Source organism: Pseudomonas sp. FA117 (genome assembly GCF_057370475.1).
The window spans coordinates 1,358,470-1,412,574 of sequence record NZ_CM170675.1 but is presented as its reverse complement, the minus strand read 5'-3'; the positions used below and the strand labels follow the sequence as shown (position 1 = coordinate 1,412,574).

The 54,105-nt window shown below is 64.1% G+C and carries 58 protein-coding genes and 3 tRNA genes (2 of these 61 cut by a window edge); 18 read left to right on the top strand and 43 right to left on the bottom strand.

Annotated features, from left to right (window positions below; translation table 11 throughout):
* The 5 genes from AC1TXO_RS06630 to AC1TXO_RS06610 all read left to right on the top strand — a co-directional run.
* Window positions 1-38, top strand: a tRNA-Met gene (locus AC1TXO_RS06630) (it extends 39 nt beyond the left edge of the window).
* A gap of 123 nt (window positions 39-161) precedes the next feature.
* Window positions 162-238 (top strand) — tRNA-Met (locus tag AC1TXO_RS06625).
* A gap of 119 nt (window positions 239-357) precedes the next feature.
* Window positions 358-434: transfer RNA gene (locus AC1TXO_RS06620), tRNA-Met, on the top strand.
* Between the two features lie 238 nt (window positions 435-672).
* Window positions 673-3,315, top strand: coding sequence for a bifunctional lysylphosphatidylglycerol flippase/synthetase MprF (gene mprF / locus AC1TXO_RS06615; RefSeq protein WP_486405573.1), 2,643 nt, complete (start codon window positions 673-675; stop codon window positions 3,313-3,315).
* The gene (locus AC1TXO_RS06610; RefSeq protein WP_486405572.1) at window positions 3,315-4,607 is read left to right on the top strand and encodes a virulence factor family protein; all 1,293 of its coding nucleotides are present in this window, start codon (window positions 3,315-3,317) and stop codon (window positions 4,605-4,607) included. The genes mprF and AC1TXO_RS06610 overlap by 1 nt, the downstream gene beginning before the upstream one ends.
* A 37-nt stretch (window positions 4,608-4,644) precedes the next feature.
* Here AC1TXO_RS06610 and AC1TXO_RS06605 read toward each other — a convergent pair whose 3' ends face one another.
* Window positions 4,645-6,543: a potassium transporter Kup gene (locus AC1TXO_RS06605; protein WP_486405571.1), complete on the bottom strand. Its 1,899-nt coding sequence runs from the start codon at window positions 6,541-6,543 to the stop codon at window positions 4,645-4,647.
* 268 nt (window positions 6,544-6,811) lie between these two features.
* On the opposite strand from AC1TXO_RS06605, the gene rimO reads away from it, so the two are divergent.
* The 5 genes from rimO to tsaA all read left to right on the top strand — a co-directional run bounded on the left by rimO (window position 6,812) and on the right by tsaA (window position 10,752).
* The gene (gene rimO / locus AC1TXO_RS06600) at window positions 6,812-8,143 is read left to right on the top strand and encodes a 30S ribosomal protein S12 methylthiotransferase RimO (protein ID WP_486405570.1); all 1,332 of its coding nucleotides are present in this window, start codon (window positions 6,812-6,814) and stop codon (window positions 8,141-8,143) included.
* Window positions 8,144-8,263: 120 nt separating this feature from the next.
* Complete coding sequence (locus AC1TXO_RS06595) at window positions 8,264-8,722, top strand: GNAT family N-acetyltransferase (RefSeq protein WP_486405569.1); 459 nt, start codon at window positions 8,264-8,266, stop codon at window positions 8,720-8,722.
* Between the two features lie 111 nt (window positions 8,723-8,833).
* Window positions 8,834-9,544 carry an rRNA pseudouridine synthase gene (locus tag AC1TXO_RS06590; RefSeq protein WP_486405568.1) on the top strand — a complete coding sequence of 237 codons (711 nt, stop codon included), beginning with the start codon at window positions 8,834-8,836 and terminating at the stop codon, window positions 9,542-9,544.
* 49 nt (window positions 9,545-9,593) lie between these two features.
* Complete coding sequence (locus AC1TXO_RS06585) at window positions 9,594-10,055, top strand: YehS family protein (protein ID WP_486405567.1); 462 nt, start codon at window positions 9,594-9,596, stop codon at window positions 10,053-10,055.
* A 4-nt stretch (window positions 10,056-10,059) separates the two neighbouring features.
* Window positions 10,060-10,752 carry a tRNA (N6-threonylcarbamoyladenosine(37)-N6)-methyltransferase TrmO gene (gene tsaA / locus AC1TXO_RS06580; RefSeq protein ID WP_486405566.1) on the top strand — a complete coding sequence of 231 codons (693 nt, stop codon included), beginning with the start codon at window positions 10,060-10,062 and terminating at the stop codon, window positions 10,750-10,752.
* A 101-nt stretch (window positions 10,753-10,853) separates the two neighbouring features.
* Here tsaA and fpr read toward each other — a convergent pair whose 3' ends face one another.
* Complete coding sequence (gene fpr, locus AC1TXO_RS06575; RefSeq protein ID WP_323452883.1) at window positions 10,854-11,633, bottom strand: ferredoxin-NADP reductase; 780 nt, start codon at window positions 11,631-11,633, stop codon at window positions 10,854-10,856.
* A 120-nt stretch (window positions 11,634-11,753) separates the two neighbouring features.
* On the opposite strand from fpr, the gene finR reads away from it, so the two are divergent.
* Entirely contained in the window at window positions 11,754-12,680 is a 927-nt protein-coding gene (finR, locus tag AC1TXO_RS06570; protein WP_486405565.1) for a LysR family transcriptional regulator FinR, read from the top strand.
* A gap of 3 nt (window positions 12,681-12,683) precedes the next feature.
* Here the strand turns inward: finR and AC1TXO_RS06565 are convergent, their stop codons facing one another.
* From AC1TXO_RS06565 to AC1TXO_RS06555, 3 genes are all read right to left on the bottom strand, one after another.
* A complete protein-coding gene (locus tag AC1TXO_RS06565; protein ID WP_486405564.1) occupies window positions 12,684-13,049 on the bottom strand; it encodes a diacylglycerol kinase in 366 nt (121 codons plus the stop codon).
* A 72-nt stretch (window positions 13,050-13,121) separates the two neighbouring features.
* Complete coding sequence (erdR, locus tag AC1TXO_RS06560; protein ID WP_486405563.1) at window positions 13,122-13,772, bottom strand: response regulator transcription factor ErdR; 651 nt, start codon at window positions 13,770-13,772, stop codon at window positions 13,122-13,124.
* Between the two features lie 256 nt (window positions 13,773-14,028).
* Window positions 14,029-14,739 carry a tRNA-uridine aminocarboxypropyltransferase gene (locus AC1TXO_RS06555; protein WP_486405562.1) on the bottom strand — a complete coding sequence of 237 codons (711 nt, stop codon included), beginning with the start codon at window positions 14,737-14,739 and terminating at the stop codon, window positions 14,029-14,031.
* Between the two features lie 213 nt (window positions 14,740-14,952).
* Here AC1TXO_RS06555 and AC1TXO_RS06550 point away from each other — a divergent pair, with 213 nt between their 5' ends.
* Entirely contained in the window at window positions 14,953-15,375 is a 423-nt protein-coding gene (locus AC1TXO_RS06550) for a quorum-sensing-regulated virulence factor family protein (protein ID WP_486405561.1), read from the top strand.
* A gap of 1 nt (window position 15,376) precedes the next feature.
* Here AC1TXO_RS06550 and AC1TXO_RS06545 read toward each other — a convergent pair whose 3' ends face one another.
* On the bottom strand, window positions 15,377-15,580 hold the full coding sequence (locus AC1TXO_RS06545) for a hypothetical protein (protein WP_486405560.1): 204 nt from the start codon (window positions 15,578-15,580) through the stop codon (window positions 15,377-15,379).
* Between the two features lie 351 nt (window positions 15,581-15,931).
* On the opposite strand from AC1TXO_RS06545, the gene AC1TXO_RS06540 reads away from it, so the two are divergent.
* The gene (locus AC1TXO_RS06540) at window positions 15,932-17,050 is read left to right on the top strand and encodes an LOG family protein (RefSeq protein WP_486405559.1); all 1,119 of its coding nucleotides are present in this window, start codon (window positions 15,932-15,934) and stop codon (window positions 17,048-17,050) included.
* A 60-nt stretch (window positions 17,051-17,110) separates the two neighbouring features.
* Here AC1TXO_RS06540 and recX read toward each other — a convergent pair whose 3' ends face one another.
* From recX to AC1TXO_RS06415, 25 genes are all read right to left on the bottom strand, one after another.
* Window positions 17,111-17,533: a recombination regulator RecX gene (gene recX / locus AC1TXO_RS06535; protein ID WP_486406803.1), complete on the bottom strand. Its 423-nt coding sequence runs from the start codon at window positions 17,531-17,533 to the stop codon at window positions 17,111-17,113.
* Window positions 17,534-17,600: 67 nt separating this feature from the next.
* Window positions 17,601-18,668 carry a recombinase RecA gene (recA, locus tag AC1TXO_RS06530; RefSeq protein ID WP_486405558.1) on the bottom strand — a complete coding sequence of 356 codons (1,068 nt, stop codon included), beginning with the start codon at window positions 18,666-18,668 and terminating at the stop codon, window positions 17,601-17,603.
* A gap of 104 nt (window positions 18,669-18,772) precedes the next feature.
* Complete coding sequence (locus AC1TXO_RS06525; RefSeq protein ID WP_486405557.1) at window positions 18,773-19,255, bottom strand: CinA family protein; 483 nt, start codon at window positions 19,253-19,255, stop codon at window positions 18,773-18,775.
* Window positions 19,256-19,314: 59 nt separating this feature from the next.
* Window positions 19,315-19,782 carry a lysis system i-spanin subunit Rz gene (locus AC1TXO_RS06520; RefSeq protein ID WP_486406802.1) on the bottom strand — a complete coding sequence of 156 codons (468 nt, stop codon included), beginning with the start codon at window positions 19,780-19,782 and terminating at the stop codon, window positions 19,315-19,317.
* Between the two features lie 26 nt (window positions 19,783-19,808).
* Window positions 19,809-20,357 carry a glycoside hydrolase family 19 protein gene (locus AC1TXO_RS06515; protein ID WP_486405556.1) on the bottom strand — a complete coding sequence of 183 codons (549 nt, stop codon included), beginning with the start codon at window positions 20,355-20,357 and terminating at the stop codon, window positions 19,809-19,811.
* 69 nt (window positions 20,358-20,426) lie between these two features.
* On the bottom strand, window positions 20,427-20,783 hold the full coding sequence (locus AC1TXO_RS06510; RefSeq protein ID WP_063545894.1) for a hypothetical protein: 357 nt from the start codon (window positions 20,781-20,783) through the stop codon (window positions 20,427-20,429).
* A complete protein-coding gene (locus AC1TXO_RS06505) occupies window positions 20,749-20,979 on the bottom strand; it encodes a Com family DNA-binding transcriptional regulator (RefSeq protein WP_486405555.1) in 231 nt (76 codons plus the stop codon). The genes AC1TXO_RS06510 and AC1TXO_RS06505 overlap by 35 nt, the downstream gene beginning before the upstream one ends.
* A gap of 32 nt (window positions 20,980-21,011) precedes the next feature.
* Window positions 21,012-22,046: a phage late control D family protein gene (locus AC1TXO_RS06500; protein WP_486405554.1), complete on the bottom strand. Its 1,035-nt coding sequence runs from the start codon at window positions 22,044-22,046 to the stop codon at window positions 21,012-21,014.
* A 40-nt stretch (window positions 22,047-22,086) separates the two neighbouring features.
* The gene (locus tag AC1TXO_RS06495) at window positions 22,087-22,293 is read right to left on the bottom strand and encodes a tail protein X (protein WP_486405553.1); all 207 of its coding nucleotides are present in this window, start codon (window positions 22,291-22,293) and stop codon (window positions 22,087-22,089) included.
* Complete coding sequence (locus AC1TXO_RS06490; RefSeq protein ID WP_486405552.1) at window positions 22,268-23,113, bottom strand: phage tail protein; 846 nt, start codon at window positions 23,111-23,113, stop codon at window positions 22,268-22,270. Before AC1TXO_RS06490 ends, AC1TXO_RS06495 begins: the two co-directional genes overlap by 26 nt.
* Before the next feature lie 15 nt (window positions 23,114-23,128).
* The gene (locus AC1TXO_RS06485) at window positions 23,129-24,946 is read right to left on the bottom strand and encodes a hypothetical protein (RefSeq protein ID WP_486405551.1); all 1,818 of its coding nucleotides are present in this window, start codon (window positions 24,944-24,946) and stop codon (window positions 23,129-23,131) included.
* Window positions 24,947-25,550: 604 nt separating this feature from the next.
* On the bottom strand, window positions 25,551-25,853 hold the full coding sequence (locus tag AC1TXO_RS06480; RefSeq protein ID WP_486405550.1) for a phage tail assembly protein: 303 nt from the start codon (window positions 25,851-25,853) through the stop codon (window positions 25,551-25,553).
* An 11-nt stretch (window positions 25,854-25,864) separates the two neighbouring features.
* Window positions 25,865-26,374: a phage major tail tube protein gene (locus tag AC1TXO_RS06475; protein ID WP_486405549.1), complete on the bottom strand. Its 510-nt coding sequence runs from the start codon at window positions 26,372-26,374 to the stop codon at window positions 25,865-25,867.
* Window positions 26,375-26,387: 13 nt separating this feature from the next.
* On the bottom strand, window positions 26,388-27,554 hold the full coding sequence (locus AC1TXO_RS06470) for a phage tail sheath subtilisin-like domain-containing protein (protein WP_486405548.1): 1,167 nt from the start codon (window positions 27,552-27,554) through the stop codon (window positions 26,388-26,390).
* A gap of 195 nt (window positions 27,555-27,749) precedes the next feature.
* On the bottom strand, window positions 27,750-28,325 hold the full coding sequence (locus AC1TXO_RS06465; RefSeq protein WP_486405547.1) for a phage tail assembly chaperone: 576 nt from the start codon (window positions 28,323-28,325) through the stop codon (window positions 27,750-27,752).
* Window positions 28,326-28,332: 7 nt separating this feature from the next.
* A complete protein-coding gene (locus AC1TXO_RS06460) occupies window positions 28,333-29,232 on the bottom strand; it encodes a phage tail protein (protein WP_486405546.1) in 900 nt (299 codons plus the stop codon).
* Entirely contained in the window at window positions 29,229-29,651 is a 423-nt protein-coding gene (locus AC1TXO_RS06455; RefSeq protein WP_486405545.1) for a tail fiber assembly protein, read from the bottom strand. Before AC1TXO_RS06455 ends, AC1TXO_RS06460 begins: the two co-directional genes overlap by 4 nt.
* Before the next feature lie 3 nt (window positions 29,652-29,654).
* A complete protein-coding gene (locus AC1TXO_RS06450) occupies window positions 29,655-31,781 on the bottom strand; it encodes a phage tail-collar fiber domain-containing protein (RefSeq protein WP_486405544.1) in 2,127 nt (708 codons plus the stop codon).
* Window positions 31,774-32,385, bottom strand: coding sequence for a phage tail protein I (locus tag AC1TXO_RS06445; RefSeq protein WP_486405543.1), 612 nt, complete (start codon window positions 32,383-32,385; stop codon window positions 31,774-31,776). The genes AC1TXO_RS06450 and AC1TXO_RS06445 overlap by 8 nt, the downstream gene beginning before the upstream one ends.
* A 1-nt stretch (window position 32,386) precedes the next feature.
* Window positions 32,387-33,268 (bottom strand): baseplate assembly protein, encoded by an 882-nt coding sequence (locus AC1TXO_RS06440; RefSeq protein ID WP_486405542.1) that lies wholly within the window; start codon window positions 33,266-33,268, stop codon window positions 32,387-32,389.
* Window positions 33,265-33,591, bottom strand: a complete 327-nt coding sequence (locus AC1TXO_RS06435; RefSeq protein ID WP_486405541.1) for a GPW/gp25 family protein — start codon at window positions 33,589-33,591, stop codon at window positions 33,265-33,267. The genes AC1TXO_RS06440 and AC1TXO_RS06435 overlap by 4 nt, the downstream gene beginning before the upstream one ends.
* Window positions 33,592-33,678: 87 nt before the next feature.
* On the bottom strand, window positions 33,679-34,239 hold the full coding sequence (locus tag AC1TXO_RS06430; RefSeq protein ID WP_486405540.1) for a phage baseplate assembly protein V: 561 nt from the start codon (window positions 34,237-34,239) through the stop codon (window positions 33,679-33,681).
* On the bottom strand, window positions 34,236-34,733 hold the full coding sequence (locus tag AC1TXO_RS06425; protein WP_486405539.1) for a hypothetical protein: 498 nt from the start codon (window positions 34,731-34,733) through the stop codon (window positions 34,236-34,238). Before AC1TXO_RS06425 ends, AC1TXO_RS06430 begins: the two co-directional genes overlap by 4 nt.
* Before the next feature lie 11 nt (window positions 34,734-34,744).
* A complete protein-coding gene (locus AC1TXO_RS06420) occupies window positions 34,745-35,068 on the bottom strand; it encodes a phage holin family protein (protein ID WP_054891048.1) in 324 nt (107 codons plus the stop codon).
* Between the two features lie 534 nt (window positions 35,069-35,602).
* Window positions 35,603-36,337, bottom strand: a complete 735-nt coding sequence (locus AC1TXO_RS06415; RefSeq protein ID WP_486406801.1) for a LexA family transcriptional regulator — start codon at window positions 36,335-36,337, stop codon at window positions 35,603-35,605.
* A 126-nt stretch (window positions 36,338-36,463) separates the two neighbouring features.
* On the opposite strand from AC1TXO_RS06415, the gene AC1TXO_RS06410 reads away from it, so the two are divergent.
* Window positions 36,464-37,360, top strand: a complete 897-nt coding sequence (locus tag AC1TXO_RS06410; protein ID WP_486405538.1) for a LysR substrate-binding domain-containing protein — start codon at window positions 36,464-36,466, stop codon at window positions 37,358-37,360.
* 1 nt (window position 37,361) lies between these two features.
* Here AC1TXO_RS06410 and AC1TXO_RS06405 read toward each other — a convergent pair whose 3' ends face one another.
* The gene (locus AC1TXO_RS06405) at window positions 37,362-38,747 is read right to left on the bottom strand and encodes an amino acid permease (protein WP_486405537.1); all 1,386 of its coding nucleotides are present in this window, start codon (window positions 38,745-38,747) and stop codon (window positions 37,362-37,364) included.
* A 237-nt stretch (window positions 38,748-38,984) separates the two neighbouring features.
* On the opposite strand from AC1TXO_RS06405, the gene AC1TXO_RS06400 reads away from it, so the two are divergent.
* The 3 genes from AC1TXO_RS06400 (at window position 38,985) to fdxA (ending at window position 43,046) form a co-directional block, all read left to right on the top strand.
* Window positions 38,985-39,785, top strand: coding sequence for a phytanoyl-CoA dioxygenase family protein (locus AC1TXO_RS06400; protein ID WP_486405536.1), 801 nt, complete (start codon window positions 38,985-38,987; stop codon window positions 39,783-39,785).
* A 230-nt stretch (window positions 39,786-40,015) separates the two neighbouring features.
* Complete coding sequence (gene mutS, locus AC1TXO_RS06395; protein ID WP_486405535.1) at window positions 40,016-42,586, top strand: DNA mismatch repair protein MutS; 2,571 nt, start codon at window positions 40,016-40,018, stop codon at window positions 42,584-42,586.
* A gap of 136 nt (window positions 42,587-42,722) precedes the next feature.
* The gene (gene fdxA, locus AC1TXO_RS06390) at window positions 42,723-43,046 is read left to right on the top strand and encodes a ferredoxin FdxA (RefSeq protein ID WP_004375459.1); all 324 of its coding nucleotides are present in this window, start codon (window positions 42,723-42,725) and stop codon (window positions 43,044-43,046) included.
* 510 nt (window positions 43,047-43,556) lie between these two features.
* Here the strand turns inward: fdxA and rpoS are convergent.
* The 8 genes from rpoS to AC1TXO_RS06350 all read right to left on the bottom strand — a co-directional run bounded on the left by rpoS (window position 43,557) and on the right by AC1TXO_RS06350 (window position 50,729).
* Window positions 43,557-44,564, bottom strand: a complete 1,008-nt coding sequence (gene rpoS, locus AC1TXO_RS06385; RefSeq protein ID WP_486405534.1) for an RNA polymerase sigma factor RpoS — start codon at window positions 44,562-44,564, stop codon at window positions 43,557-43,559.
* A gap of 109 nt (window positions 44,565-44,673) precedes the next feature.
* Window positions 44,674-45,534: a peptidoglycan DD-metalloendopeptidase family protein gene (locus tag AC1TXO_RS06380; RefSeq protein ID WP_486405533.1), complete on the bottom strand. Its 861-nt coding sequence runs from the start codon at window positions 45,532-45,534 to the stop codon at window positions 44,674-44,676.
* A 188-nt stretch (window positions 45,535-45,722) separates the two neighbouring features.
* The gene (locus tag AC1TXO_RS06375) at window positions 45,723-46,361 is read right to left on the bottom strand and encodes a protein-L-isoaspartate(D-aspartate) O-methyltransferase (RefSeq protein WP_486406800.1); all 639 of its coding nucleotides are present in this window, start codon (window positions 46,359-46,361) and stop codon (window positions 45,723-45,725) included.
* 41 nt (window positions 46,362-46,402) lie between these two features.
* Entirely contained in the window at window positions 46,403-47,152 is a 750-nt protein-coding gene (gene surE, locus AC1TXO_RS06370; protein WP_486405532.1) for a 5'/3'-nucleotidase SurE, read from the bottom strand.
* A complete protein-coding gene (gene truD, locus AC1TXO_RS06365) occupies window positions 47,140-48,198 on the bottom strand; it encodes a tRNA pseudouridine(13) synthase TruD (RefSeq protein WP_486405531.1) in 1,059 nt (352 codons plus the stop codon). Before truD ends, surE begins: the two co-directional genes overlap by 13 nt.
* On the bottom strand, window positions 48,195-48,668 hold the full coding sequence (ispF, locus tag AC1TXO_RS06360) for a 2-C-methyl-D-erythritol 2,4-cyclodiphosphate synthase (protein WP_486405530.1): 474 nt from the start codon (window positions 48,666-48,668) through the stop codon (window positions 48,195-48,197). Before ispF ends, truD begins: the two co-directional genes overlap by 4 nt.
* A gap of 91 nt (window positions 48,669-48,759) precedes the next feature.
* The gene (fghA, locus tag AC1TXO_RS06355) at window positions 48,760-49,608 is read right to left on the bottom strand and encodes an S-formylglutathione hydrolase (protein WP_486405529.1); all 849 of its coding nucleotides are present in this window, start codon (window positions 49,606-49,608) and stop codon (window positions 48,760-48,762) included.
* Window positions 49,609-49,616: 8 nt separating this feature from the next.
* A complete protein-coding gene (locus tag AC1TXO_RS06350) occupies window positions 49,617-50,729 on the bottom strand; it encodes an S-(hydroxymethyl)glutathione dehydrogenase/class III alcohol dehydrogenase (protein WP_486405528.1) in 1,113 nt (370 codons plus the stop codon).
* Window positions 50,730-50,835: 106 nt separating this feature from the next.
* On the opposite strand from AC1TXO_RS06350, the gene AC1TXO_RS06345 reads away from it, so the two are divergent.
* Window positions 50,836-51,732, top strand: a complete 897-nt coding sequence (locus AC1TXO_RS06345) for a LysR substrate-binding domain-containing protein (RefSeq protein ID WP_486405527.1) — start codon at window positions 50,836-50,838, stop codon at window positions 51,730-51,732.
* A gap of 33 nt (window positions 51,733-51,765) precedes the next feature.
* Here the strand turns inward: AC1TXO_RS06345 and ispD are convergent, their stop codons facing one another.
* The 3 genes from ispD to eno form a co-directional block, all read right to left on the bottom strand.
* Complete coding sequence (gene ispD / locus AC1TXO_RS06340) at window positions 51,766-52,473, bottom strand: 2-C-methyl-D-erythritol 4-phosphate cytidylyltransferase (RefSeq protein ID WP_486405526.1); 708 nt, start codon at window positions 52,471-52,473, stop codon at window positions 51,766-51,768.
* Window positions 52,470-52,751, bottom strand: coding sequence for a cell division protein FtsB (gene ftsB / locus AC1TXO_RS06335; RefSeq protein WP_054891061.1), 282 nt, complete (start codon window positions 52,749-52,751; stop codon window positions 52,470-52,472). Before ftsB ends, ispD begins: the two co-directional genes overlap by 4 nt.
* Window positions 52,752-52,907: 156 nt before the next feature.
* Window positions 52,908-54,105 carry the 3' portion of a phosphopyruvate hydratase gene (gene eno, locus AC1TXO_RS06330; RefSeq protein ID WP_486405525.1) on the bottom strand. Its footprint extends 92 nt past the window's final position, so the window shows 1,198 of its 1,290 coding nt (coding positions 93-1,290); the start codon falls outside the window, past its right edge; the stop codon is at window positions 52,908-52,910.

The following is a 54,105-nucleotide window of genomic DNA, read 5'->3' as shown; positions in this document are numbered from 1 at the left end:
CCCGAAGGTCGTCGGTTCAAATCCGGCTCCCGCAACCAGATTCGAGAAAAGGCCACTGTTCACGCAGTGGCCTTTTTCTTTGCATTGCGAAAAAAAATCTACGCAAATCAAGGATTAAGGTTTGACAACCCACCGATAATCCGTAGAATGCGCACCACTGACGCGGGATGGAGCAGCCTGGTAGCTCGTCGGGCTCATAACCCGAAGGTCGTCGGTTCAAATCCGGCTCCCGCAACCAGATTCAAGAAAAGGCCACTGTTAACGCAGTGGCCTTTTTCTTTGTCGCGAAAAAACCTCGGCCCCATCGACGAATACGTTTGACAGCCCGCCGATAATGCGTAGAATGCGCACCTCTGACGCGGGATGGAGCAGCCTGGTAGCTCGTCGGGCTCATAACCCGAAGGTCGTCGGTTCAAATCCGGCTCCCGCAACCATATTCGTCAGAACAAGCCCCGCCTATCCCAGGATAGTGCGGGGCTTGTTGCATTCAGCGCCAGAAAATTCCTCTCGTACGCGCATTGCCACCTTTCCGGCACCTCAATGAACTAACTTTAACTAACCTGAAACGGATAAACCTACTCCACCCGGAGTACTATCTGGACACGTTTTCCAAAGGGACTTTCACTTGGCCGCTCGTCTCATCGCCCTCGCGCTTGCTGCACGAGGTATTTCATGACCTCCAGTTCCCCAGACTCCCAGGCCCCGATCACCGCCGCCCTGCCCACGGCCGCACAACGCCTGCCATGGCTCGAACGCCTGAGCAAATACCGCCAGCCCATCGGCCTGGCGATCACCCTGCTGCTGTTCGCCATGGCGCTGATCGCCTGTCGGCACCTGCTGAGCGAGCTGGACATCTATGCCTTGCATGACGCCATGCTCAGCGTACCCAAGCAGGCGCTGCTGGGTGCGTTGCTGGCGACGGTGGCAGGTTTCGTGACCTTGCTGGGGTACGAGTGGTCCGCGGCTCGGTATGCAGGGGTCAAGTTGCCACCCCGTACCCTGGTGCTGGGTGGTTTCAGTGCGTTCGCCATCGGCAATGCCATCGGCCTGTCGATGCTCTCCGGTGGTTCCGTGCGCTATCGCCTGTACGCGCGCAAGGGCCTGGGGGCTGCAGAAGTCGCACGGATGACCGTGTTCGCCAGTCTCTCCCTGGGCTGCGCCCTACCTCCGCTGGCAGCAGTGGCCACCTTGAGCGACCTCACCTCGGCCTCCACCGCCTTGCGCATGTCTCCGGCACTGCTGGGCAGCATTGCCATTGCGGTGTTGGTGGCCTGCGCCGTACTGGCGGCAGGGCTCTATCGTCGCCGCGCCGCCGAGCAACCCCTGGCCGACAATCTGCTGGTGCAGGTCGGACGTCGCACCCTGCGCCTGCCCAGTGCGCGCCTGACTGCCCTGCAACTGGTCATCACCGCTCTGGACGTCGCCGCCGCCGCCACGGTGCTCTACCTGCTGTTGCCCGAAGCCCCGCCATTCGGGGCTTTCGTACTGGTCTACCTGCTTGCCCTCGCGGCAGGCGTACTCAGCCATGTGCCCGGCGGCGTCGGCGTGTTCGAGGCGATCCTGCTCGCCGCCTTCGCCAACCAGCTGGGTGCCGCCCCCCTGGCCGCGGCCCTGCTGCTGTATCGCCTGATCTACGTGGTACTGCCACTGCTGGTGGCCTGCGTGCTGCTGCTGGTCAACGAAGCCCGGCGCCTGTTATTCGCCCAGCAAGCCATCAAGGCAGCGTCCGGGCTCGCGGCTCCCGTGCTGGCGATCCTGGTGTTCCTGTCTGGCGTGGTGCTGCTGTTCTCCGGCGTCACCCCGGAAATCGACAGCCGCCTGGAACACATGGGCTTTCTCATTCCGCACCGGCTGATCGACGCCTCGCACTTCGGCGCGAGCCTGATCGGCGTGCTCTGCCTGTTGCTGGCCCAGGGCCTGCGCCGGCGCCTGTCGGCGGCCTGGCTGCTGACCACGGTGCTGCTGCTGACGGGCGCGCTGCTCTCGCTGCTCAAGGGCTTCGACTGGGAAGAGGCATCGATGATGATCTTCACCACCGCCCTGCTGGCGCTGTTCCGCCGCTCGTTCTACCGCCCCAGCCGCCTTCTGGAGCTGCCATTCTCGCCGATCTACCTGGTGGCCAGTGCCTGCGTGGTTGGCGCCTCGGTGTGGCTGTTGCTGTTCGCCTACCAGGACGTGCCCTACAGCCACAAGCTGTGGTGGCAGTTCACCCTCGATGCCGACGCGCCTCGCGGCCTGCGCGCAGCGCTGGGCAGTGCGGTGCTGCTGGTGATCGTCGCCCTGACCTGGCTGCTGCGCACCGCGCGCCCGGTGATCCACCTGCCGACCGAAGACGAACTGCAGCGCGCCAACCGTATCCTGCTGGCGTCCGACCAGCCCGACGGCGGCCTGGCCTTGACCGGCGACAAGGCGCTGCTGTTCCACCCCAACGACAACGCCTTCCTGATGTACGCCCGCCGCGGCCGCAGCCTGGTCGCGCTGTACGACCCGATCGGCCCGGCCCAGGAACGTGCCGAGATGATCTGGCAGTTCCGCGACCTGTGCGACCTGCACCATGCCCGCCCGGTGTTCTACCAGGTGCGCGCGGAGAACCTGCCCTTCTACATGGACATCGGCCTGACCGCGATCAAGCTCGGCGAAGAGGCACGGGTCGACCTGCGCCGTTTCGACCTGGACGCCAAGGGCAAGGAAATGAAGGACCTGCGCTACACCTGGAACCGTGGCGGGCGCGACGGCCTGACCCTGGAAGTCCATGAGCCGGGCCACGCGCCGCTGCAGGAACTGCGGGAAATCTCCGACGCCTGGCTGGCCGGCAAGAACGTGCGGGAAAAAGGCTTCTCGCTGGGGCGCTTCAGCCCGGAATACCTGCGGCATTTCCGTATTGCCCTGATCCGCTTCCAGGGCCGCCCGGTGGCGTTTGCCAACCTGCTGGAAACCCACAGCAACGAACTGGCCAGCCTCGACCTGATGCGTGCGCACCCCGAGGCACCGAAGCTGACCATGGAATTCATGATGCTCGGCCTCATCCTGCATTACAAAAGCCACGACTACGCCCGCTTCAGCCTGGGGATGGTCCCGCTTTCCGGCCTGCAACCGCGCCGCGGTGCGCCCCTGACCCAACGCCTGGGTTCGATGGTGTTCCAGCGCGGCGAGCAGCTCTACAACTTCCAGGGCCTGCGGCGCTTCAAGGACAAGTTCCAGCCGGACTGGGAACCTCGTTACATGGCCGTACCAGCCGGGCTTGACCCGCTGGTTGCACTGGCTGACACCGCCGCCCTGATTGCCGGCGGCCTGACTGGATTGGTGAAACGCTGATGATCCGACGTTACTGGCTGTACCTGCTGATCCCCCTGCTGCTGGCCGTGCTGGCCGGTGGCGCGGCCTTCTGGCTGTGGACCCGCCCTGCCCCCGAAGCGCGCATCGAGCACTTCACCCTGGACGATGGCAGCAACCTGACCCTGGTGACACCCGGCGTGCGCGCCAAGACCCTGGTCGCGGTCGGCGTTCCCCACGACCAGGTCCTGACCGACAAGCAGCTGCTGGACCTCAGCCAGGCCGGCGAAGCCCAGCTGGTGCAGGTGATCCTGCCGACCGGCGACTGCAGCAAGCAGCAGGTGGCACTGGACCAGGCCATGGCCAAGCTGTCCGGCAAGCCGACTTTGGTCGCCGGTATCGGCCCCGGGGCCTCCCAGGCCTGGCGCTGGCTGGCCGGGCAGAACGACGACAAGGCCCGCGCCATCTCCGTCGACTTCAACCTCGAACAGCCCGGCTGCCAGGTCGAAATGCCCAAGACTGCCGCCCACGGCCACTGGAACGTGGCCTGGAACGACAACCCGGACGACGCCAGCGCGGCCTTCGTACGCGACCAGGCCAATGCCGAGACCAGCATCAGCGACTACGACATCCACCTGCCACAGGTGCTCAAGGCCCAGCTGACCCAGGCCCTGGTCGGTCGCGATGGCAACGCCCTGGCGATTCCGGTGGTGGAAGTCCCGGCCGGCCAGACCACCGACACCGTCACCCTGTTCCTCTCCGGCGACGGCGGCTGGCGCGACCTGGACCGTGACGTGGCGGGCGAGATGGCCAAGCTCGGCTACCCGGTGGTCGGCATCGACACCCTGCGTTACTACTGGCAGCACAAGACGCCTGAACAGAGCGCTGTCGACCTGTCGGAACTGATGCAGCACTACCGTCAGAAATGGGGCACCAAGCGCTTCGTGCTGACCGGCTATTCGTTCGGTGCCGATGTACTGCCGGCGATCTACAATCGCCTGCCTGAAGCCGACCAGAAGCGTATCGACGCCGTGATCCTGCTGGCCTTCGCCCGCAGCGGCAGCTTCGAGATCGAAGTCGAGGGTTGGCTGGGCAAGGAAGGCCAGGAAGCCCCGACCGGGCCGGAAATGGCCAAGTTGCCGGCAGCGAAGGTGGTGTGCATCTACGGTGTGGAAGAAACCGACGAGAGCGGCTGCACCGACAAGACTGCCGTGGGCGAGCGCATGAAGCTGCCAGGCGGCCATCACTTCGACGAGAACTACCCGGCGCTGGCCAAGCGCCTGATCGGCGAGATCGAGACCCGCCAGGGCAAATCGAACGTCGCCGAGCAGTAAAACAACAAGGGCCGCATCGCGGCCCTTGTTGTTTCAATCAGATTTCGACCTGGGTTCCCAGCTCGATCACCCGGTTCAGCGGCAGGTTGAAGAAGCGCAAGTTGCCGTTGGCATTCTTCAGCAGGAAGGCGAACAGGTTGCCCCTCCAGCGCGACATGCCCTCAAGGCGCGAGGCGATCACCGTCTCGCGGCTGAGGAAGTAGGTGGTGCGCATCGGGCTGAAGTCCAGCTCCTCCAGATGACACAGGCGTAGCGCGGCCGGTACGTCCGGTTCATCCATGAAGCCGAAGTGCAGCAGCACGCGGAAGAACCCGTCGCCGTAGGCCTCGACCTCGAAGCGCTCCGACTCCGGCACGCGCGGCCGATCCTCGCTGACCACCGTAAGCAGCACCACCTGGCTGTGCAGCACCTGGTTGTGCAGCATGTTGTGCAGCAACGCATGGGGCACCGCATCGGCCCGCGCCGTGAGAAACACCGCCGTGCCCTCGACGCGATGCGGTGGCTGCACGCGAATGCTGCTGATGAACACCGGCAACGGCAGGCCACCCTCATCGATCCGCTCGACGAGGATCTGCTTGCCGCGCTTCCAGGTGCTCATCAGCACGAACAGCACAATCCCCGCGAGTACCGGGAAGGCACCGCCCTGGACGATCTTCGGTACGTTGGCGGCGAAGAACAGCCCGTCCACCAGCAGGAAGCCCACCAGCACCGGCACCGCCAGCAGCGGTGGCCACTTCCACAGCAACAGCATCACCGCCGAGACCAGGATGGTGGTCATCAGCATGGTGCCGGTCACCGCCACGCCATAAGCCGCAGCCAGTGCGCCCGACGACTCGAAGCCGATCACCAGCAGCACGACGCCGACCATCAGCGTCCAGTTCACCGCACCGATGTAGATCTGCCCCTGCTCGTCGCTGGAGGTGTGCTGAATCTGCATGCGTGGCACGTAACCCAACTGGATGGCCTGGCGGGTCAGGGAGAAGGCGCCGGAAATCACCGCCTGGGAGGCGATCACCGTGGCCATGGTCGCCAGCCCCACCAGCGGCAGCAGCGCCCAGCTCGGCGCCAGCAGGTAGAACGGGTTGCGCGCCGCCTCGGGGTTCTGCAGCAGCATCGCGCCCTGGCCGAAATAGTTGAGCACCAGCGCCGGCAGCACCAGGGCGAACCAGGCGCGGGCGATCGGCTTGCGACCGAAATGGCCCATGTCGGCGTACAGCGCCTCGGCACCGGTCAGCGCCAGCACCACCGCACCGAGAATGGCCACGCCCATGCCGGGGTGGACGATGAAGAAGTTCAGCGCCCAGCCTGGGCTGAAGGCCTTGAGCACTTCCGGGCTCTGCGTGATGCCATGCACCCCGAGCGCTCCCAGCACGAGGAACCAGGCAACCATGATCGGGCCGAAGGCCTTGCCGATCTTCTCGGTACCATGCTTCTGCACCAGGAACAGTGCCACCAGCACGACCAGCGAGATCGGCACGACCCAGTGGTCGATGCCATCGAACGCCAGCCCCATGCCTTCCACCGCCGACAGCACCGAGACTGCCGGTGTGATCATGCTGTCGCCGTAGAACAGCGAGGCGCCGACCAGCCCGCAGCCGACCATCAGCATGCGCAGTCGCGGATGCGCGGCCGTGGCCCGTCGCGCCAGGGCAGTGAGTGCCATGGTGCCGCCCTCGCCCTGGTTGTCGGCGCGCAGGATGAACATCACGTACTTGAACGACACGACCCACAGCAGCGACCAGAGAATCAGCGACAGGATGCCCAGCACCCCGTCATGGTCGACCTGCACGCCGTAGCCGCCAGTAAAGACTTCCTTGAGGGTATACAACGGGCTGGTACCGATATCCCCATAGACCACCCCCACAGCTGCCACCAGCAGGCTCAAGGGGCGTGCCGCCCCGTGCCCGCCCTCGGCGTGACTGCTTGCCTGAACCATCGACCACTCCCGCAGACGGCCCTCGAGGGCCGGTAGTATTTGCACCGGGCGGCATGCGTGCAGCGCCCGGACCGCTGTCGTCCTCCGGCTATCCTCGATACCTGGAGACGACGGCGCGAAGCATAGCGCAGCGCTCGTCGCTTTTCTGCTGGTCAAGCGACCTTGCGCTCGCTAGAATTGCGCACTTTTTGATCAGAGGCGGCAAAAATGCCCGCCCGGATCGCTCCGCCACCGGCAGGAGCGGCCTGTTTCAATACCGAGGTTAGTCATGTCCACCACTCCCGCCACGCCGAAGGTCGGCTTCGTCTCCCTGGGTTGCCCCAAGGCCCTGGTCGACTCCGAGCGCATCCTCACCCAGCTGCGCATGGAAGGCTATGAAGTCGTTCCGACCTACGAAGACGCCGACGTGGTGGTGGTCAACACCTGCGGCTTCATCGACAGCGCCAAGGCCGAGTCGCTGGAAGTGATCGGCGAGGCGATCAAGGAAAACGGCAAGGTCATCGTCACCGGCTGCATGGGTGTCGAGGAAGGCAGCATCCGTGACGTGCACCCCAGCGTGCTGTCGGTCACCGGCCCGCAGCAGTACGAGCAGGTGGTCAACGCCGTGCACGAAGTGGTGCCCCCGCGCCAGGACCACAACCCGCTGATCGACCTGGTGCCGCCGCAGGGGGTCAAGCTCACGCCGCGCCACTACGCCTACCTGAAGATTTCCGAAGGCTGCAACCACAGCTGCAGCTTCTGCATCATCCCGTCGATGCGCGGCAAGCTGGTCAGCCGTCCGGTCGGCGAAGTGCTCAGCGAAGCCGAGCGCCTGGTCAAGGCCGGGGTCAAGGAGATCCTGGTGATTTCCCAGGACACCAGCGCCTACGGCGTCGACGTCAAGTACAAGACCGACTTCTGGAATGGCCGCCCGGTCAAGACTCGCATGCTCGAGCTGTGCGAGGCCTTGAGCAGCCTCGGCGCCTGGGTACGCCTGCACTATGTCTACCCGTACCCGAACGTCGATGACGTGATCCCGCTGATGGCCGCCGGCAAGATCCTGCCGTACCTCGACATCCCGTTCCAGCACGCCAGCCCCAAGGTGCTCAAGGCCATGAAGCGTCCGGCCTTCGAAGACCGTACCCTGGCACGCATCAAGAACTGGCGCGAGCAGTGCCCGGAGCTGGTGATCCGTTCGACCTTCATCGTCGGCTTCCCCGGCGAGACCGAGGAAGACTTCCAGTACCTGCTCGACTGGCTGACCGAAGCCCAGCTCGACCGCGTCGGCTGCTTCCAGTACTCGCCGGTCGAAGGCGCCCCGGCCAACGACCTGGGCCTGGACGAGGTGCCCGATGACGTCAAGCAGGATCGTTGGGACCGCTTCATGGCCCACCAGCAGGCCATCAGCACCGCCCGCCTGCAGCTGCGCATCGGCAAGGAGATCGAGGTCCTGATCGACGAAGTCGAGGAACAGGGCTCGGTAGGCCGCAGCTTCTTCGACGCGCCGGAAATCGACGGCAGCGTGTTCATCGACGGCGACCACGGCTTCAAGCCGGGTGACAAGGTGCGCTGCCGTATTGTCGATGCCGACGAATACGACATGTGGGCCGAACCGGTCTGATCGACGTGCAGACCTGACCCTTTCGCAGTGCAACGCCGCGAAAGGGTTAGGCCCGAAAGAAAAAATCCGCAGCGCCTTCCTCCAGCATCTATGTTTTCCTCACGACCTGAGGAATACACGATGTCCTTGCCCCTGACGCTGCACACGCCCCATTACAGCGACTACCCCGAGCTGGTCAGGATCTGGGAAGCCTCGGTCCGCGCCACCCACGACTTTCTCCCCGACGCCTATATCGTGCTGCTGCGCGAGCATGTGCTGCGCCGCTACCTGGATGCAGTGATGCTGATCTGTTGTCGCGATGCCCGGCGCAACATCCTTGGTTTCGCCGGCGTCGCCAATGGCCGTGTCGACATGCTTTTCGTCGACCCGCACCACAGAGGGCGCGGGGTCGGCAAGCGCCTGCTGCACCACGCAATAGACCAGCTCAATGCCGAACGCCTGGACGTCAACGAACAGAATCCGCAAGCACTGGGCTTCTACCTGCACGAAGGCTTCGAGGTGGCTGGCCGCTCGGAAACCGATGGCCTGGGCCAGCCGTATCCGCTGCTGCACATGCGGCTGATCCGCGCAGCGGGCTAGCCACCACGCCGCAAGCGCCAGGCAAATGGTCCAAATGGCACAGATTCCCAGCCGCAGCACAGCACGGACAGGTACAATAAGCACCTTTCCCTGCCCTGCGAATACCTGCTCATGTCCGAACCCGTCCGCCTGTCAAAACGCCTGATCGAACAGCTCGGCTGCTCTCGCCGCGAGGCCGAACTGTACATCGAAGGAGGTTGGGTCACGGTCGATGGGGTCGTGGTCGAACAACCGCAGTTCAAGGTCGAGCAGCAGCGTATCGAACTGCTCCCCGGCGCCCGTGCCGAAACCCTCGAACCGGTCACCCTGCTGCTCAACCAGCCCAAAGGCCTGGACAGCGAAAGCGCCCGTGCCAGCATGAACATGGCCAGCCTCAGCGAGGCTCACCGTGAGGGCGTGCGCCCCTTGCACGGACATTTCACCAGGCTGACCTGCCTGGCACCGCTCGAGCGCGGCGCCAGCGGCCTGCAGATCTTCACCCAGGACTGGCGGGTCACCCGCAAGATCGACGCCGACCTGCGCCGCCTGGAGCAGGAGTACATCATCGAGGTACGCGGCGAAACCACGCCCCAGGCCCTCGAACGCCTGGCCCGCGGCGCCACGCGCAACGACCGGGAACTGCCCAGGGCCAAGGCCAGCTGGCAGAACGAGACCCACCTGCGCCTGGTGTTGAAGAACCCGCAGCCCGGGCAGATCTCCGAACTGTGCGCCTACCTGCGCCTGGAAATGCTCGGCCTGCGCCGCATTCGCCTGGGTGGCGTGTCGATGGGCAAGCTGGCCCTGGGGCAATGGCGCTACCTGGCCGCCAGCGAACGTTTCTAAGCGATACAGCCGCCTCGCCACAGGCGGCCCAGAAAAGGATTCCAGTCACATGAACCACAATGATGTCCTGCGCAGCCTGCGCTACATGCTCAAGGTGAACGACGCCAAGATGGCCGAAATCATCGCCCTGTCCGGCCTTGAGGTGAATCCGCTGGTACTTGCCGGCTATATCAAGAAGGAAGACGAACCCGGCTTCGTGCGCTGCCCGGAACGGGTCATGGCGCATTTCCTCGACGGCCTGGTGATCCACCGCCGTGGCAAGGATGACAGCCGTGCGCCCCAGCCTGTCGAACTGCCGGTGACCAACAACACCGTGCTGAAGAAGCTGCGAGTGGCCTTCGAGCTCAAGGAGGACGACCTGCACGTGATCCTCAAGTCGGTCGATTTCCCGGTGTCCAAGCCCGAACTGAGCGCGCTGTTCCGCAAGGTCGGTCACGACAACTACCGCCCCTGCGGCGACCAGTTGCTGCGCAACTTCCTCAAGGGCCTGACCCTTCGCGTGCGTGGCTGAGGCGATGCAGCACAGCGTGACGCCGGTCGGTATCGTGCGCTCCTGCTTCAAGGAGAAGTTCGCCATCCCCCGCCAGCCGCGCCTGGCCCCTGCCGCACGCGGGGTACTGGAACTGCTGCCGCCGTTCGACCAGGGCGAAGCGGTACAGGGCCTGGAGCAGGTCAGCCATGTGTGGTTGCTGTTCCTGTTCCACGAGGCGCTGGAAGACACGCCTCGGCTGAAAGTGCGGCCACCACGCCTGGGTGGCAACAAGAGCATGGGCGTGTTCGCCACCCGCGCCACCCACCGCCCCAATGGCATCGGCCAATCGGTAGTGCGCCTGGAAGGCGTCGAACCCGGACGCCTGTTGTTGTCGGGGATCGATCTGCTCGACGGCACGCCGGTGCTCGACATCAAGCCCTACGTGCCCTACGCCGACAGCATCGACGACGCCAGCAACCAGATGGCCAGCGCCGCGCCCCAGCCGATTGCCGTGCAGTGGAGCGACAGCGCCCTGGCCCAAGCCCACGAGCATGCCCTGCGCCTTGCTGAGCCGCTGGTGGAACTGATCGAGCAGTGCCTGGCCCAGGACCCGCGCCCGGCCTACCAGTTGCCGCCTGCCGAACGCGTCTACGGCGTGAAGTTCTGGGATGTGCAGGTGCGCTGGCATTACCCGACAGCGGAGCTGATCCGCGTGTTGGAGGTGGTGCCTGGGTGATGCGGTGCCAGGCCTGCCCCGCGATAGGGCCAGACCTGCCCACCGACCAGCCATAAAAAAACGCAGGCCAGGGCCTGCGTTTTCCATTACCGCCTTACGCCTTACTTCTCGACGAAAGCACGCTCGATCAGGTAGTCGCCCGGCTCGCGCATGCGCGCCGAGATCTTCAGGCCGAAGCTGTCGAGCACTTCGCTGGTTTCGTCGAGCATGCTCGGGCTGCCGCAGATCATCGCGCGGTCGTCCTGCGGATTGATCGGTGGCAGGCCGATGTCGCTGAACAGCTTGCCGCTGCGCATCAGGTCGGTCAGACGGCCCTGGTTTTCGAACGGCTCGCGGGTCACGGTCGGGTAGTAGATCAGCTTGTCTCGCACCGCTTCACCGAAGAACTCGTTCTGCGGCAGGTGCTCGGTGATGAATTCGCGGTAGGCGACTTCGTTCACGTAGCGCACGCCGTGCACCAGGATCACCTTCTCGAAGCGCTCGTAGGTTTCCGGGTCCTGGATCACGCTCATGAACGGCGCAAGGCCGGTACCGGTGCTCAGCAGGTACAGGTGCTTGCCGGGGTTCAGGTCATCGAGCACCAGGGTACCGGTAGGCTTCTTGCTGATGATGATCTCGTCGCCTTCCTTCAGGTGCTGCAGCTGGGAGGTCAGCGGGCCGTCCGGCACCTTGATGCTGAAGAACTCCAGGTGCTCTTCCCAGTTCGGCGAAGCGATCGAATAGGCACGCATGAGCGGACGGCCGCTTTCCTGCTGCAGGCCGATCATCACGAACTGACCGTTCTCGAAGCGCAGGCCCGGATCGCGGGTGCACTTGAAGCTGAACAGGGTGTCGTTCCAGTGATGCACACTGAGGACACGTTCGTGGTTCATGTTGCTCATCTAAGGGGCTCCTGAAGAAAAACGCAGCGCACACAAGACGCGCAGTTGCGCGATAGTTTAGGGGGAGCGAGAATATCTGTTAACTGAATTATCAAGATATCACTTATCGGTTATATAGATATGCGATTCACGCTTCGTCAGCTCCAGGTATTCGTCGCCGTCGCCCAGCACCAGAGCGTGTCGCGCGCTGCCAATGTGCTGGCCTTGTCGCAGTCGGCGGCCAGTACTTCCATCACCGAGCTGGAGCGCCAGTCCAGCTGCCAGTTGTTCGACCGCGCCGGCAAGCGCCTGAGCCTCAACGCCCTGGGCCATCAATTGCTGCCCCAGGCGGTGGCCCTGCTCGACCAGGCCAAGGAGATCGAGGACCTGCTCAACGGCAAGTCCGGCTTCGGCTCGCTGGCGGTCGGCGCCACCCTGACCATCGGCAACTACCTGGCGACGCTGCTGATCGGCAGCTTCATGCAGGTGCATCCGGAAAGCCAGGTCAAGCTGCACGTGCAGAACACTGCGCACATTGTGCAGCAGGTGGCGCACTACGAAATTGACCTGGGTCTGATCGAGGGTGACTGCAACCACCCCGACCTTGAAGTGCAGCCCTGGGTCGAGGACGAACTGGTGGTGTTCTGCGCGCCCCAGCATCCGCTGGCGAAGATTGGCCGGGCGGACATCGAGGCGCTGTCGCAGGAGGCGTGGATCCTGCGCGAGCAGGGCTCCGGCACGCGCCTGACCTTCGACCAGGCCATGCGTCATCACCGGGCCAACCTGAACATCCGCCTGGAGCTGGAGCACACCGAAGCGATCAAGCGCGCGGTGGAATCGGGCCTGGGCATCGGCTGCATCTCGCGCCTGGCCCTGCGCGATGCATTCAGGCGTGGCAGCCTGGTGGCGGTGGAAACCCCGGAGCTGGACCTGCTGCGCCAGTTCTACTTCATCTGGCACAAGCAGAAGTACCAGACCTCGGCCATGCGCGAATTCCTCGAACTGTGCCGCAGCTTCACCGCCGGGGTACAGCGCAGCGACGAGATCGTCCTGCCGCCCATCGCCTGAGGGCTAACCGAGCAGGATCACGCCCCAGACCAGCGCGACCATGCTCATGGCCACCAGTTGCGCAGCGCTGCCCATGTCCTTGGCGTTCTTCGACAGGGGGTGGCGCTCCAGCGAGATGCGGTCGATGGCCGCCTCCACCGCCGAATTGAGCAGCTCGACGATCAGCCCCAGCAGGCACACGGCGATCAGGATCGCCCGCTCGCCGCGGCTGACCGGCAACCAGAAGGCGGTCGGGATCAGCAGCACGTTGAGCAGCACCAGCTGGCGGAAGGCTGCCTCGCCCCGGAAGGCGGCGCGCAGGCCGTCCAGCGAGTAGCCGGCGGCATTGAAGATGCGTTTCAGGCCGGTCTGGCCCTTGAATGGCGACATGTGAGTCAATTCACCTGAAAAAGGCCTGCAGGCTATTCCAGCCTGGGTCAAAAAAGCGTGAAGCCGGACGGTTCAGTTGGGCGAAACCGATTCCAGTTGTTGCAACAGCAACGCAGCCTGGGTCCGGGTACGCACGCCAAGCTTGCGGAAGATCGCCGTTACATGGGCCTTGATGGTGGCTTCCGAGACGCTCAGCTCATAGGCGATCTGCTTGTTCAGCAAGCCTTCGCAGACCATGGTCAGTACCCGGAACTGCTGGGGCGTCAGGCTGGCGAGCCCTTCACTGGCGGCCTTGGCTTCAGCCGACACATCGACCTTGTCGAACGCCTGCGGCGGCCACCACACCTCACCATCGAGCACCTTGCGCACGGCGTCCTGGATAGTCTCCAGCGGGCTGGACTTGGGAATGAAGCCACTGGCCCCGAACTCGCGCGACTTGACCACCACCGCCGCCTCTTCCTGCGCCGAGACCATCACCACCGGAATCTGCGGGTACTGCCCACGCAACAGGACCAGCCCGGAGAAACCATAGGCGCCCGGCATGTTCAGGTCGAGCAGGACCAGGTCCCAGTCGGCCTTCTCGGTCAGGCGGGTTTCCAGCTCGGCGATGCTTGCCACTTCCACCAGGCGCACATCCGGCCCGAGGCCAAGGGTCACGGCCTGGCGCAGGGCGCTGCGAAACAGCGGGTGGTCATCGGCAATCAGGATTTCGTATGTAGCCATCGATCCAGGGGTCCTGTTCTGTGCCAGGCGCTGCGGGTACGCAGCCTGAGCCTGGCGGGCAACTCGAGGCGCGGGCGACGGCGCCGCCAGCGGCTGGGGCACGAGGCAAGCCAGGGGTGGCGGCTGCGTCGTGGCCGAATCGGCGCCAAGGATGCCGAGCACCGTGCGGGTGGTCAAGCCAATTGCCCGGCGGCCTCGCCCACCCTGGCGACCTGCCTCGACAGTATGAACCAATCCGGCGCTGCTGCCCCTTGGACTATAGGAAGGTATGCAGGCGTCGATGCGGCTCGTCGTGGTCGTCCAGCGCCAGGTGCCGCTTGCCGCTCAGGTAGTGCAGGCTGAACACGTCGAGGTAGGCATCCAGCGCCTGGGAGGCGCGGCTGTCGCCGGCCAGGTCCAGGCACATGGCCGCCACTTCCGCGGTGCAGAAGTGATCGTCGCGCTTGGAGCGGCGCAGGCGATAGCGCGACATCTGCTCGGCCTCCAGGCTCAGCACCGGGAAGCGGTCCAGGTACGGGCTCTTGCGGAACATCTTGCGTGCCTCGGTCCAGGTGGCGTCGAGCAGAATGAACAGCGGCCGCTTGCCGGGCTCGCACTTCACCTCGCTGACCACCCGCCCCTGCTCGACGAACTCACCGGGGAAGACGATATAGGGCTGCCATTGCGGCTGTTCGAGCAGCGCCAGCAGGCGCGGATCGACCTCCGTGCGCTGCCAGCCGAAGGCCCAGGTGTCTTCGATCAGGTCGGCGATCAGCCAGCCGGTGTTGGTAGGTTTCAGCGGCTCGGTATCGTGCATCACCAGGCACATGCCGGCCTGGGCATCGACCCTCGGCTTCCAGGCGCACAGGCAATGGCTGGCAATCACCCGGCAGTCCGGGCAGCGATCGGCCCGCGAGCCGCGGGCGATGAAAGGTTTGTTGCTGCGCGCCAGACGCTCGGCGCGCAGACGCGCTACCGCATGGCTCATGGCTGCAAGCCTGGCGACGGGAAAAGGATGGACACTGCGACAACTCGGCGGGAAACAGAGACGCCAGTCTACCAGAGCAGGCGCAGGATTGCCGTGCAGGCCAGCGGCAGGCTCCCTTATAATCGAGCTTTTGGCGGCGGCGCCAGGAGCTGTTCATGGAACGCCACCAGCCGGCGCGGGTCAAAGCGCCAGTCACCGAACCAGGAGAGATTCATGCTGCGTCTTATCGTCCCGACCCTGAGCCTGATGCTCGCCCTGCCACTGGCCGCCCAGGCGGCCTCCAAGCAGGACTACGAGCTGAACCAGATGCTGCAGAAGGTTGCCAAGGAGAGCAGCGTCGGCACGCCACGCGCCGTCAACGAAGACATCCTCGACCAAGGCTATACCGTCGAGAAGGGCAAGGCGCTGGTCAACCACCTGAGCGTGCGTGAAGAACATGCCCAGCGCATGCTGGAAAACCCGGCGCTGGTGCGCAGCCAACTGGGCGACAGCGTTTGCCGCAACACGGGTTATCGCCAACTGATGACCAAGGGGGCGGTGATGGTGTACCGCTTCACCGTGTACAAGACCAACCAGCCGGTCATGGACCAGGCGTTCGATGCTGCCAGCTGCACCGCTGGCAACAAGAAGAAGTGATTCAGGCGACCTGATCGTCGCTGGCGCGCCGCTGTTCCTCATCGGCGCGCAGATCCGCCAGCAGGGCCTGGAAATAGCGCGACTGCCGCCCATCGCCCTGCAGCCGGCGCAGGCACTCACCTTCCAGGCTCAATCGATGTTCCTGGGCCGCGCGCGCCAGCAGTTCATACAACTGCAGGTCCACTTCGATGACCAACCGATGCATACCCGCACCTCCCTGCATCGCGCCATGCCCTTCAGTTAATCAAAGACCGCCGCCGATTGGATCCGATCAGACGAACGGTTTAGCAGCAGCGATCCGGCACGATCGTGCGCCAGCGTCTAGATTGAAAGCGAACGACAGGCGTTTTCCGACAGGCACTGGAGGCTGTCGCGCCAAGACGTCAGCGCAACCACAACAGACAGGATGGACAAAAGCCACTGCACCACGGCCTTGAAGGCCTACTGCAATGCTCGGGATGCACACTCGAGCCACAGCAGCCAGCGACACACGCAGTGTCGTGGCCGGTAATCCCCATCGACCGGTCAGAGGTTTTGCTGCAGAAGGAGACGTTGAATGCCTTACCTACCGAATGAACTGCTGTCCAAGCACTTCAGCGACCAGGGAGTCGACCTGGGCAGGATTGACGAGCAACTGCAACTGGTGGCCCCCGACAGCCCCAACCTGCCCCTTTACCGCGACATGATGCTGACCGTCCTGCGCATGGCCAGCGACGACACCAACCGCTGGAATGCCAAGATCACCCTGCAGGCCCTGCGTGAACTGGACCACGCCTTCCGCACCCTCGAACGCTACAAGGGGCGGCGCAAGGTCACGGTATTCGGCTCGGCCCGCACGCCTCAGGAACACCCCATGTACGCCTTGGCCCGAGAGCTGGGCGCCACACTCGCACGCGCCGAGCTGATGGTCATCACCGGTGCCGGTGGCGGTATCATGGCAGCCGCCCACGAAGGTGCCGGTGCCGAAAACAGCCTGGGGTTCAACATCACCCTGCCGTTCGAGCAGCACGCCAATGCCACGGTGGACGGCACCGACAAGCTGCTGCCCTTCCACTTCTTCTTCATTCGCAAGCTGTTCTTCGTCAAGGAAGCCGACGCACTGGTGCTCTGCCCGGGAGGCTTCGGCACGCTGGACGAAGCCCTCGAAGTGCTGACGCTGATCCAGACCGGCAAGAGCCCGCTGGTGCCCGTGGTGCTGCTGGACTCGCCTGGCGGCAGCTTCTGGCAGGACGCCTTGAACTTCATCAGTCGCCAGTTGCAGGAAAACCGCTACATCCTGCCCAGCGATCTGAACCTGGTGCGCCTGGTGCATAGCGCCGACGAGGCCGTCGACGAGATCCGCCAGTTCTACAGCAACTACCACTCCAGCCGCTGGCTGAAGAACCAGTTCGTGATCCGCATGCTGCATCCACTGAGCGACGCTGCGCTGGCGGACATACAGGAGAATTTTGCCGACCTGCGCCTGAGCGGCAAATACCATCAGCAGCCCGACAGCGGCGCAGAACATGAAGTGGGGAGCTTCAGCCACCTGACGCGCCTGACCTTCGCCTTCAGCGGCCGTGATCAGGGGCGCCTGCGTGAGCTGGTGGATTTCATCAACCTGCCGGAAAACTGGGCCAAATCCCAGCCCATGCACACCACCCAGCATGCGCGGGAAGCGTTGAAAGTCGGCTGAACGAAAAACGGCCAGTACGGCTGACCCGGCAGGCATCTGCCGGATCAGCCGTACTGGCCGTCAATCATCGAGGTCGCGTCCGCTGAGCAGCCGACCGATCATGTCCATGGAGAAACCACGGTAGGCGAGAAAGCGCGTCTGCTGCGCGCGGCTGCGCGGGTCGTGAGGCCGTTGCCCGGCGAACTTGCGTTGCCAGACATCCCGCAGGCGGGCCGACCAGTCGACACCGCTTTCGCGCAGCGCCTGATCGATATCGCTCCGGTTCAGCCCTCGCTGGCTGAGGTCTTCGCGAATGCGCGCAGGACCATAGCCAGCGCCGGAACGATAGGAGATGAAGCTTTCCAGATAGCGGGCTTCGCTGAGTAGCCCCTCCTCGGCCAGCCGATCGAGCGCAGGCTCGATCAGCTCATCCGTGGCACCGCGCTGACGCAGCTTGCGTGTCAGCTCGACACGACCGTGCTCGCGGCGTGCGAGCAGGTCCATGGCAGTCCGCCGAACGGCGACGGGGGTGTCGAGTACGACGGACGACATAAACAGTCAGCCAGCGGTATCAATAACCGGCTTCGGCATCAGCCACATCGCTGGCATCAGCTTGCGCAGCGGCTGCCTTGCCAGCAGCAGCGACAGCACCGGAGGTCAGCAGCTTTTCGCGGATCTGCTTCTCGATTTCCGAACCGATCGCCGGGTTTTCCTGCAGGTACTTGGCAGCGTTGGCCTTGCCCTGACCGATCTTGTTGCCTTGGTAGCTGTACCAGGCGCCGGACTTCTCGACCAGGCCCTGGGAAACGCCCAGGTCGATGATCTCGCCGTTACGGTAGATGCCCTTGCCGTAGAGGATCTGGAACTCGGCCTGACGGAAAGGTGGGGAAACCTTGTTCTTGACAACCTTGACACGGGTTTCGCTGCCGACCACTTCATCGCCTTCCTTCACCGCGCCGGTGCGGCGGATGTCCAGACGGACGGAGGCATAGAACTTCAGGGCGTTACCGCCGGTGGTGGTTTCCGGGCTACCGAACATCACGCCGATCTTCATACGGATCTGGTTGATGAAGATGACCAGGCAGTTGGCGTTCTTGATGTTACCGGTGATCTTGCGCAGCGCCTGGGACATCAGGCGGGCCTGCAGGCCAACGTGCATGTCGCCCATTTCGCCTTCGATCTCGGCCTTGGGCACCAGGGCAGCCACGGAGTCGACGATGATCACGTCGACAGCGTTGGAACGCACCAGCATGTCGGTGATTTCCAGGGCCTGCTCGCCGGTGTCAGGCTGCGAGACCAGCAGGTCGTCGACGTTGACGCCCAGCTTGCCGGCGTACTCCGGGTCCAGGGCGTGCTCGGCGTCGACGAATGCGCAGGTGGCGCCGTTCTTCTGGGCTTCGGCGATGACCGACAGGGTCAGCGTGGTCTTGCCCGAGGATTCCGGGCCGTAGATCTCGACGATACGGCCTTTCGGCAGGCCGCCGATGCCCAGGGCGATGTCCAGGCCCAGCGAGCCGGTGGAGATGGCCGGGATGGCCTGGCGTTCGTGATCGCCCATGCGCATGACTGCGCCTTTGCCGAATTGGCGTTCGATCTGACCCAGGGCCGCAGCCAAGGCGCGCTTCTTGTTGTCGTCCATTGAAATCCTCACGTGTTCGACGTGGCCCTGATGGCCGGAATACCTGTATAAGTAGCCAGTATTATTCCACAGGGATTCGTTTCCGCAAACCCCCGTCGAGCGATTTACTCGGCACCAAGCTGTAACAAGCCGTCTAACGCGGCGATCACCGTCTGTCGACGCACCGCCTCGCGGTCGCCCTCGAAGTGGCGGCGCTCGCTGATCACGCGGGCTCCATCGCCCCAGGCCAGCCACACGGTACCCACCGGTTTGGCCACGGAGCCACCGTCCGGCCCGGCGACACCACTGACCGCCACGGCGAATCGCGCACCGCTGGCGGCCTGGGCACCGCGGACCATGGCCTCGACCACCTCCTGGCTGACCGCGCCAACCTGCGTGAACAGTGCCTCGGGGACACCAAGCTGACGGGTTTTCTGGGCGTTTGAATAAGTGACATAACCGGCCTCGAACCAGGCCGAGCTGCCGGGAATGCGGGTGATCGCCTCGGCGATGCCACCGCCGGTGCAGGACTCGGCGGTGGTTACCTGCGCATTGAAACGACGCAGGTGTTCGCCCAGGCGGGTGGAAAGTGCGGTGATCGGGTCCATGACAGGCTCCATGCATGACTGCGCACTACCCTACCACCCTCATCCGCCCAGGCAAGGACTCACCGCGCCAGCGCGCGGATATACGCCTGGCAGGCGCGCAGGGCGATCAGCCCCCGGTCGCCGTCGTCGCTGATGGCGATAATTCGTCGAGCATGCGCCGGGTCAAGTCGGGCGCGTACGGCGCCATGATCCACGCCGCCGGCGCCGGTGGCGGCAGGCATTGTGGAACAGGCGGCGTCGCGCTCGACCAGGACCGACAGCCGCAGATCGGCAGTAGCAAGGCGATCACGCAGCCGAGCCTGATTCTGTTGCGCATCGCTAAGCTCCTGGAAATGGCTGGATTCACTGTCGTGCAGACGTTGCTCGAGCGCCTGGCGCTGTTCGCGCTCGGCGAGCAGCTGGTCGTTGAGCACCTCGGCCTGCTCCACCCGCTGCTGCGCCTGCAGCGTGTCCGACTCGGCGAGCAGACGCTCGTAGCGCCAGGCCTGGACCTGCCAGGCCAGTGCCGCCGACAACAGCATGAGCATCAGGCACGCACCGAGCTGCCAACGGCTCAGCACAGAACCTCCCGGGCCCTGGCCCAGAGTTTGAGGCGCTCATCCAGGCCATTGAGCCCACCGTTGATGTGTCGGGTGATGCGGTTGAATTCGCCGCGGTCGGCCAGGGCATTGAGCCCGCGCGACTGCCAGAACCAGGCCGCCGACTCGCAGGCCCAGCGCGGCTGCTCGAGTAGCTGGGGTTGCGCCAGCAACCGCTCGTCACCGAACAGCGCACGGCTGCAGGCCTGGTAGTTGTTGCGCCCGGTGACCTGGATCAGGCCGCGGCCGCAATACAGCTGGCCATCGCCGTCAGCCTCAGGTGTGTTGCCCAGGCGCAGGGCCAGGGGACCTGTGTCGTAGCGCGACAGGTAGCGGTCGCTGCCCAGCTCCTTCACATAACGCAATTGGCCGGACTCATGTCCGACCTGGGCGAGAAAGGCGGCGACGCGCTTGGGATGATCGATTTCCCAACGGGCCATGGCTTCGTTGAGAGGCGTGAGAAAGACGCCGGCACGAGGGCCGGCGAGTGGATAGATCTGAACGAGTTGCCGCTCGGTGAGCATGCAGCACCTCCTTGGCGCAAGAAAAAAGCCCAGGCAATGCCTGGGCTCGGGAACATCGACACGTTGGTATCAGATGCCCAGCGACGCCATCTCCAACGGCGAGCGATAGGTCGCTGCGGCCTGGGCGATGCAGGCACGGGCCTGCAGGTTGGCGTCCTTGAGATTCTGGATCTCATCTGCGATGCGCTTGGCGCCCTTGACCAGCCACATCCGCGAATACACCGCGGCCGCGACGCCACCCACGACGATGACCAATGCCGAGAAAAAGTCGGCCAATCGTTGCGAGCAGATGCTGATCTGCTCGACCGTGATACGCACCACTTCCACCACCTCCTCGTTGTAGTCGAGGTTAGCGGCCACGCTGGCGCCCCAGATGCTGGTGACCAGTGCCTTACAGTCCTGAATTTCCTGTGCGGTAAGCGACATGATTACATTCTCCATTGCTATCAGTTTGATCGGCGGATAGTTCCGCCGGGTAATCGCTCGCAGGCGATGGCTCGAAGCGCGTGGCTTTCACATGATTCAGCGTGCGGCACCGGCCGCACTTGATCTGGAGCTCGGAAGCGAGAGTGATGCGGGCCAGCAGCTTCCTGCACTGGCCGCAGCGAAACTCGACGAACATGGGCGCATCCTCTGCTGAGTGGGTAGGCCGGCTCACGCCTTGAGTGAAGCGACCTTGGCCGGTGCGCTGCCCTTGTTCACAGACTTGCCCGCCTTGCCACCGTTGCACTGCACGGTGGTCCGCCAGCCAGAAGTGGTGAACACCTGCTCGACCGCGTCGATCAGGTACTGGCCGTCGAGCCCGTCGACGAAACCGCTCACCTCGATGCTGCGCTCGACGAACAGGTCGGTGCGCCCGGGCATGTCCAGGCGCACGCTGGCGGTCTCGCGGTTGAAGCTGGCCAAACGTGCGCGGGCAGCCTGCTCGGCGGCAGCACGGTTGGGGTACAGGTGGCGGTCGGTATGCACGGGACGCTGGCTGCCCGAGCTGTCGGCGTTGCCCAACTCGACCACCTGCAACTCACCGCTGGCACTGTCCTGGTGACGGGCGCGCACCGCCTTGCGGGTGGCCTTGTCGTCCAAGCGAAACTGCCATTGGCTGACCTCGCTGCGCCGCAGTGTCACCAGCCCCAGCGCCTTGCCACTGGCGCTCTGCCCGCCTTGGCGCGGCAGCACCAGCAACTGGCCGTTGGCGAGCTTGGCGGTGCAGTCGTACTGGCGGGCCAGGCGGGTGATGAAGTTGAAGTCGGACTCGCTGTACTGGTCGATACGCGGCACGTTCAGGGTGACCGGGCAGATCGCCTGCCAGCCGTTGCGCGCGCCGATCTCGGCGATGATGCGTTGCAGCGGGACATTCTCCCAGCTGCCGCTGCGGATGGTTCTGCCACTGCCGCACAGGTCGCTGGCCTTGCCGCGGATCACCAGGGTGTCCGGCGGCCCGGACAGCTCGACTTCATCGACGGTGAAGCGCCCCAGCAGCGTCAGCGGCTGCCCGGCGTAGCCGAGGTGCACTTCCAGCACCGCGCCACGGGCCGGCAGGGCCAGGGCGCCGTCGCGGGCGTCGATGCGCAGCTCGAACGTATCCGACTCCATGCCGGGTTTGTCAGTGGTGCGCAGCAGCAACAGGCGGTCGTTGATCAGGGCGGTGATGTCCTTGCCATCGGCGTTGATGCTGAAGACGGGTTGCATGACTCATGTCTCCGTTGTCGGTGTGGATACGGCCCTGGAATCAGTCCCACAGCTGCACGCTGCTGACCGTGGTGGTGGGCAGGTCCGGCAGCAGGATCATCACCCCGGCGCGCAGCGGCTGGTCTTCGTCAGCCAGCCCTTGATTGGCCTCCAGCACGGCTTCGACCGTGCGGTTGAGGTGGCCGTAGTAGTGCTGGCAGAGGGTGTCGAGCAGGTCGCCGTCAGACGTTTTGCAGGTCTTCGCCATAGCGGCTGAACTCCAGTGAAAAACCCTGTTTACGCGGGATGCCGCCGGCCAGCAGATTGCTCTGGTCTTCGTCGATACTGGTCAGGCACCAATTGCCGAGCACCTCGCCATACCCCGTGGTCAGGCTCAGGGGCAGCAGTTGCTGCCCGATACTGCGCAGGGTCTGCAGCTGCCCCAGGCCACCCTTGAAATTGGGGAAGATCGCACCACGGATGCTGATCGTCTCCTCGCCCTGGGCGACGGCCTGCTGTGCGCTGTCGCGGCCCAGGCGTTCCTGCGCAGCCCAGCGATAGCGGGTCTGGCGGCGCAACTGGTCGAAGGCGGCAGTGTCGAGGTTGAAGTAGTAAGGTGCGGCATTGGCCTTCAGCGGCTGCAGCACCAGCAGGTGCGGGAACGGCTTGATCGCTTCGGCGGCCGGCGTGCTCAGTGGCGCGAAGCCAAAGGTCTCGAGCACGCCGCCAGCAATTGCACGGGCATCGCCCATAACCTTGCGGATCGCCGCACCAGCCTTGCCCAGGTGCTCGGAAAAGACCTCGACACGCTCCTGCACCTTGCGCACTTCGTCGACGGTCTTGTCGTAGCGGGCAATCACCTTGTTGACGCGCCCCTGCGCCGAGTCGATGGCACGCAGGGTGCGTTGCAGGCGCTTGCCGATGGCCGGGCCGATCCAGGGCAACGCTTCGAGTTCGGCCGCAGCCTCCTTGATGTGGTCCACGGCCTGGTTCATCGGGTCGAGCATGGCGCCGGCACGCCGACGCCCCTCCTCGCCCGCCTTGACCAGTGCATGCAGTGCAGCCTGCAACTGCTCCAGGTAGGTCATGAATGTCCCTCCGGTTCAAAATTGTCGTAGAGGGTCTGCCAGGCGCGCTTCGTCGGCTCTCTGCCGTTCTTCCAGTACCCGGCGCACGGCCAGTTCCAGGTCGGTGGCGAGTTGATCGTGTGCGACAGCGGCGCCTTGCAGCGTGATGGGGATGTTGGTGGTGAAGCTGATCGGCTGACCAGCCGATCCCGGAGCGGATCCGCCGGCAATGACCGGTTGGGCCGGTGTCGGGGCATCTGGCAGGACGCTGGCTTGCGGCGGCACTGACAGCTGCGTGGCAGGCATCTGCACCTCTACTGCAGGCGCAAAGCGAATGGGCAACGGGGCGAGACCTGGCATTGCCGAAAAACCGGGAACCGCTGCTGGCCACCCGAGGGCAGGAGCAGTGGCTGGCAGATGCCCGGGGTGCCGATCACTCGCGGTGGTCAGGGTACGGCCGGTATCAGGCGGTGGCCGTTTGCCAATCGCACTTGTGACCAGCAGGCGAGAGACGCTCGCGCTCGGCTCCCCCCCGGACGATGTCGCAACCCTGTCCGTCACCGCTGCGCCTGCAGAGGTCGAAGCCTGCACCGTGACCTTCGGCAACCCCGTCACAGAAGTCGGCCTTGACGGCTTCTGCGAGGGTGGTGACGGCTCGATCGCCAAAGCGGCAGGCGTATGGCTGGCGTCATGAGTTCCGAATCCGATGGAAGGCACGACACCAGGGAGCAGCGAGAAATCAGGGGTCACTGATTGCCATGGAGCAGGTTCTGCAGTGGTCGCCGCAGTCCCTTGTCTCGCCGCTGCACTTGCCGGCTTTCCTTCGCGCTGGGGAGGCTTCATCAGATCCCTGACAAGCGCCCTGCCCATGGCGGCGCTGTCAGGAGTCGAGCCTGGCAGCGCCAACATCGACGGCTGCTGTTGCGAAGACGCACCAGCCGCAGCGGAAATTTGCGCCATGAGCCCCGGCAGCCGCAAAGGAGACGGCGGCCCCGATGATCTGCCACGTTCCGGGTCCTGCTCCTGTGAAGTACCGTTGGCCTTTTCCGGCAACCTTCGCCGAGGTCTGCCGCGAGCGACAGACGTCTGTTCTGCTGGCGAAGGCTCCTGGTAGCGAGTGGCCAAGTACCTGCCAACCGCCGACCCGACCTGGTCGCCTAGAAAGTTGCCGACCGACATCCCTATCGTGGTACCGACCGGTCCAAGCAACGATCCGGCCGCACCCAGCGCGCCACCGAGGATCAGCCCTCCGGCCGCGCCCCCGTAACCACTCCATTTATCCTCACGGGTTTGCGCCGTGCCATAGGTATAGGCGGCCTTGGCGCCAGCCTCGATGAACATCGAAGCCACCGGTATTTTCAGCGCCTTGAGGTTCTCTGCGACGCCCTTGACGTTCGCTGCCATGGCACCCGGGGTGGCGTACCGCCGCTTGACCATTTCCCAGCCGGCATATCCCCCGCCTACCACCGCAGCAGTCGTCAGCGCATCCTTCACCGAACCCGTCATCGTCGAGTAAGGATCCACTTCGGGTTTGGGCTGAGTCGATGTGGGAGTTGATGGGGTTTCGCCCTTCGCTGTCTCCGGCCCGGGATTCGTGATGTAGGCGCCGACCCTGGCGCCCAACTTGTCACCGGCCATCCCGAGGGCGATCCCGCTCACCTCCGCGGCCATTTGGCCCCAGTGCGGCACAGCCGCTCCCAATGCCTTGCCACCCAAGGTGCCAACTGTCGACCCAATCGCACTGAGGTAGCCCACTGCCTGCTCCTTCGCCGTGGTGGCGGTGGAGGTGGTATGGAAGAGCTTCAGCGCCAGATCCAGCTTGGCTCCGTAGGCAGCCTCCCGGGTCGCAGCCACTGCCCGGGTACGGGCTGTGGTCCGGCTTGGCGTGGGATCGGCAGAGGCAGAAGAAACCGCTTCGCCCTCCCCCGACACCACACCCTGCCGGGCTTCAGGAGCATCAAGACTCGGCCGTGAAGCTGAATCAGCGCTAGGCCGAGGCTGCTGAGGCTGAGGCTGAGGCTGAGGGTACGCATATACGATCTGAGCGGGTAACTCCACCGAAGGCGAGCTTGATGCGCGCCAGCCTTGCCCAGTCAAGGGTGACGGCGGGAGCTCAAGCGTCGGGGCGATGCCTTCCCAGTTCGACAGCGGTGGCAGGACCGATGGATAAGGGCCTGGTCGCCAGACCGCCACCGGTGATGAAAGCGATTGCAGCGCCTTGCCGTAAGGCGCCCAATGATCGGTGAACCTGGCGCGATAGTCATCGAGCGCGCCAGGGAAAGCCGAGCGAGATGCGACGGCTTCCCCCAGGGCAATCTCTGGTTTGTTCGCCATCCGTTGTTCCTCTCAATCCGCAAGCCACCAGACCATGTCGCTGAACGACATGGCCATGATTTCGCTCGCGGAAAAGTTCAGCTCCTTGGCCAGCCGCCTTGCGGCGGCCTTCTGCCGGGCCGGGTCAAACCTCGTCGTCCTGCACCAGGCGAAAATACCCGGCCTGCAAGCGGCCGTAGTCCTTCAGGGTGAGGCCTTCGAGGTCCTTGATGCCGACTTCGGCCAGCGAAGCGAAGAGGTTCAGCTCGCGCTGTTCGTCATCGCTGGCGCCGCCGGCCTGGGCGTTGCGCATGTCACGCACCGTCGGGGCACGCAGCGACAGGCTGTTGACCTGCACGCCGTTGGCCTCGCTCGGTCGCGACAGACGCACCGTGACGCGGTCGGCTGCAACGTTCAGCCACTCGGGCTGGCGATTTTCCTGAGCCATGAACACCTCCCTTACAGGCCCAGCGCAGCACGCTGCGTGGCCAATTGATCGACACCCTCGATTACCCGCCGCATGCCCAGGGCATCGATCTCGTAGACCAGCCGACCGTCGACCTCGAGCTTGTAGTAGGTGAGTGCGACGCTGTGCTTGATCTCGGCCTTGTCGCCGGATTTCCAGTCGCCCATGTCGATTTCCTTGAGCGAGCCGCGCAGGGTGACGATGACCGGGTTGATCTGGCCCTTGAGGCCCTTGAAGGCGCCGCGGAACGTGCCGTTGAAGGCGGTGCCGTCGGCCAGGCCGAAGAACTTCAGCGACTCGCGGCGCACGCCGGTGGTGGTGAAGGCCGCTTCCTGTTTCTCCATGCCCAGGTCCATCTCGACCGGCATGTCCATGCCACCGGGACGGTGTTCTTCCATTTTCAGGGTCAGCTTGGGCAGGGTCAGGCTGGGTACATCGCCCTGGAAGCTCACACCGTCGACGAACAGGTTCAGGTTGGCCAGGGTTTCGGGAATCATTGCCATGTAGATGCGCTCCTTAAGCGGCGGAATCGAGGACTTCGGTCAGCCACTGGTTGGTGACTTCGACGCGGAAATTGGGGTTTTCGGCAGGCGGTACGTCGGTGAAGCGGATGTTCCAGTACACCTTGCCCTGCTCCAGCTGGCTGGCGGTGTTCAGCTCCGGGTCGGCGAAGACCTCGAAGTTGATGATCGCGCCCTGGTTCTTGAGGTCGCGCATGAAGGCCTGCAGGCCCTCGGTGACGTCCTTGACGTAGGTGGCAGTGATGGAGCGGTCGACGGCCCACTTGTGGCCGTAGAGGATCGCGTCCATGACGATGTCCATGGTCCGCACGCGGGTGACGAAGGCCCACTTCGGATCGCTGGACAGGGTGCGGTTGCCCCACAGGCGGAAGCCGTCATCGCGGATGATGGTGGCGATGTTGGCGTTGTTCAGCAGGTTGGCGCGGCAGCTGTCGTCGCCATCGAGGAACTCCACCGGGCGGCTGGTGCCGGTGATGCCGACGAACTCCTTGTTCGAGGGCGAGGCCCAGAAGCCATACTCGCGATCGGTCCAGGCGAACAGGCCGGCAACCCAGGCCGAACCGGGCGCATCGACGGTGGCCTCGGCAGCAGTGTCGAAGTAGCGCACGCCCGGATCTACCAGGAAGGCGCGCTTGGCACCGAAGTTCTTGGCGTAGGCGAGCGCGGCTTCATCGGTGCTGCCAGGGCCGTCGATGATGGCGATGCCGCGCAGCTTGTCGGCCAATGCCACCAGCGCGGTCCCGACTGCCTGGGTGGCGCTGTGCTTGGGGGCGACCAGCAGGCGCGGCTGGGCGTTGAAACGGCTCTTGCCGTCGAGCAGTGCCTGCAGGCCGGTGCGCTTGCCGTCGGCCTGCACGTTGCCGATGATCGCAGCGGTCTGCTCGGCCGCCTCTTCGAGCTTGGCCACGCCGCAAGCGACGATGACCGCCTTGGCGCGGCTGTAGATGGCGCGGCAGGCCTTGGTGATCGCCGCATCGGCGCCGAAGGCGGCTACCGCGTCACGCTCGCTGGTGATGAGGACGAGGTCGTTGGCCTTGGCCGTGACACCGGCACCTTCGGTGAAGGTGTCGACCAGGCCGATGATCGAGGACGACGGCAGTGCGATGTTGCGGGCGCCGGTGTCTACGTTGGTTACGGTGACGCCGTGGAAGAATCCACTCATGTAGGTTGTCTCCAGGTCAGATATGAAAAGGCCCTGCTGGGAGTGCAGGGCCTGGGGGTGAAGCGGTGTTTTAGGAGGGGCCCCACACTCCCTGTAGGAGCGGGCTTGCCCCGCGATGCGCCGCCAGCGGCGCGCGATCTCAAGCCTGCACAACACTCATCGCCAGGCCACAAAAAGCCCCGACAGTGCGGGGCTTCAGGGGGTGAGTTCGGCAAGCCAGGATGGCGCCACGGGTCGCTCGGCACTTATCGGGAAGGCCGCGGCGGCAGGCCAGTCGCGCAGGGCTTGCAGGTACTCCAGCAGCGTGCGGAAGCGCTCGGAAGAGAGTGTGGTTGCGCGCTGCAGGTCGATCTCGGCGCGATGGCGCGAAACCAGCCATTCGTGGATTGCGATTTCGCCGTCGCGCCAAGTACGCTCGGAGGCGGTATGGTGCGCTGCCAAGGCCGTCGAGTCCGCGACCCACTGGGCGCCGTCCCAGGTATGGAAGAGGTCGGGGCGTGGTTCGGCGGTCAAGCCGTCGGGCAGCGGGCCCAGTTCGCTTTGGATGAATTGGGCACCGGTGTCGGTGTGGTAGTACAGACCACGCGCATCCTTGACTTGTACCGGCGCCTGGCAATCCAAGACGGCCCACACCATACCGGTGGCCGCCGGGCCCAGCGACTCGTCCAGGGCGATGACATTGGCCGGCACCTGGGTCCCAAGGCCAGGTACCTCAGGCAGCACAACGGGACCACTCAATACGCCCGAAGGATTGATCATATAGAAATGCATGTTCACCTCAGATCAGCTTTATACGTGCGGGATAAGCGATGTTTCTAGGTCGAGTAGCCCCAGCGATCGTGACAGCTGCAGGTAGCGACGCAGTTGCCCCAACGACATATACGGAGTACGGGTAGTCGCTAGGTGAAATGCCGTCCATTCCAAGATCACCGACAGTGCCACCCGCATCAATACCGGGCGTCGCTGCAACTCGACCATCCACCACTCCCGTTGTGTCCGCTACAGCCAAGGTGCCCTTCTGTCGACTACCGACGATTCTCCCTGAGTCGAGCGCTCGTCCCTCATCCAGAACTCGCAGGAATTCACCACGCAACTCCGGCAGGCGAAACGTGGTAATACCATCGCCGCCAGTCCAACCGCCCTCCATCCCTCCACGCGCAGCATCGGCCACTAAGACGCCGGACTGCTGCGCGTAGTCCCAAAGCCACGGCCAGTCAGCCCGGTTCAGCAGAGCCCCATTGGGCAACCCCCAACCACCGGGACTGATCGCGGTAGTGGTCTCAAAGATCGGCCGCCCCAGAGCACCAGTGTCCATACGATCCAGCGGCACCCAGGCGCCGGCGCTATCGCTGCGTAGGTGCCAGAAGTCCCCAGCGCCCATCATGACAAAGAACGGATAACCTGCTGAGCGCAACCAGGAATGAAACTTAATCGACTCACCACCGGAGGCCTGAATCACCAGGCGGTTGCCGCTGTTGTCGATACGTTGCACACGAACGTCCATCGGCTTCTTCGCCGGCGGCAGGGTAATGGTCACGGCGCCAGCCGAAGCATCGACCAGGACCACACCGGTCTCATATTCACCCAGCACCTTGCTGGCGGTAATCGGAACATTATTGAGCCCGCGTACCGCGAGCATGCCGCGCTCCATAGCGGCCAAATCATCCGCACGGCTCATTGCTCAGTCCCCAACGTCAGGAAATCGGGCAACACAGGTCGTGCAGCGCGATCAGGGAACGCGGCGGACTGTGGCCAGTCGCGCAATGTCTGGAGGCACGCCAGCAATGCGAGGAACTGCTCAGCACTCAATGTCGTATTCAGCGCCATCTCCAACTGGTCGCGGTGACGGTCACGCACCCCGGCTGCAATCTTGAGAACGCTATCGCGCCAACCTCGTTCGACAGCTACTGCGTTTTCGGGAGGCTCTTGCAATCGCGGCATGCCGTTGCTTTCAACAACTATCTGCAGGCCCGCCGACTGCCCTCTCATCAGTTCGGCATGCAAGGTTGTACTAATTTCAACCGCATCGTCAGGTCGCGCACGGTCAAACACGGTGGAGTCGTAAAAACCCTGGGTTTGAGCTGAATAGAAGATCATCGGTTACCTACCTACAGCAAAGTACGAGTAAACAAGCGGGGACGATGTGTAGAAGTTGCGTACGGCAAATGTCGACAGCGTCGTCGGTACCGCACCACCAAACGGAGAAGTCGAGACGTACTGCACGGTGTCTCTCACACTTATGAACACTTGATAGAACTGATTTGGAAAGGTTATGGGTAACGAAAAACTGCCGGTGGAGTTCGCGGCGACTGACACTTGCCCCCACTGAATGACAAAGCCACCCAACCAGCCAGGCAGTTTCAGATATCCCGTATCTGCGAAAACTGCAGCGAACCCCCAACGAAGTTTCTTGGGCGTGACAATCACATCATCTGCCAGGCCTTCCTCTACCTTGGCCTGTACCGCAACCTTCGCAGTTCCCTGTACCGTTTCGGTTGCTTGGGCCGCCAGTGGAGCCAGCGCCGCGATGTCAATCTGCCCTTGGTTGACCGGCGTATTCCAGGCCTTGATACACCAAATAACTGCCAGGTTACGAGGTCGTGTTTCATCTCCGCCAGTGCTGCCGGAAATCAAACCAGCAATCGATCCATTGATCGAACCCTTGGATGTTTCGATGTAGGCTTTCGCCGTAGACGAAGCGCTGCTGCCATATGCTTTACCGAACAGTGTCGTTATAGGCCCAGTAGCGCCCGAAACACCGCTTGCACCAGGCCCGGCACCGACGTTATCGATAAAGCCAATGTCTTTGTGCTCGTGAGACTTGAACGACTCCTCCTGGAAGCTGCCAAGGCCACGCCCGGCATCTACCCCCCGCCCATGATCCCAACCACGCAGGAACTCACCGCGCGAATCGGGCAGCCGGAAGAATCCGCTCTGCTCGTTGCCCTTGTTGAACGCGCCGCCCAGATAAGCAGCCAGATCCGGATAGACCGCCGCGCTCTGGGTACTGCCATCGACTTCAAGGAAGCCTGCAGGCACCGTACCGCGTGGGAATGGCAACATACTGCCGACCGGCAATGCCGAAGCTGTCTTCAACAGGGCCTGGATCTCGGCCTTGGTGTAGGTGTTGGCCGACTGGAAAGCGCTGAATGCGAGAATCTCCACCGACTCCCCGAGCGTGCAGGGCGCCATGAACGTGATGCGCTGGCCATCGGACAGGTAATCAGTGACCTCGCGCCCGTTGCGCAGGACGATGGTACTTCCAATGGTGTGTGCGACCTCGAATACGGTCTGCCCGACCGAGGCCTCGAAGGAATAGCGCTCGAACGCCTTGCCCGCGCCGACGCCACCACCAAGCTGGAAATAAGTGCCATCATGGTTCAGGTCGTACAAGGCGCCAGCACGAATATCGCCCCCGACCAGATCGACCAGCCCACCAGTGCCAGCTTTCTTGACCGCCACTGCGGCGAGTCCGTTGACACGCACAGTCACTGCCCCTGTATTGGTCGCAGTAGCCTTGAACTGGAAGCGCTGACCTGCGGCATAGGCTGTCATCACCGTCTCGCTGCTCTTCAGTTCGAGCACCAGAGCGTCCGCGCTGCCCTTCGCGTCGCCCAGCCAGGCCAACGGGCCTGAATCCTTCGCGGCATCGGCACGACGCAGGTATTGGGGATGCGGGTCAGCGGCCTCTACGTGAGCCTTGAGCTGATTGCGTGCATACAGCTCGGCGGCTTCGCGCGCCTTGTCTACATAGTCCCGGGTGGCCAGCACGATGCTCGGGTCGATCTTGAGGTTGACGTTGGCGACGTTGCCGAACACCACGTGCATGCGGATGGTCTGAGTGCGTCCGGACCCTTGCGCCAGCAACGGCTTGTAGCTCGGTGCAGGCTTGGCAATGGCGATCAGGTTGCCATTGGCATCCTCCAGCGCCAGCTCGCGAATCCACCAGCCGCCGATCTCGGGTGGCAGCACCAGCTCTGCCACCAGCACGCCCGGATCGGCAGGGGATGGATAGAGCGCATTGAGTTGCGCCCGATAGACCTGACGCACCAGCGTGGTCTGGGTCGGCTTGGGTGTCGGGTCGGGGGTTTGCGAGGGCTCACCGCCGGCGTCGCCGATGAGCATGTGAGTGATGTTCCAGGGCAGGCCCAGCGCAGCCGTGTTGGCCTGCTGGGCGATACCGATATTGGTCAGGAACCCACCGAATTGAGTGGTCGAGTTAGCCATTTAGGTAGATGTCCAATAAGTCCAGGGTGTGGTCGTTCACCAGGTTGAAAGCGCCCAGGCGCACTTCGATATCCGCAGCCTCCCAGGGATAAACCTCCAGCAGTTCGCCTTCGTTCAAGGCGACGGCCTGATAGGCGGGAATGAGAGTCTCCAGGCTGATATCCAGCCCGATCAGGTGCCGACTGATCGGCTTTGCGTCCTCGATCAGCCGAGTCAGTTCCTGGTAGGTCTGTTCGTCGATGCCGCTGTCCTCCACGCCCACTTTCAGCGCAAAGGTCCCCGGCACCCCGGCAGGCTGGGCCTGCCACCACTCCTGCACCTCGATGAGGTAGCCGAACGGCTCGACCACCCGCCTGAGGGCGCCGAGGGTGCCCTTGTGGGCGTGGACGAAGAACGCCGAGCGGATCACCGAACGCTTGATGGTGTCGCTCCAGCTGTCGTCCCAGCGGTCCACCGACCAGGCCCAGGCCAGCTGATACAGCAGGTGTGCCGGGCAGGTGTCGGGGTTGTAGAGCTGGCGCAGGGTGACCTTGAGGTCTTCGTCGCCAGCCGTTTCGATGGCCCGCTCCAGCGGGGTGCGGTTGAGCGGCAGGAGGCTGTGCATGTCAGCCTCCGCGCTTGAGGTCGAAGCCTGTGCACCAGGCAGCCTGGGCCTTGCTCGGGCGGATGTCGCTCCAGCCGATCAGCTCGACCCGGCTGACGCCGTCGATATGCAACTGGGCGTCGATGCCGGAGCGGGCGACCTCGACACCCAGGCGGCGGCGCGGGTTGATCCAGGCCTGGAGGCGACGTCGGCACTCGGCCAGGATCGCCTCGTACTCCGGGCCGTTGTCGGCCATGTGCAGCACCGCCTCGATCTGGTACGACAGCACCTCGGCGCTGCGCACATTGACCCGGTCGGCGACCGGACGAATATCGTCGTCGTTGAGGTAGGCGCTGACCTGGTCGAGCAGCGCCTGGGATGCGACACCGTCGTCATCGATGCTCAGTACCGTGACATCGACCACTGCCGGCGACGGGCTTTCGGCGGTCGCGTCGGCGACCCGTCCCGAGGCGTTGCGGGCGTGGAGGATATAGCTGTTGCGCGGGCCGGCGGTGGTCAGGCCTTCATAGACCAGTTGCACACGCTCGCGCAGGGCATCGTCGGATTCGAGAATCGCCTCGGTTGGCGGCAAGGCCGTCGGGTCGGCGGCCTGGATCACCAGGCGCTGCAAGGCGACGTTCGCCGCCAGCTGGTCAAGGTCGCGGCCCTGGGCGTAGGCCAGCAGCAAGGCCTTGGCGGCATCGTTGATACGCGCCCGGTTGAGCAGCTTGCGGTAGGCGCCGACCTCTAGCAGCTTGGTCACCGGATCGCTCTCCAGCTGCGCCGTCCAGCCATCGCCCATATGGATGCGGAAAGTTTCCAGATCCGCTTCGTACAGCGCTTCGAAATCCAGGTCCTCGAGCAGTTGCGGGGCAGGCAGTTTCGACAGGTCGACCTGGCTCATACGCTGACCTCCACCAGGGCGTCATCGCCCAGGTAACGACCGCTCAGGGCCAGGCTGACCTGGCCGTCGAGCACGGCCACAACCTTGACTCGCTCAAGTTGCAGACGTGGCTCCCAGCGCCCCAGGGCGCGGGCGACCTCGGCCTGGACTGCACTCTTCCAGCCTTCGTTGACCGGCAAGTCGACATAGCGGCGCAACTGGCTGCCGTATTCCGGGCGCATGCGGCGGCTGCCCAGTGGGGTGGTGAGGATGTCCTCGATGGACTGGCGCAGGTGGGCGATCCCGGCCAGTGGCTGGCCGGTACGACGGTCCAGGCCGATCATGGCGCGCCTCCCGGGAAAGCCCGGGCGCGTTGATGGGTATCCATTGCGTTCTCCTGGCATGAAAAAGCCCGCGACGGCGGGCTCGGTTCAGTGTTTGTGGTTGGGCGTGTTGCCGGCGGTATCGATGATCCGCCCGCCGCCATTGATGTCGCCGCTGACACTCAGCGGGCCGTTGACCGTGACGTTGCCGGTCAGGGTGATGCTCGCGGCATCGAGGGTGATGGCGCCGTCATTGACCACCAGGGTGCTGGCGCCGACCTTGATGCGGGCGTTGCCGCTGGGCAGTTCGATGTCGTAGCGCCGGGCCTGCCAGTCATAGGTCAGCGAACCGCCATCGGCGAAGCGCCAGACCTCGGTGTGCTCGCGGTTGTCCGGCGGGTTGCCGGCATTGCCATAAAGGCCGGCGAAGAAGGTGCCCTGGGCTGGCTCGCCGCTGGGGCTGAGCAACACCCCCTGCTCGCCCAAGCTGGGCGCCCGCCAGTGCCGGGCCTTGCCCGCCGCCTGGGCATGCCAGCGCACCCAGGCACTGGTCCAGCCGCCGCCGTCCGAGACCCTGACCCGTGCCGCAGCCAGGTCCACTGCCACTACCCGACAGGGAATCACCAGGGTGGCGAGCATGCGGTCATGCATGGCGCTGGCGTAGCTCATGCCAGGTCCTCCGGGGCGATGTACTTGCCTTCGTTGCCCGGGCCTGTGTCCGGGCTGAAGCCCAGACGCAGGCTGCCTGGCGGCTGGTCGGGCCAGTGCCACTGCAGTTCGCCCAGCAGCACCGGCTGGTCCCAGCGCACGCGCCAGCCGGCACCGGCGAAGAACGCCCGCACATTGCGGCTCGGCTCGACGAAGTCCAGCCCCCACAGTTGCTGGCGCAACAGGTCCATCAGTTGCGCGGCCAGCACACTGCCCTGCAGGCGTGCCTCGGGGTTGGCGGCATCAGGGGTGATGTCCGCCTCGAAGGTGGTGACCAGCACCGAGCGTCCATCCCTGGGCGCGGCGTCGGCAGTCATGCGTACGATGCCGTGGCGCAGCGCGGGCAGTGATGGGGAGTTTCCTGCCTCGGTGTAGGCATCGACCGACGCCAGCTCCGGAATCGCCTCTCGAATCGTTGCGGTCAACGCCGCATGCAAGGTGGCCAGTTCGCTCATGTGCCGCACTCCTATCGTTCGTCCTTCAAGCCAAGGCGCCTGGCTGCCCAGCGTTCGTAGAGGCCGATGGCGACATCGGCACCGGCCATCGCGGTGAGGCACCCAAAGGCGCTGGCGCTCCAGATCGACATGCCGCTGGCATACAGCAGCATTACCGTCGACACCCCGCAGACCATGCAGGCCCCGGAGCGCAGCGCCAGCCGTCGCAGCAGCGACCAGCCTCGGGCACCGGCCTTGTCGGCCCGCCACATCTCGCCGGAAAGACCGCCCAGCAATGCCAGGACGATCACCAGCCAGAGCGGCATTTCCAGTAACGCCTGTTGCTCGTTCGTCACTGTCCTGTCTCCTGTGTCATGGCCACCGGCGAGTGCCGGTGGATCCCTTGCCGTGTAACGCGGCATTCCAAAGGGCCCGTCCGTGCAGGCCCTTCAGTAATGCGTTGTCGAACCGCCGGTCACAGCTGGTGACGCCGTGCGGTTCCGCTTCAAATTGGTGACTCCGACCGCGGCCGCCTGCCCGCCGGATAACTGTTCGTGGTGCTTTACGCTGCACACCCGGGCCAGTTGCCAACCCTCTGAACAGTCAAGGCCTGTTCATCGCTGCCTGTGTAACAACCGGTTGCTGTCCGGCTTGAGACACAGGCTATGCACCAATGCATATGCAGTCAATGCATTTTTGAAAATATTTATGCATGCGGACTTGCTTAAATGCATGAAGGCCTTGGCAGATGCGGCTTGTAGGCCGTTTCAGAGCAACGAAAAAATTTGTAGGACGGTTGCGGGATGCAACGTAAGGGGGGCCGACCGAGGCGTATTTTTCACAGGCATGAAAAAACCCGCCGAGGCGGGTTTCTGTTCTGCGCAGATTGCTCAGCGTGCGTACATGCCCCACCAGAACACATGCCCGAGCAGGCTGATCTGTTCTTCCTGCATCTGCTGGAAGCTGTAGTCTTCGTCGGGGTGTTCGTCGCGGTTGAAACTGCGCAGGCGGATACCCGTAGGCAGGCGATAGACCTGCTTCACCCGCAACTGGCCGTTGTGGTTGATGGCGTAGAGGTCGCCGTCGATGATGTCGCCAATCGCGCATTTGCCGGTGTTGACGCCCACCGTCGCGCCGTCGCGCAGTACCGGCAGCATGCTGTTGCCACGTACCGTCACGCACTTGGCCTGGTCGAACTGCACACCGTTGTGGCGCAGGCTGCGCTTGCCGAAACGCAGGCGTGCACGCTCGCTTTCCTCGATGACGAATCTTCCTGATCCTGCTGCCAATTCGACCTCTCGAAGAAAGGGTACGGACACCTCGTCGTCCTCGACGGGGGTTTCATCGTCCCACAGGCTGATGTCGTTCAGGTCCGCATGACCGTGCATGGGCTGCGCCTCGCGGGCCTCGCCCAGCTCGATGCGTCCACGCAACTGGTCGGTGCTCACGCCAAAGTAGTCGGCGATTCTGGACACGTGTTTGTCCGAGGGGTCGACGATCTTTTCGCTGAGGATCCGCGACAGGGTGGATTGCGGTACGCCCGTGCGCCGGTGCAGCTCCGTCGGGGACAGGCCGTGGCGATCGAGCAGTTCTCTGAGTACGGTGGCTACGTTGCGCTTTTGCATAAAATGCATAATGCGTCGATTTACCCGAAAATGCAAATCGATGCATGCAGCCAACGGGCTCGCCATGGCCTGCGGAAACTGGCTAAGGTAGAGGCAATCCCCGACCCGACAACAAGAGGGACTTCGATGATCGGCTTCACCTTCCGCCAGCTGGAATACTTCGTCGCCACCGCCGAGCAAGGCAGTGTCAGTGCCGCAGCGCGTGCCAAGCACATTTCCCAGCCGTCGGTGTCGCTGGCGATCTCCCAGCTCGAGGCGCTGCTGGCCGAGAAGCTGTTCCTGCGCCAGGCCAGTCGCGGCCTGGAACTGACGCCGGCAGGCCGTCAGTTGCTCGAGCAGGCCCGCGAAATCCTGGCGATGGCCGCCGCCATCCGTGGCCACGGCGAAGAACCGCAAGCGCTGCGCGGCAACCTGAGCCTGATCTGCTTCCAGGACCTCGGACCATGGTACGCACCACGCCTGCTCAGCGGATTCCGCCAGCGTCACCCCGAGGTCGCAATCACCCTGTTCGAAGCCGACCTGGGCGAAGTCAACCGGCGCCTGGGCGACGGCAAGGCGGAGCTTGCGCTGACCTACGATGTCGGGCTGGACCCACGTATCGAGCGCCGCGTGCTGGCACAACTGGCGCCCTACGCACTGCTGCCCGCCGAGCATCCATTGGCCAGCCAGGAGCGGGTATCGCTGGTGGACCTGGCGCAGGAATGCCTGATTCTCGAGGACATCGCCCGCACCCGCGAATACTTCCTTTCGTTGTTCTGGGCCCACGACCTGCAACCTCGGGCCCAGCAACTGACCCAGACGTTCGAGATGCAACGCGGCCTGGTCGCCCATGGCTATGGCGTGGCGCTGTCATGCACACGGCCGGCGGGCGACCAGAGCTACGACGGTCAGTTGCTGGCCTGCCGTCCGCTGCTCGAAGCGGTGAGCCCGCAATCGGTAGTGCTGGCGCAGTCCAGCGCCATGCGTCCGTCACCCGCAGCCCAGGCAATGCTGCGCTGGGCCAGCGAGCTGTTCGCCGTCTAGCTCAGACGTTGGCAGGCGCCACCTGGGGCTGGCGGGCCACCCACAGCCAGTAGCCGACCGACAGCAGCGCCAACCAGCCAAGGCCTACGTAGAGCGCCGTGCGCGTATCGGGGAACCAGCCCAGCACGACGAAGATGAACACCATGAAGACGATGGCGCAAGCCGGCCCCAGCGGCCACCAAGGCACCGGGAACTTCAGCGCGGCGACCTCTTCGCGGCGCATGCCGCGACGCATCGCCACCTGCGACAACAGGATCATCAGCCAGACCCAGACGATCGAGAAGGTCACCACGCCGGCCAGGATCAGGAACAGGCCGTCCGGCACCAGGTAGTTCAACACCACGCCCAGCAGCAACGCGACGCCCATCACCAGCACGGTCATCCATGGCACACCGAACCGCGACAACCGCGCAAAGCCCGCAGGCGCCTGGCCATTGTGCGCCATGCCATACATCATCCGCCCGGCACTGAAGATGTCGCTGTTGATCGCCGAGACAGCCGCCGAAATCACCACGAGGTTGAGCACGCTGGCCGCCGAGCCAATGCCCAGACCACTGAAGATCTGCACGAACGGGCTGCCCTGGCTGCCGATCTTCGGCCAGGGGTACAGGGCCATCAGCACGAACAGGGTGAGCACGTAGAACAGCAGGATGCGCAGGGGTACCGAGTTGATCGCCCTGGGCAAGGCACGTGCAGGATCGCGCGCCTCGCCAGCGGTGATGCCGATCATCTCCACGCCGCCGAAGGCGAACATCACCACGGTGAACGACGCGATCATGCCGCCCACGCCGTTGGGGAAGAACCCGCCGTGATTCCACAGGTTGTCCAGCCCGGCAACCGCCTGCGCCTCGTTGCCCAACTGGATGCCGAACAGCAGCACCGAGCCACCGGCGACGATCATCGCCACGATCGCCGTGACCTTGACCAGCGACAACCAGAACTCCATCTCGCCGAACACCTTGACGCTGCACAGGTTCAGCGCCCCGATGAAACAGACGATGCCCAGCACCCAGATCCAGCGCGGGGTGTCTGGAAACCACAGGCCCATGTAGACGCCGAAGGCGGTCACGTCGGCCAGGCACACCACCAGCATGGAAAACGCATAGCTCCAGCCCGTGAGAAACCCCGGGAAGCGCCCCAGGTACTGGCTGGTGTACTGCCCGAACGAGCCGGACACCGGATTGCGTACCGCCATCTCGCCGAGCGCGCGCATCATCATGTAGATCGCCGCGCCACCGATCAGGTAGGCCAGCAGCACCGATGGCCCGGCCAGCTTGATCGCCGCAGCCGAGCCGTAGAACAGCCCGGTACCGATGGCCGAACCCAGCGCCATGAAACGGATATGACGGGTGCTAAGGCCCCGTCGCAGATCGTTGCGGTCGTTCATCCCAGGGACTCCTCGTTGTTCTTGTTCTGGTGCCTGGGCCGCGACCGAAGTACGTGCCCAGGGAGTGTCACGACGCCCGGGAAGGCGTGGGCGACCCGGCTATTAACCGGCCATTCGACGGGAGGGACAACACGCCAAGGCATACAGAATAGCTATAGTGGCGCATAGGAAATCTGTGATTTACCCACCCCTGCCCTGCCCCGATGCTGGTGTCACTACAACAACAGAGGGCAGGCCATGAATTCCCATATCGAAGACTTCCAGCGCGACGGCGCCGTGGTATTGCGCGGTGTGTTCAAGGACTGGATCGAGCGCCTGCGCGAAGGATTCGAGCAGAACCTCGCCGAGCCCAGCGCATTCGCCATCGAGAACGTCGGCGCTGGCGAGAGTGGTCGCTTCTTCGAGGACTACTGCAACTGGCAACGCATTCCCGCCTTCACCGACTTCGTGCGCAACTCGCCCGCCGCCGGGCTTGCCGGCCAACTCATGGGCGCCCGGCAGGTGCAGGTGTTCCACGACCACATCCTGGTCAAGGAACCCGGCACCAACAAGCCCACGCCCTGGCACCAGGACCTGCCGTACTACTGCGTCGACGGCCAGCAGACCGCCAGTTACTGGATCCCGCTGGACCCGGTGAGCAGCAGCAATACCCTGAGCGTGGTGCTCGGCTCGCACCGCTGGCCCAAACCGGTAAGGCCCAAGCGCTGGGCCAGCAACAGCGACTTCTACGGCGCCACCGATGCGGCCGGGCAAAGCCTGTACATGGACATGCCGGACGTGGAAAACGGCGAATTCGAAATTCTCTCGCCGCAGATGGAGCCGGGCGATGCCGTGGTCTTCGATTTCCGCACCGTGCATGGCGCTGCCGGCAACACCGGCAGCGGACGCCGGCGCGCGTTCTCGACTCGCTTCCTCGGTGACGACGCGCGCTATGTGCAACGACCAGGACGCACGTCGCCGCCCTTCCCCGGCATCGACCTGCGCGATGGCGATCGGATGCGCGAGGACTGGTTCCCGGTGGTCTGGACCCGCGACTGAGTCGGGGTAAGCTGCGCACATCGCGATCACGCTCAATACAAGGCCGGAAACCCTGTTTCCGGCCTTGATCGTTCAGGTCGGCAGACGATCCTGCGCCTGACCTCCAGCGCCTGCCGGGAAATGGCCGGCCTGCTCTGCATCCGCTCCCTGGCGTCCTGCAACGGGCGAAAAAAGCCTGTACCATTGCCGGTTCAAAATTTGCCACCAGACCACCTGCTTCAAGGCCCTGAATGTCTGATCTCTCCGCACACACCCCGATGATGCAGCAGTACTGGAAGCTGAAGAACCAGCATCCAGACCAGCTGATGTTCTACCGCATGGGCGACTTCTACGAGATCTTCTACGAAGATGCGAAGAAAGCCGCGAAACTGCTGGATATCACCCTGACCGCCCGCGGTCAGTCGGCGGGCCAGTCGATCCCCATGTGCGGGATTCCGTTCCATTCGCTGGAGGGCTACCTGGCCAAGCTGGTCAAGCTCGGCGAGTCGGTGGTGATCTGCGAGCAGATCGGCGACCCGGCCACCAGCAAAGGCCCGGTGGAGCGCCAGGTGGTGCGCATCATCACCCCGGGCACGGTCAGCGACGAGGCGCTGCTCGACGAGCGCCGCGACAACCTGATCGCCGCACTGCTGGGCGATGAGCGCCTGTTCGGCCTGGCTGTGCTGGACATCACCAGCGGCAGCTTCACCGTGCAGGAGATCAAGGGCTGGGAGAACCTGCTGGCCGAACTCGAGCGCATCAACCCGGTGGAGCTGCTGATACCCGACGACTGGCCCCAGGGCCTGCCGGCGGAGAAGCGTCCGGGCGCGCGGCGTCGAGCGCCATGGGACTTCGATCGCGACTCGGCGCGCAAGAGTCTGTGCCAGCAGTTCGCGACCCAGGACCTCAAGGGCTTCGGCTGCGACAAGCTGACCCTGGCCATCGGCGCCGCTGGCTGTCTGCTGACCTACGCCAGGGAAACCCAGCGCACCAGCCTGCCGCACCTGCGCAGCCTGCGCCACGAGCGCATGGACGACACGGTGATCCTCGACGGCGCCAGCCGCCGTAACCTGGAGCTGGACATCAACCTGGCCGGTGGCCGCGACAACACCCTGCAGTCGGTCATCGACCGCTGCCAGACCGCCATGGCCAGCCGCCTGCTGACCCGCTGGCTGAATCGCCCGCTACGCGACCTGAAAGTACTGCAGGCGCGGCAGGATTCGATCCGCTGCTTCCTCGACGGCTACCGTTTCGAGAAATTGCAGCCGCAATTGAAAGAAATCGGAGACATCGAGCGCATCCTGGCCCGTATCGGCCTGCGCAATGCCCGCCCACGAGACCTGGCGCGCCTGCGCGATGCGCTCGGCGCCCTGCCCGAACTGCAGAACGCCATGGCCGAACTGGAAGCCCCTCACCTGGCGCGCCTGGCAGCCATCACCGGCACTTACCCGGAGCTGGCCAGCCTGCTGGAACGGGCGATCATCGACAATCCGCCGGCGGTGATCCGCGACGGCGGCGTGCTCAAGACCGGCTACGACAGCGAGCTCGACGAGTTGCTGGCCATGAGCGAGAACGCCGGCCAGTTCCTCATCGACCTCGAAGCGCGTGAAAAGGCCCGCACCGGCCTTACCAACCTCAAGGTCGGCTACAACCGCGTGCACGGCTACTTCATCGAGCTGCCGACCAAGCAGGCCGAACAGGCGCCAGCCGACTACATCCGCCGCCAGACCCTCAAGGGTGCCGAGCGCTTCATTACCCCGGAGCTGAAGGCCTTCGAAGACAAGGCGCTGTCGGCCAAGAGCCGCGCCCTGGCCCGTGAGAAGATGCTCTACGATGCCTTGCTCGAGACGCTGATCAGCCATCTGGCACCGCTACAGGACAGCGCAGCGGCCCTGGCCGAACTGGACGTGCTGAGCAACCTTGCCGAGCGCGCGCTGAACCTGGACCTGAACTGCCCAGGCTTCGTCGACGAACCCTGCCTGCGCATCGAGCAAGGCCGCCATCCGGTGGTCGAACAGGTACTGACCACACCGTTCGTGGCCAACGACCTGGGCCTGGACAACAACACACGGATGCTGATCATCACCGGGCCGAACATGGGTGGTAAATCCACCTACATGCGCCAGACCGCACTGATCGTGCTGATGGCACATATCGGCAGCTTCGTGCCAGCTGCGCGCTGCGAGCTGTCGCTGGTGGACCGCATCTTCACCCGCATCGGCTCCAGCGACGACCTGGCGGGCGGGCGCTCGACCTTCATGGTGGAAATGAGCGAAACCGCCAACATCCTGCACAACGCCACCGACCGCAGCCTGGTGCTGATGGACGAAGTCGGCCGCGGCACCAGCACCTTCGACGGGCTGTCGCTGGCCTGGGCGGCAGCCGAGCGCCTGGCTCAGTTGCGCGCCTACACGCTGTTCGCCACCCACTACTTCGAGCTGACCGTGTTGCCGGACAGCGAACCGCTGGTGGCCAACGTGCACCTGAACGCCACCGAGCACAACGAGCGTATCGTCTTCCTGCACCACGTGCTGCCAGGCCCTGCCAGCCAGAGCTACGGCCTGGCCGTGGCGCAGCTGGCCGGTGTGCCTTCGCCCGTGATCCAGCGTGCCCGCGAACACCTCGGTCGCCTGGAAACTGCCAGCCTGCCTCACGAGGCACCGCTGAGCAAAACCAAGGGCCAGGCGCAGGTGCCGCACCAGAGCGACCTGTTCGCCAGCCTGCCGCACCCGGCCATCGAGAAGCTGGGCAAGCTGGACCTGGACGACATGACGCCGCGCCAAGCTATCGAAATGCTATATCAACTGAAAAACCTGTTATAACGGCGACCCGCGCAAGCTGGTAGAATCCGGCGCGGTTTGCCGGAGCTGCAGGTTATTAGCCTGGCCTGCAGCTACCGTGAACCGCGCTGCCCTCAAAGGAAGGGCACGCTGCCGTCGCCTGAGGAGAGAATTAGAAATGACCTTCGTCGTCACCGACAACTGCATCAAATGCAAGTACACCGACTGCGTGGAAGTCTGTCCGGTGGACTGCTTCTACGAAGGCCCGAATTTCCTGGTCATTCACCCGGACGAGTGCATCGACTGCGCACTGTGCGAGCCAGAGTGCCCGGCCCAGGCCATTTTCTCGGAGGACGAGGTGCCTGCGGGGATGGAGAACTTCATCGAGCTCAACGCCGAGTTGGCCGAGATCTGGCCGAACATCACCGAGCGCAAGGATGCCCTGCCTGACGCTGAAGAGTGGGATGGCAAGACGGGCAAGATCGCTGATCTGGAGCGCTGATCGCCTCGGTCATGCGGTATTGAAGAAGGCCCCTCGCGGGCCTTTTTTGTGCCTGGCGTTCGGGCTGGCGGAGAGGTGCGGGGTCAAATCGCAGGCAAAAAAAAGGGGCGGTTTGACCCGCCCACATTTTTTCCGTAGTCCCTGCTTGTCCCATTCATCATCCTGATGAATCGCATCCTGCGATGTCCTTGGCGATCATCCTTGAAAGCCTGTGCCAGTCCGTCGGCACACTTCAGATACTAGCGACTTCCCCAGCATGAGCAACCCATGAGCCTCTCAAGATACTTCAGGGGAAACACTTTCACACAACCTAAAAAATCAATGAATTCAAATAGATAGAAAAAGCCACCCACTGAAAACGACAATGATTTACTCATACTGGTAGTGAAGGCTTACACCATGAGTAAGCAATCTCTTACACGCAAAGCAACGGTGCTAGCGATTTGAACATTTACTCCGGGCAAAAAAATGCCCCGAGATTATCGGGGCACCTTGCACTACAGACCGCGGCTACTGGAACAGCGACTCACTGGACAGGCCATTCTTCTCCAGGATCTCGCGCAGGCGCTTGAGGCCTTCGACCTGGATCTGCCGCACCCGCTCGCGGGTCAGGCCGATCTCCAGGCCCACGTCCTCCAGCGTGCTGCTTTCATGACCGCGCAGGCCGAAGCGGCGAATGACCACCTCGCGCTGCTTGTCGGTCAGTTCGCCCAGCCACTGGTCGATGCTCTGGGACAGATCATCATCCTGCAGCAGTTCGCACGGATCGGTGGGGCGATCGTCAGTGAGCGTGTCGAGCAGTGTCTTGTCAGAATCCGGGCCGAGCGAAACGTCGACCGAAGAGACACGCTCGTTCAGGCCGAGCATACGCTTGACCTCAGCCACCGGCTTTTCCAGCAGCCCGGCGATTTCTTCCGGAGACGGTTCGTGGTCGAGCTTCTGGGTCAGCTCGCGCGCGGCGCGCAGGTAGACGTTGAGCTCCTTGACCACATGAATCGGCAGGCGAATGGTGCGGGTCTGGTTCATGATCGCCCGCTCGATGGTCTGGCGAATCCACCAGGTGGCGTAGGTCGAGAAGCGGAACCCGCGTTCAGGGTCGAACTTCTCCACGGCACGGATCAAACCCAGGTTGCCTTCTTCGATCAGGTCGAGCAGCGAAAGCCCGCGATTGACGTAGCGGCGGGCAATCTTGACCACCAGTCGCAGGTTGCTTTCGATCATGCGCTTGCGCCCGGCAGGGTCACCCTTCTGCGACAGGCGCGCGAAGTGCACTTCCTCTTCCGGCGACAGCAGAGGCGAGAAGCCGATCTCGTTGAGGTACAGCTGCGTGGCATCGAGCGCGCGGCTGTAATCGATGTACTTGTGTTGCTTGAGCGATGAGCCCGACTTGGCCCTGGTCCGAACCGAAGGTACAGCAGGTTCGTCTGACACCACATCCGTTTCCAAAACGATGCCCGTCTCCATCACAAGAAGGTCATCGTCGATGTCAAACTCCGGCACTTCTTTGCTGAGAGCCATTGTTATAGTCCTTTGCTGAGTTCGAACCTCAGACTCTAGCGTCGCCTGATTCCCTGGCAGCGCTAAAGCCTGTCCCCTTTACGTCCTCAGGAACAGGCTGGTGCAACAATCAACGGCGTGGCAGGAACTGGAGAGGGTCTACGGGTTTGCCCTGGCGGCGAATCTCGAAATGCAGCTTCACCCGATCAGTGCCCGTTGACCCCATTTCTGCGATCGTCTGCCCTGCCTTGACCTGCTGCCCCTCCCGAACCATGAGCCTGCGGTTGTGGCCGTAGGCACTGACGTAGGTATCATTGTGCTTGATGATGATGAGTTCGCCGTAGCCCCTCAAGCCACTGCCGGCGTAGACCACCGCACCATCAGAAGCAGCAAAAACAGGCTGTCCCAAATCTCCGGCGATATCAATGCCTTTATTCAAACTACCGTTTGAAGCGAATTTTCCAATCAGCACGCCGTTTGCCGGCCATGTCCAGCCGCCGACCGCGCGCTCTGCGGCCGGCACCTGGGTCACCACCGGGGCGGAAGTGGCAGGGGCAGGCGTTGCCGACTTGTCGCTGTTTGTTGCAGGGGCCGGGGCAGTGCCAACCGGGCGCCGCGTGACCGTGGTTCTGCTCGAAGACGAAGGGCCGGAAGTGATGACCGTGGTACTGCCACCGCTGCCGGTGCTGAAACGAATCGGCTGGCCCGGTCGGATGGTATAGGGCGCGGCAATGCCGTTGCGCGCGGCCAGCTCCTTGTAGTCCCAGCCATAGCGGAAGGCGATGGAGAACAGGGTGTCACCGGGCTTGACGATGTATTGTCCCGAAGTCACGGTCGGACGCTTGGGCGCCGCATTGTTGCGATCGACCACCCGAGCGCCACTGGAGCCGGTGCTGGAGCATCCTGCCAGCAGGGTTCCCATGGCCAGCGCAATCACCAGAAGCTTGAAACCCGACCGATCCTTGCGCTGCCGAATGATTGTGTGACCCACCCGCGCTCCCCTCATGGTGCCGAAATCTGGATATGACTTGATGCAACATTATTGCAATTATAACCGAGCCCGACCCGCTTGGGTGGCCGGCACGGGCCTTGCCATTCTGGCGGGGTTTGGCCTACCCCGCCAGATAGACCGGCCCGCGGCGCAAGAATTCGTTACAACTGCAAAAAATCCCCTGGCCCTCAGGCCAACGGGCCGTTGAGCAGCGGCACGAAGCGCACGGCGCCCAGCACCCGGCGCGAAAAACCCTGTTCTTCGCGAACGATGAGCAGCAGTTGCTGGGCTTCCCCTGCCGGCCCCACCGGGATCACCATGCGCCCACCTGGCGCCAGCTGGTCGAGCAGGGCCTGCGGCACTTCGGGTGCCACCGCCGTGACGATGATGCCGTTGTAGGGCGCCAGCGCCGGCCAGCCCTCGCAGCCATCGCCCCAGCGGAATACCACGTTGCGCAGGTTGAGCTCGACCAGACGCTCCTTGGCGCGGTCCTGCAGGACCTTGATCCGCTCGACCGAGAACACCCGCTCGACCAGTTGCGAGAGGATGGCGGTCTGGTAGCCGGAACCGGTGCCGATCTCCAGCACCTTGTCCAGGGGGCCGGCTTCGAGCAGCAGCTCGCTCATGTGCGCGACCATGAAAGGCTGCGAGATGGTCTGGTTGTGACCGATGGGCAGCGCGGTATCTTCGTACGCGCGATGGGCTAGGGCCTCGTCGACGAACAGATGACGCGGGGTGCGGCGAATGGTCTCGAGCACCTTGGTGTTCGACACGCCTTCTTCGTACAAGCGCTGGATCAGGCGCTCCCGGGTCCGCTGGGAGGTCATGCCGATACCGCCACGGCGCTGCAGATCATCCTGTTCACGCATCAGAGCAGCCCCTCCAGCCAGCCGTCGAGGCGCTCGAAGGCATCGTTGAAGGTGCGGTCCAGCTGCAGCGGGGTGATCGACACGTAGCCCTGCATCACGGCGTGGAAATCGGTGCCAGGGCCGCCGTCCTCGGCGTCACCGGCCACGGCGATCCAGTACCCTTCCTTGCCCCGCGGGTTGACCACCTTGGTCGGCGCTGCGGCGCGTGCCCTGTGCCCCAGCCGGGTCAGGCGGATACCCCGGATGTGCTCCAGCGGCAGGTTGGGGATGTTGACGTTGAGCACGGTGCGCGGCGGCAGTTCCAGGCGCGACTGCGCCTCGACCAGGCGCCGGGCGATATGCGCGGCGGTCGGCAGGTTGTCGGGCAGGCGCGACAACAGCGAGAACGCCAGCGAAGTGCCACCGAGGAAACGGCCTTCCAGTGCGGCGGCAACCGTGCCGGAATACAGCACGTCATCGCCCAGGTTGGCGCCCAGGTTGATGCCGGAAACGACCATGTCGGGCGTTTCCGGCAACAGGCCGTTGAGCCCCAGGTGCACGCAATCGGTGGGCGTGCCGTTGAGGCTGATGAAACCGTTGGCCAGCACCTGCGGGTGCAGCGGCCGGTCGAGCGTCAGCGAACTGCCGGCGCCGCTCTTGTCTTGATCCGGGGCGATCACCACGCACTCGGCGTAGTCCTGCAGCGCACCGTGAAGCGCAGCGAGGCCGGGAGCGGTAACACCGTCGTCGTTGGAAATCAGAATACGCATGGGCTTTCCGTCTGCCCTGCCGGCACCAGATCCACAAGTTCGCGCACCACCACGGTGGCGAAGCATCCGGCCGGAAGGACGAATTCCAGTTGCAGGATATCAGGCTCGGGATAATGCCACGTCAGGCGCCCAATAGGGAGCCGCAGGATACGCCGTTCGTGATCCATGCCCGCCCTGCCCAACCACTGGCACAGTGCCGGATGGCGTTCGCCGATCGCCGTTTCCAGCGCCGCGGTCCCGCCCGTGCTCGACGGAAGGCCCGCGCCCCACATGGGACCGGTAGGATGGAGGTCGAGAATTGCCAGCCGAGGGTCGGAGCATTCCTGCTCACCAGCCGGAAAGAAACTACGGCTATCCGTGAAGGCCAGAAGATCGCCAACCTGTGCCCGGTTCCAGCTCCCGTCGGTCACCCGCGCCGCCAGGGCCTGGTTGAACAGGTAGCTGCGCCCCGCAGACAGCAGCCGCGAACGCACATTGCGCTGCTCGGGCAAGGCCTGGCGAGCCGCCCAGTCGAGTGCGTCGTGCACATTGCCGCCGGCATGGCCGAAGCGCTGGGCACCGAAATAGTTCGGTACACCCTGCACCTTGAGCTGTTCCAGACGTGCGTCCAGCGCCTGGCGATCAGCAGTCAGGGCGGTCAGTCGCAGGGTGAAGCCATTGGCCGAATGCGCACCGCGCTGCAGCTTGCGCTGGTGACGCACCTGCCTGAGCACGCGCAGGGTGTCATCCTCGGCACGCGACAGGTCCGGGTCGGCCTTGCCCGGCAGGTGCAGGCTGAACCACTGGCGGGTCAGGGCCTGGCGGTCCTTGAGGCCGGCATAGCTGATCGCGCGTACCGGTACACCGGCGGCACGCGCCAGGCGGCGGGCGGCTTCCTCGGTATTCAGGTCGCGCTTCTCGACCCACAGCCACAGGTGTTCACCCTGACCGGACAACGGGATGTCGAGCACTTCGTCGACCTGGAAGTCCTCGGCGACCGCCTTGAGCACGGCGCGGCCCAGGGCCTCGCCGCTGGCGCGCGGGCCCAGCAGTTCCAGTTCGGTCATGCTGGCAGCAGCAGGGCGACCGCATGTACGGCGATCCCCTCCTCCCGGCCGGTGAAGCCCAGCTTCTCGGTGGTCGTGGCCTTGACGTTGACCTGGTCGAGCTCGACCTGCAGGTCCTGGGCGATCAACTGGCGCATGGTGTCGATGTGCGGGGCCATCTTCGGTGCCTGGGCGACGATGGTGGCGTCGACATTGCCGACCTTCCAGCCCTTGGCCTGGACGATGGCCAGCACATGGCGCAACAGCACGCGGCTGTCGGCGCCCTTGAACTGCGGATCGGTGTCGGGGAAGTGCTTGCCGATGTCGCCCAGCGCCGCAGCGCCCAGCAGGGCATCGCTCAGGGCGTGCAACAGCACGTCGCCATCGGAATGGGCCAGCAGGCCGTATCTGTGGGGAATACGCACCCCGCCCAAGGTAATGAAATCACCGTCGGCGAAACGGTGCACATCGTAGCCGTGGCCAATACGCATAGAAAAACGCCCTGATTGAGTCAGGGCGTGATTCTACCTGCTTTGGCCGCTATTGGGGCTGCCTTGTGGGCGCACCCCGACGGCGCTGTGCCTACACCCGCCCCAGCGCCACCGCGTGGTGACGCAGGTGCTCATCGATGAAGCTGGCGATGAAGTAGTAGCTGTGGTCGTAACCGGGCTGCAGGCGCAGGGTCAGGGCGTGCCCGCCCTTGCGTGCGGCCTGCTCCAGCGCATGGGGCTTGAGCTGCTTTTCCAGGAAGTCATCGCGGTCGCCCTGATCCACCAACAGGGGCGGACATTGTCCCGCCTCGGCCAGCAGTACACTGGCGTCCCACTCGCGCCAGCGCGCCCGGTCATCACCCAGGTAGCGAGTGAAGGCCTTTTCACCCCAGGGACAATCCATGGGGTTGCTGATCGGCGAGAACGCCGACACCGAACGGTAGCGCCCCGGATTGCGCAGGGCGCATACCAGTGCACCGTGCCCGCCCATCGAATGACCGCTGATGCTGCGCTGATCGGAGGCCGGGAAGTGTGCCTCGATCAGTGCCGGCAACTCCTGCACCACATAGTCGTGCATGCGGTAGTGCTGCGCCCAGGGCTGCTGGGTGGCATTGAGGTAGAAGCCGGCGCCCAGGCCGAAGTCCCAGGCACCGTCCGGATCGCCGGGCACCTGTTCGCCACGCGGACTGGTGTCGGGGGCGACGATGATCAACCCCAGCTCGGCCGCCAGGCGCTGGGCCCCGGCCTTCTGCATGAAGTTCTCGTCGGTGCAGGTCAGCCCGCTGAGCCAGTACAGCACCGGCAGTTTCTCGCCCTGTTCGGCCTGCGGCGGCAGGTAGACGGCGAACACCATGTCGCAGCCCAGGACCTTGGAGTGATGGCGGTAGCGCTTGTGCCAACCGCCGAAGCTTTTCTGGCAAGAGATGTTTTCCAGGCTCATGGCTGACCTCAGAAGTGGATCACGCTACGGATGCTCTTGCCTTCGTGCATCAGGTCGAAGGCCTTGTTGATGTCCTCCAGCCCCATGGTGTGGGTAATGAAGGTATCCAGCGGGATCTCGCCCTTCTCGGCCATGTCGACGTAGCTCGGCAGCTCGCTGCGCCCGCGCACGCCACCGAAGGCCGAACCGCGCCAGACGCGGCCGGTCACCAGCTGGAACGGGCGGGTGGCGATTTCCTGGCCGGCCCCGGCCACGCCGATGATCACCGATTCGCCCCAGCCCTTGTGGCAGCACTCCAGCGCTGCACGCATCAACTGCACGTTGCCGATGCACTCGAAGGAGAAGTCCACGCCGCCATCGGTGAGGTCGACGATCACTTCCTGGATCGGACGGTCGTATTCCTTCGGGTTGATGCAGTCAGTGGCGCCGAGCTGGCGCGCGATCTCGAACTTCGCCGGGTTGATGTCGATGGCGATGATGCGCGAGGCCTTGGCCTTCACCGCGCCGATGATCGCCGACAGGCCGATGCCGCCCAGGCCGAAGATGGCCACGGTGTCACCGGGCTTGACCTTGGCGGTGTTGAGCACGGCGCCGATACCGGTGGTCACGCCACAGCCGAGCAGGCAGACCTTCTCCAGCGGCGCCTCCTTCTGGATCTTGGCCACGGAGATTTCCGGCAGCACGGTGTACTCGGAGAAAGTCGAGGTGCCCATGTAGTGGAACAGCTGCTGGCCCTTGTACGAAAAACGCGTGGTGCCATCCGGCATCAGGCCCTTGCCCTGGGTGGCGCGGATGGCCTGGCACAGGTTGGTCTTGCCCGACAGGCAAAACTTGCACTTGCCGCATTCAGGGGTGTACAGCGGGATCACGTGATCACCGACGGCCAGCGAGGTGACGCCCTCGCCCACCGCCTCGACGATCGCCCCGCCTTCGTGGCCGAGGATCGACGGGAAGATGCCCTCAGGGTCAGCACCGGACAGGGTGTAGGCATCGGTATGGCAGACCCCGCTGGCCACCACGCGCAACAACACCTCGCCCGCCTTGGGCATGGCCACGTCGACTTCGACGATTTCCAGGGGTTTCTTGGCCTCGAAGGCAACAGCGGCGCGGGACTTGATCATCAGGGTCTCCAGACAGGTGGTCGATTCAGACGTCCAGTGTAATTCAAGCGCTTTTGGTGAATAATCCAGGCAATAGCAAAACATTATTGCCATGCAGGGATAATCAATGAGCAACCTCTGGGAAGGCATCGACGAGTTCGTCGCCGTTGCCGAGTCGGGTCAGTTCACCGCCGCGGCCGAGCGGCTGGGGGTTTCCTCGTCGCATGTGAGCCGGCAGATCGCGCGCCTGGAAGAACGCCTGCAGACCCGCCTGCTGTACCGCAGCACCCGGCGGGTGACCCTGAGCGAGGCCGGGCAGACCTTCCTGCAGCACTGCCAGCGTCTGCAGGACGGCCGCGAGGAAGCGCTGCGCGCGATGGGCGACCTGGCCAGCGAACCCAAGGGCCTGCTGCGCATGACCTGCGCGGTGGCCTATGGCGAGCGCTTCATCGTGCCGCTGGTGACGCGCTTCATGGCCCGCTATCCGCAACTGCGGGTCGAAGTGGAACTGAGCAACCGCACCCTGGATCTGCTGCACGAGGGCATGGACCTGGCCATTCGCCTGGGCCGCCTGCAGGACTCCCGCCTGGTGGCGACGCGCCTGGCACCGAGGCGCATGTACCTGTGTGCGTCGCCCGCCTACCTGGAGCGCTACGGTCGGCCGCACAGCCTGTCGGAACTGGCGCGACACAACTGCCTGGTGGGCAGCTCGGACCTGTGGGTGCTGCAGCAGGAGGGCCGCGAGATCAGCCAACGAGTGCAAGGCAACTGGCGCTGCAACAGTGGCCAGGCGGTGTTGGATGCCGCACTGCAGGGCATCGGGCTGTGTCAGTTACCGGACTACTACGTGCTCGAGCACTTGCACAGTGGCGCCCTGGTGTCGCTGCTGGAAGCACACCAGCCTCCGAATACGGCAGTGTGGGCGCTGTACCCGCAGCAGCGGCACTTGTCGCCGAAGGTGCGCAGGCTGGTGGACGCTCTCAAGGAAGGATTGGCGCAGTTGCCTGAGTATCGTCAGGCTTGAGCGCAAGCAGCGGCCTTGCTCCCGACCGACACCTCAACGCCGCCCGGCCCAGCGCTGGCGCAACCACTCCAGGTCTTCCGGTCGGGTCACCTTGATGTTGTCGCTGCGGCCTTCGATCAGGCGCGGGGCGTGCCCGGCCCATTCGATGGCGGAGGATTCGTCGGTCACTGCCACATCCGACACAAGGCACTCGGCCAAGGCGCGGTGCAGCATGCCCAGACGGAACATCTGCGGGGTATAGGCCTGCCACACGGTGCTGCGATCCACCGTGGCACTGACCCGGCCCTGGGCGTCGGCACGCTTGAGCGTATCGCGCGCCGGCACCGCCAGCAGCCCGCCCACCGGATCGTCGGCCAGTTCCGACAGCAGCTTGTCCAGATCACTGCGGGCAAGATTGGGCCGGGCAGCATCGTGCACCAGCACCCAGTCATCGTCCGCCGCGCCCTGGGCGTGCAGCAACAGCAAGGCGTTCAATACCGAATCGGCACGCTCGCGGCCACCGGCAGCACGCAGGATGCGCGCATCGCTGGCGCAACGCAGCGTCGGCCAGTACGGATCGTCTTCGGCAATGCTGAGCACCACGCCCTTGAGGGCGGGGTGGCCCAGAAAACAGTCGAGGCTATGCTCGAGAATGGTCTGTCCGCCCAATTGCAGGTACTGCTTGGGGCGGTCGGCAGCCATGCGGGCACCAACGCCCGCGGCAGGAATCACGGCCCAGAAGGCCGGCAGTTGCTGGATCATTTCTGTGGCAGCTGGTAGAGGGTTTCGCCCTCCTTGACCATCCCCAGTTCATGACGAGCCCGTTCTTCCACGGTCTCCATACCTTTCTTCAACTCCAGCACCTCTGCGTCGAGCACGCGATTGCGTTCCAGCAGCCGTTCGTTTTCGGCGTGCTGGTCGGCGATCTGCTGTTGCAGCTCGGCCACTTGCGCGAGGCTGCCATTACCGACCCAGAGGCGGTACTGCAGGCCTCCAAGCAGCAACAACAGGACGAGGAACAACCAATAGGGACTGCGCATGAAGGTATCCAGGGTAAAAGGCCGCCGCAGCGAGCTTCCGATAGCACGAAGCCTGGCCGAGGCCAGGCTTCGTCGACAGAAACCCGTTTGAAGGCGCCGAACGCTCAGTAAGAACGTTCAGACAGCCCCGGCTGCTGCCTTTTTACCATCTCTTGCTCAGCCGCGAAACTCGGTACGGCCACGGTAGACGGCCTTGGCACCCAGTTGCTCTTCGATACGCAGCAGCTGGTTGTACTTCGAGACGCGGTCGGAACGGCACAGCGAGCCGGTCTTGATCTGGCCTGCGGCAGTACCGACGGCCAGGTCGGCGATGGTCGAGTCTTCGGTTTCACCGGAACGGTGCGAGATCACCGCGGTGTAGCCGGCAGCCTTGGCCATCTGGATGGCTTCCAGGGTTTCGGTCAGCGAGCCGATCTGGTTGAACTTGATCAGGATCGAGTTGCCGATGCCCTTCTCGATGCCTTCCTTGAGGATCTTGGTGTTGGTCACGAACAGGTCGTCACCGACCAGTTGCACCTTGGCGCCGATCTTGTCGGTCAGGATCTTCCAGCCCGCCCAGTCGGACTCGTCCAGGCCGTCTTCGATCGAGATGATCGGGAAGCGCTCGGTCAGGCCTTTCAGGTAGTCGGCGAAACCTTCGGCGTCGAACGACTTGCCTTCACCGGACAGGTTGTACTTGCCGTCTTCGTAGAACTCGGAAGCGGCGCAGTCAAGGGCCAGGGTCACGTCGGTGCCCAGCTTGTAGCCAGCCTTCTCGACAGCTTCGGCGATAGCCGCCAGGGCGTCTTCGTTGGATGCCAGGTTCGGGGCGAAGCCACCTTCGTCACCGACGGCAGTGTTCAGGCCACGGGCCTTCAGGACAGCCTTGAGGTGGTGGAAGATCTCGGTGCCCATGCGCAGGCCGTCGGAGAAGGTCTTGGCACCAACCGGCTGGACCATGAACTCCTGGATGTCGACGTTATTGTCGGCGTGCTCGCCGCCGTTGATGATGTTCATCATCGGCACCGGCATGGAGTACTGGCCCGGAGTGCCGTTGAGGTTGGCGATGTGCGCGTACAGCGGCAGGTCCTGGTCCTGGGCAGCAGCCTTGGCAGCAGCCAGCGACACGGCGAGGATGGCGTTGGCGCCCAGCTTGGCCTTGTTCTCGGTGCCGTCCAGTTCGATCATGGCGCGGTCGAGTGCTTTCTGCTCGGAAGGATCCTTGCCCAGCAGCAGGTCACGGATCGGACCGTTGATGTTGGCGACGGCCTTCAGCACGCCCTTGCCCAGGTAGCGGCTCTTGTCGCCATCACGCAGCTCCAGCGCTTCGCGCGAGCCGGTGGAAGCACCAGACGGCGCGCAGGCGCTGCCAATG

Bases quoted from the DNA above. Each gene is read 5' to 3' on its own strand.
- mprF (WP_486405573.1), top strand. From the start codon at position 673: ATGACCTCCAGTTCCCCAGACTCCCAGGCCCCGATCACCGCCGCCCTG.
- AC1TXO_RS06610 (WP_486405572.1), top strand. From the start codon at position 3,315: ATGATCCGACGTTACTGGCTGTACCTGCTGATCCCCCTGCTGCTGGCC.
- AC1TXO_RS06605 (WP_486405571.1), bottom strand. From the start codon at position 6,543: ATGGTTCAGGCAAGCAGTCACGCCGAGGGCGGGCACGGGGCGGCACGC.
- rimO (WP_486405570.1), top strand. From the start codon at position 6,812: ATGTCCACCACTCCCGCCACGCCGAAGGTCGGCTTCGTCTCCCTGGGT.
- AC1TXO_RS06595 (WP_486405569.1), top strand. From the start codon at position 8,264: ATGTCCTTGCCCCTGACGCTGCACACGCCCCATTACAGCGACTACCCC.
- AC1TXO_RS06590 (WP_486405568.1), top strand. From the start codon at position 8,834: ATGTCCGAACCCGTCCGCCTGTCAAAACGCCTGATCGAACAGCTCGGC.
- AC1TXO_RS06585 (WP_486405567.1), top strand. From the start codon at position 9,594: ATGAACCACAATGATGTCCTGCGCAGCCTGCGCTACATGCTCAAGGTG.
- tsaA (WP_486405566.1), top strand. From the start codon at position 10,060: ATGCAGCACAGCGTGACGCCGGTCGGTATCGTGCGCTCCTGCTTCAAG.
- fpr (WP_323452883.1), bottom strand. From the start codon at position 11,633: ATGAGCAACATGAACCACGAACGTGTCCTCAGTGTGCATCACTGGAAC.
- finR (WP_486405565.1), top strand. From the start codon at position 11,754: ATGCGATTCACGCTTCGTCAGCTCCAGGTATTCGTCGCCGTCGCCCAG.
- AC1TXO_RS06565 (WP_486405564.1), bottom strand. From the start codon at position 13,049: ATGTCGCCATTCAAGGGCCAGACCGGCCTGAAACGCATCTTCAATGCC.
- erdR (WP_486405563.1), bottom strand. From the start codon at position 13,772: ATGGCTACATACGAAATCCTGATTGCCGATGACCACCCGCTGTTTCGC.
- AC1TXO_RS06555 (WP_486405562.1), bottom strand. From the start codon at position 14,739: ATGAGCCATGCGGTAGCGCGTCTGCGCGCCGAGCGTCTGGCGCGCAGC.
- AC1TXO_RS06550 (WP_486405561.1), top strand. From the start codon at position 14,953: ATGCTGCGTCTTATCGTCCCGACCCTGAGCCTGATGCTCGCCCTGCCA.
- AC1TXO_RS06545 (WP_486405560.1), bottom strand. From the start codon at position 15,580: ATGCATCGGTTGGTCATCGAAGTGGACCTGCAGTTGTATGAACTGCTG.
- AC1TXO_RS06540 (WP_486405559.1), top strand. From the start codon at position 15,932: ATGCCTTACCTACCGAATGAACTGCTGTCCAAGCACTTCAGCGACCAG.
- recX (WP_486406803.1), bottom strand. From the start codon at position 17,533: ATGGACCTGCTCGCACGCCGCGAGCACGGTCGTGTCGAGCTGACACGC.
- recA (WP_486405558.1), bottom strand. From the start codon at position 18,668: ATGGACGACAACAAGAAGCGCGCCTTGGCTGCGGCCCTGGGTCAGATC.
- AC1TXO_RS06525 (WP_486405557.1), bottom strand. From the start codon at position 19,255: ATGGACCCGATCACCGCACTTTCCACCCGCCTGGGCGAACACCTGCGT.
- AC1TXO_RS06520 (WP_486406802.1), bottom strand. From the start codon at position 19,782: ATGCTCATGCTGTTGTCGGCGGCACTGGCCTGGCAGGTCCAGGCCTGG.
- AC1TXO_RS06515 (WP_486405556.1), bottom strand. From the start codon at position 20,357: ATGCTCACCGAGCGGCAACTCGTTCAGATCTATCCACTCGCCGGCCCT.
- AC1TXO_RS06510 (WP_063545894.1), bottom strand. From the start codon at position 20,783: ATGTCGCTTACCGCACAGGAAATTCAGGACTGTAAGGCACTGGTCACC.
- AC1TXO_RS06505 (WP_486405555.1), bottom strand. From the start codon at position 20,979: ATGTTCGTCGAGTTTCGCTGCGGCCAGTGCAGGAAGCTGCTGGCCCGC.
- AC1TXO_RS06500 (WP_486405554.1), bottom strand. From the start codon at position 22,046: ATGCAACCCGTCTTCAGCATCAACGCCGATGGCAAGGACATCACCGCC.
- AC1TXO_RS06495 (WP_486405553.1), bottom strand. From the start codon at position 22,293: ATGGCGAAGACCTGCAAAACGTCTGACGGCGACCTGCTCGACACCCTC.
- AC1TXO_RS06490 (WP_486405552.1), bottom strand. From the start codon at position 23,113: ATGACCTACCTGGAGCAGTTGCAGGCTGCACTGCATGCACTGGTCAAG.
- AC1TXO_RS06480 (WP_486405550.1), bottom strand. From the start codon at position 25,853: ATGGCTCAGGAAAATCGCCAGCCCGAGTGGCTGAACGTTGCAGCCGAC.
- AC1TXO_RS06475 (WP_486405549.1), bottom strand. From the start codon at position 26,374: ATGGCAATGATTCCCGAAACCCTGGCCAACCTGAACCTGTTCGTCGAC.
- AC1TXO_RS06470 (WP_486405548.1), bottom strand. From the start codon at position 27,554: ATGAGTGGATTCTTCCACGGCGTCACCGTAACCAACGTAGACACCGGC.
- AC1TXO_RS06465 (WP_486405547.1), bottom strand. From the start codon at position 28,325: ATGCATTTCTATATGATCAATCCTTCGGGCGTATTGAGTGGTCCCGTT.
- AC1TXO_RS06460 (WP_486405546.1), bottom strand. From the start codon at position 29,232: ATGAGCCGTGCGGATGATTTGGCCGCTATGGAGCGCGGCATGCTCGCG.
- AC1TXO_RS06455 (WP_486405545.1), bottom strand. From the start codon at position 29,651: ATGATCTTCTATTCAGCTCAAACCCAGGGTTTTTACGACTCCACCGTG.
- AC1TXO_RS06450 (WP_486405544.1), bottom strand. From the start codon at position 31,781: ATGGCTAACTCGACCACTCAATTCGGTGGGTTCCTGACCAATATCGGT.
- AC1TXO_RS06445 (WP_486405543.1), bottom strand. From the start codon at position 32,385: ATGCACAGCCTCCTGCCGCTCAACCGCACCCCGCTGGAGCGGGCCATC.
- AC1TXO_RS06440 (WP_486405542.1), bottom strand. From the start codon at position 33,268: ATGAGCCAGGTCGACCTGTCGAAACTGCCTGCCCCGCAACTGCTCGAG.
- AC1TXO_RS06435 (WP_486405541.1), bottom strand. From the start codon at position 33,591: ATGATCGGCCTGGACCGTCGTACCGGCCAGCCACTGGCCGGGATCGCC.
- AC1TXO_RS06430 (WP_486405540.1), bottom strand. From the start codon at position 34,239: ATGAGCTACGCCAGCGCCATGCATGACCGCATGCTCGCCACCCTGGTG.
- AC1TXO_RS06425 (WP_486405539.1), bottom strand. From the start codon at position 34,733: ATGAGCGAACTGGCCACCTTGCATGCGGCGTTGACCGCAACGATTCGA.
- AC1TXO_RS06415 (WP_486406801.1), bottom strand. From the start codon at position 36,337: ATGCAAAAGCGCAACGTAGCCACCGTACTCAGAGAACTGCTCGATCGC.
- AC1TXO_RS06410 (WP_486405538.1), top strand. From the start codon at position 36,464: ATGATCGGCTTCACCTTCCGCCAGCTGGAATACTTCGTCGCCACCGCC.
- AC1TXO_RS06405 (WP_486405537.1), bottom strand. From the start codon at position 38,747: ATGAACGACCGCAACGATCTGCGACGGGGCCTTAGCACCCGTCATATC.
- AC1TXO_RS06400 (WP_486405536.1), top strand. From the start codon at position 38,985: ATGAATTCCCATATCGAAGACTTCCAGCGCGACGGCGCCGTGGTATTG.
- mutS (WP_486405535.1), top strand. From the start codon at position 40,016: ATGTCTGATCTCTCCGCACACACCCCGATGATGCAGCAGTACTGGAAG.
- fdxA (WP_004375459.1), top strand. From the start codon at position 42,723: ATGACCTTCGTCGTCACCGACAACTGCATCAAATGCAAGTACACCGAC.
- rpoS (WP_486405534.1), bottom strand. From the start codon at position 44,564: ATGGCTCTCAGCAAAGAAGTGCCGGAGTTTGACATCGACGATGACCTT.
- AC1TXO_RS06375 (WP_486406800.1), bottom strand. From the start codon at position 46,361: ATGACCTCCCAGCGGACCCGGGAGCGCCTGATCCAGCGCTTGTACGAA.
- surE (WP_486405532.1), bottom strand. From the start codon at position 47,152: ATGCGTATTCTGATTTCCAACGACGACGGTGTTACCGCTCCCGGCCTC.
- truD (WP_486405531.1), bottom strand. From the start codon at position 48,198: ATGACCGAACTGGAACTGCTGGGCCCGCGCGCCAGCGGCGAGGCCCTG.
- ispF (WP_486405530.1), bottom strand. From the start codon at position 48,668: ATGCGTATTGGCCACGGCTACGATGTGCACCGTTTCGCCGACGGTGAT.
- fghA (WP_486405529.1), bottom strand. From the start codon at position 49,608: ATGAGCCTGGAAAACATCTCTTGCCAGAAAAGCTTCGGCGGTTGGCAC.
- AC1TXO_RS06350 (WP_486405528.1), bottom strand. From the start codon at position 50,729: ATGATCAAGTCCCGCGCCGCTGTTGCCTTCGAGGCCAAGAAACCCCTG.
- AC1TXO_RS06345 (WP_486405527.1), top strand. From the start codon at position 50,836: ATGAGCAACCTCTGGGAAGGCATCGACGAGTTCGTCGCCGTTGCCGAG.
- ispD (WP_486405526.1), bottom strand. From the start codon at position 52,473: ATGATCCAGCAACTGCCGGCCTTCTGGGCCGTGATTCCTGCCGCGGGC.
- ftsB (WP_054891061.1), bottom strand. From the start codon at position 52,751: ATGCGCAGTCCCTATTGGTTGTTCCTCGTCCTGTTGTTGCTGCTTGGA.